The sequence below is a fragment of the Demequina sp. genome, assembly GCF_049841215.1.
In the GTDB taxonomy this organism is placed as follows: domain Bacteria; phylum Actinomycetota; class Actinomycetes; order Actinomycetales; family Demequinaceae; genus Demequina.
Window position 1 is genome coordinate 1 of record NZ_JASGEO010000024.1, and the last position, 56,936, is coordinate 56,936.

The following is a 56,936-nucleotide window of genomic DNA, read 5'->3' on the forward strand; positions in this document are numbered from 1 at the left end:
CATCGAAAAAGCCATGGCCGAAGGCGTCACCAAAGACGAAGCCTTCCTGTGGAGCGTCTACGAAACCCTCTTCAACGGCATCAAAGGCATCTTCGCCCCCACCAGCGAACGCACCGCCTACACCTACGCAGAACTCGGCACCACCCTGCCCCGCTACGAAGGCACCAGCCCCGCCGCCTACAAAGAGAAGCTGCGCAATAAGGCAAAGCGTGCCAACGAGTACTACAACCGCAAGGGCATCAAGGTGGACGTGCCGCCGAACTCCTTGCCGCGCAAGGTGGTGCGGCGGGCAAAGCGCCTCCTCAAGAAGTTGCGTTGAGGTTGTCAGCCACGCGCCGCGCGTACGTGCGCTCGTGAGCCTGGCACGGTAGCCCACCGCCGGGCGTTGACCTAGAGGCCCCCGCTAGACTTGCGACCAAACCACAGATGGGATCGACACCAACTATGCCTATAGATGGGATCCGCAGCGCCACAAGCGCAATCGTCAACCAGGACATCAGCGAAATCGTCGCTCTTGATCTGCCCTGGGACAAGCTCGCCGGCAAGACGGTCCTCGTGACCGGGGCCGCGGGCATGATTCCGGCGTACGCGGTGTACACGCTGCTTGGCCTCAACGACGCACACGCGCTCGGCATTACGGTTCTGGGCCTTGTCCGCGATCCCGACCGTGCGCGCGCCGCCCTCGCGGTGCCCGCTGACCGCACGGACCTGGTGCTCGTGAAGGGCGATGTGCGCAACCCGCTCGCGCTTGAGCGCCCCATCGACGTGGTGATTCACGGCGCCTCTCCCGCCCGGCCCGCGCTGCACGCGCAAAGCCCCGTAGACACCATTCGCGCGAATGTGCAGGGCGCGTTCACTCTCCTGGACCTGTGTGTGGAGTCCGGCAATGCGCACTTTGTGCTGATGTCCTCGTCTGAGGTCTACGGACAGCAAGCGGACGACGCCGCTCTCGTCACCGAAGACAGCTACGGCGCCGTGGACATCCTCAATCCCCGCGCCTGCTACACCGAAGGCAAGCGCGCCGCAGAGACCATCAGCGTGAGCTACCGCGCCCAGCACGGGATCCCCCTCACGATCGCGCGCTTTGGCCACATCTACGGCCCGGGAATGGCGCTCGATGACGGCCGCGTCCAGGCGGACTTCGCCGCGGACATCCTCGCCGGCAGGGACATCACGCTCAACTCCGATGGCAGCGCCCGCCGCACCTACACGTATGTGGCCGACGCTGTGGCTGGGATGTTCTACGCGCTCCTGGTTGGCGAGGACACGGCATACAACATCGCGGATCGCGATGGTTTCGTCTCGATCAGGGAACTGGCGGAGGCGTTCACCAAGGCTCGCCCCGAACTTGACCTCAACGTGCGCTTTAGCGAGGGCGTTGACGTGTCGAGGTTCAACCCCGTTAAGGGGCTCGGCCTCGACGATTCGCGGCTGCGAGGGCTTGGCTGGTCTCCTTCTGTGGGCCTTGCATCCGGTCTCGATAGGACCCTCGCGTGGCACGAGGAACGGGCGCTCACCGCATGACGACCGCCTCTGTCCCCGTGGAGCCCACAGAGCCTCAGGAGCCACCGGCACCCTCGCTTGCCGTGCGTGTCCTCAACGTCACGTGGGAACGCGTGCACCTCACGATCCACCTGCTCGCTACGCCCGCAATCGGCGCAGACCTTGCCGCGGACAAGCCCGTTGACTTCGAGATCTTCACGGGCGCTCGCGCCTTTCCCGTGGACGTTACGGACCACGGCGATGGTCGCTACGACCTGGTCTTCAATGTGACAACCTTTGTGGATCGCAGAGCCATTCCCAACGGCACGTGGCGCATCCGCGCGGTGATCGACGGCCAGCCAGACGGTGTCGCAACGCTCGAGGCCAGCCACCTCGCGGCGCTCGACGACGCCGCGCGCGTGTTCCTGTACAACTCCAACCGCAGCGCGTACACGGTGTCGTTTGGGATCTCAGAGAACGACATCGAGCTCGAGTTCCAGTTGCGCGTCTACGAGTTCAATCAGCCACCGGGAAAGACCAGCTGGCGCCGGTTCCCCAAGCGCATCCGCAAGGCGCTGCTGGGGCCTAACGCCAAGCGGCGATACGCGAGGTGGATTTACAGTTTCTTCCGGCGCACGATTGGCCCGCGCAAGAACCAGATTCTGTTCGCGTCCGAGCAGCGCGTGGCCATCGAGGGCAACTTGCGCCGGGTCCAGGAGCGGCTCATCGAGCGCGGGCTCGATGAGCGCTTCTCGCTGCGCTACTCCTTCAGGGTGCCAGGCAATTCCGAGTGGAAGACAACCATCCGGATCCTCTACTTGCTTGCCACGAGCGAGATTGTGCTGCTTGACGACTATTTCGCGATGTTGGGCAACATCGAGATAGACGATCGCACCAAGGTGATCCAACTGTGGCACGCGGGCAGCGGATTCAAGGCCGTTGGCTTCAGCCGCTTCGGCAACGCGGGATCGCCAAAGCTCAGCAACGCGCACCGCGCCTACACGTACGCGATCACGGGCTCCGAACACTTGGTGCACGTCTACTCCGAGGCGTTCGGCATCGAGCCCGCAGCGGTGATCCCCACAGGCCTTCCGCGCGTCGACTGGTTCCTCGATGAGGCGCGCACCGCCGAGTTCACGAGCGAGTTCTACGCGGAGTACCCGGCGCTCAAGGGTAAGAGGGTCATCCTCTTCGCCCCCACCTTCCGTGGACGCTCCATCAAGTCCGCGTTCTACGACTACGACCTCATCGACTTCGCGAAGCTCTACGAGCTGTGCGGGCCGGACACCGTGGTGCTGTTCCGCATGCACCACTTCGTGAGCACGCCAATCACGATCCCTGCCGAGTATGCGGACCGGTTCTTCGATTTCACCAAGTACCCGCGTGGGCTCGATCTGCTGCATGTCACTGATCTGCTGATCACCGACTACTCGTCAATCATCTACGAGTACTCGCTGCTGGACCGCCCCATGCTCTTCTTCGCCCCCGACAAGGTGAACTACGCGGCCACGCGTGGCTTCCACAGGGACTTCGACGAGACCGCGCCCGGCCGGGTTGCCATGACCTTCGACGAGGTTCTCGACGCCATCCGCGACGGAGAGTTCGAGGTGGAGAAGGTCGCTGCCTTCCGTGCGGAAAACTTTGACCGCGTGGACACGGGGGCCGCCGATCGCGTCATCGACTGGCTGTTGCTCGCTGACCCCGCGCCCTCGGCTGGGCGCGCGGCTCACGCCACCACGCACGCCGACGACGCAGAATTGAACGAGGAGCGCAACCAGGAGGACGAGGGCTTATGAACATCGCGGCGATCTTTGCGGGCGGCATTGGCTCCCGAGTAACCTCGGCAACCCTTCCCAAGCAGTTCCTGCAGATCCACGGCACGCCGTTGATCGTGCACACCATCAACCACTTCCAGTACCACCCAGAGATCGACGGCGTGGTCGTCTCCATCCTCCCCGAGTGGCGCAATCACTTCGCCGAACTCGTGACCCGGTACAACCTCACCAAGGTGCGGTGGATCGTTGACGGTGGCGCCACAGGCCAGGAGTCTCGCCACCGCGCGCTACTCGCGATCGAGAACGAGGTGCCCGGTGACACGGTGGTGCTCATGCACGACGGCGTGCGCCCCCTCATCACCGCAGAGCTGATCTCGGAGAACATCCGAACGGTGAAGGAACGCGGCCCAGCCGTCACCACCACCAAGGTCACGGAGACGATCATCGAGGCACGCGGCGACGTCATCGATCAGGTCATGCCGCGCGAGTTCCTGCACATCGCCCAGGCCCCCCAGAGCCTCACCCTTGCTACCGCGCTCGAGGTCTACAACAATGCGGTTGCCGACGGCGAGGACAACTCGATCGACACGGCAAGCCTGTTGCAGCGCTACGGCCACACCATCCACACTGTCGAGGGCCCGCGGTCAAACATCAAGATCACGACCGTCGAGGACTTCTACATTTGCCGGGCCCTGTTCGACGTCATCGAACACAACCAGATCGGCGGTTAGAGCAGCCCAAGCTCCCGCACGGCGTCGCGCTCCTCAACGAGCTCAGCAACCGACGCGTCAAGCAGTGAGCGCCCGTGGTCGGTGAACTCGAGCCCCTGGACGATCTCCCATTCGCCGCCCTTTGACGTGGCTGGGAATCCGCTCACGAGGCCCTCAGGCACACCGTACGAGCCGTCGGACGCGACGCCGACCGAGACCCACGTGTCCGCGGGGGTGCCGAGCACCCAGTCGCGCACGTGATCGATAGCCGCGTTGGCCGCGGAGGCCGCCGAGGAAGCTCCCCGCGCGTCGATGATCGCAGCGCCGCGCTTTGCCACGGTGGGAATGAACTCCTGGTCAATCCACGCCTCGTCGGCGATGACGTCCTCTGCGCGCCGAGCGCCGATGCGCGCGTAGTTCGTGCCGGGGAACTGCTTGGCGGAGTGGTTGCCCCAAATGGTGACGTTCTTCACCTGCCCGACGCTGGTGCCGGCCTTCGCTGCCAGCTGGGCAAGCGCACGGTTATGGTCCAGGCGCATCATGGCCGTGAAGCGGCTGTCAGGCACATCAGGGGCGTGCGCCGACGCGATGAGCGCGTTGGTGTTGGCGGGGTTGCCCACCACGAGCACCCGCACATCGTCAGAAGCGCCCGCGTTGATTGCCGCGCCCTGCGGGCCAAAGATGCCGCCGTTGGCTGCCAACAGGTCGCCGCGCTCCATGCCGGCCCCGCGCGGACGTGCCCCCACGAGAAGTGCCACGTTCACGCCATCGAAAGCCGGCGTCGGGCTGTCAAAAATGTCAATGCCGTCAAGGAGCGGGAACGCGCAATCCTCGAGCTCCATCGCCGTGCCCTCCGCAGCCTTGACGGCGGCGGGGATCTCCAGCAGGCGCAGGCGCACAGGGGTGTCGGGGCCGAGCATCGCGCCGGACGCGATGCGGAACAGCAGGGCGTAGCCGATCTGGCCGGCGGCGCCCGTGACGGTGACGTTGACTGGGGAGGTCATTGGTTGCTCCGTTGCAAGGGGTGTGGGGTCTAAGCGAGACGAGTAGCGAGACGCTCGTCGAGCGTGGCGAGGAAGCCCTCGGTGGTCTCCCAGCGCTGGTCTGGGCCAACGAGGAGAGCGAGGTCCTTGGTCATGTGGCCGTCCTCGACGGCCTTGATGATGACGTCCTCGAGGGTCTCGGCGAAGCCGATCACCTCTGGGGTGCCGTCGAGCTTGCCGCGGTGCTTGAGGCCGCCCGTCCACGCGAAGATTGACGCGATGGGGTTGGTGGACGTGGGGTTACCCGCCTGGTGCTGGCGGTAGTGGCGCGTGACGGTGCCGTGCGCCGCCTCCGCCTCGACGGTCTTGCCGTCTGGGGTCATGAGCACGCTCGTCATGAGTCCAAGCGAGCCGAAGCCCTGGGCAACGGTGTCGGACTGAACATCGCCGTCGTAGTTCTTGCACGCCCACACGTACCCGCCCTCCCACTTCATGGCGGCGGCCACCATGTCGTCGATGAGGCGGTGCTCGTAGGTGATGCCTGCGGCCTTGAACTGGTCGGCAAACTCTGCGTCAAAGACCTCCTGGAAGAGGTCCTTGAACTGGCCGTCATAGGCCTTGAGGATCGTGTTCTTGGTGCTCAGATACACCGGGTAGTTGCGCTGCAGGCCGTAGCTGAAGGACGCGCGCGCGAAGTCCCTGATGGACTCGTTGAAGTTGTACATACCCATCGCGACGCCGCCGCCCTCAGGCATCTTCACCACCTGGTGCTCGATGGGCTCGCCGCCGTCGTCAGGCGTGAAGGTGATCGTCACCGTGCCGGCGCCGGGAACCTTGAAGTTGGTGGCCTTGTACTGGTCGCCGTGCGCGTGACGGCCGATCACGATGGGCTTGGTCCAGCCCGGCACCAGCCGGGGGATATTGGAGATGATGATGGGCTCGCGGAACACCACGCCGCCGAGGATGTTGCGGATGGTGCCGTTGGGGCTCACCCACATCTTCTTCAGCCCAAACTCCTCGACACGCGCCTCATCAGGGGTGATGGTGGCGCACTTGACGCCAACGTTGTGGCGTTTGATGGCGTTGGCGGCGTCGATCGTGATCTGGTCGTCGGTGGCGTCGCGGGACTCGATGCCGAGGTCGTAGTACTCGAGGTCGATGTCCAGATAGGGATGAATCAGGCGGTCCTTGATGTTCTGCCAGATGATTCGCGTCATCTCGTCGCCGTCGAGTTCGACGACGGTTCCCTCGACCTTGATCTTCGACATGGGTGCTCCTAGCGGGCGCGAGTGGTTTCTGGGCACAAATCTAGTCCACGGTTGACGTCCCAGCTTCCCGCCCGACGCTGGGTACAGGTGGCAGGATGGCTTGCGGTGGGGCTCGTTCCCCACCTCCAACCAAGGAGGAAGTATGTCCGAGACGCCCGCGGCCGACGCCGCCGAAGAGTTCACCGAAGAACTCGACAACGACATCTGGGCCGACGAGCCCTCAGGCCCAAGCCTCATCGGCCGCATGCTGGCCGAGGTCGCCGGCACGTTCATCCTGGTACTGCTCGGTGTCGGCACGGCGCTGCTGATGGCGACCGGGGACAACGGCACGCAGACCGTTGGCCTCGCGTTCGGTACCGCGGTCATCATCTCCGCGGTCGCGTTCGGTGCCATCTCGGGCGCCCACCTCAACCCCGCCGTGACGATCGGTGTGTGGCTCGCTGGCCGCTTCCCTGGCCGCGACGTGGTGCCGTACATCCTCGCGCAGGTCATCGGCGGTCTGTTCGCCGGTGGCGCGCTGTTCCTGTTCATCTCCTCGCACCCCACGGTGGACAACGCCAAGGAGATCTACTCCGGCGCGTCCATCGGGTTCGGCGATCACTCGCCGTCCGGATTTGGGCTTGGCGTTGGCCTCGCGGTTGAGGCCGTCGCTACGGCGCTGCTCGTACTCGTGGTGCTCGCGGCGACGTCGCGCATCGCGAACGCCGCCGTGGCGCCCTTCGCGATTGGCCTCACGCTCGCGGCGCTCGTCGTGTTCGCGATTCCGTTCACGAATGCGGGCCTCAACCCTGCCCGCGCCACCGCAACGGCGCTGTTCTCCGACAGCTGGGCGCTGACCCAACTGTGGGCCTTCTGGGTGGCGCCGATCGTCGGTGCCGCGATCGTCGGCCTTCTCTACCGCGCGTTCGCGCCCGTCGAGGAGATCGAGATCATCGAGACGATCGAGGTAGTCGAGGCCTAGCCCCCCGCAACCCGACAGGGGCCCGGCGCCACAGCGTCGGGCCCCTTCTTCGTGCCCAACCCCTCTTATGTGTGCGTGGGAACCACCTTGAGCACTGTCACCCGCCGCATGTGTGTCTCACCACCACGCGAGTTATCCACAGATCTGGCTGAAGCCGCGAAACCACATGCACTGTCCCTGTACCTATATCTCTATGTCCACTGGTGCTGCCAACGAACTCGCTGAGGCCTTGTCTCGCGACGTGCGCGCTTGGCGCGGAGAGGACTTGGCGCACCTTTGGTCCGCGGCCGCACTGCGCTCAGCCCTACGGGCGGGCTCGGTCGCGAAGATCCTGACGGGGGTGTACGCCTCCGCGCTGCACGCAGACTCGTTCATCACGCGCGCACACGCCGCGCAATTGTGGTGCGGTCAACCTTCGGTCGTCATCGGAGCTGGGGCCGCGTCCGTATGGGGACTGTGCGACACCCCGGACACCGTGGTGCTTGGCACGACGTACTTCACTCAACGCGCATGCCCCGAGTGGCTAGCGTTTCGCAGGTTCGGCGCGGCCGTGCCGAGCGTCCCATGGCACTCTCTCGCCGTGGCCACGCCCGCGTGGGCGGCTGTCACTGCGTATGAACGCGCAACGGTGCGTGACCGTGATCAGTTCCTCTATCGGGCCGGGCAAAGCCGACACACGAACGCCGCCGAACTTCTCGCCGCCGCCGACAGCATCGGTCGCCTCAGAGGCAGAGACCATCTGAAAGTCGTGCTGTCGGCGATTGCGCGGGGCTCCGAGAGCCACCTCGAGACACTCGCCTTGCGCACCGTCTTCAATACCTCGTTCTTCGCCGACTTCCTTCCGCAACACTGGGTGCGCACCGCCGGTGGGCCGTTCCGACTCGACACGTACCACGCACCCTCCAAGACCGCGGTAGAGCTTGACGGCGCAGGCGACCATTCCAAGCCGGAGCAACGGCAGTACGACATAAACCGGGATGTCTACGTCGCGCGCGAGGGCATTCTCACGCTCCGGTTTAGCAAGCGGGATATCGAGGAACGCGCAAGGGAGTGTCGCGAGTCGATCAAGGCTGTCGTGAACGTCAGGTCGCACTAGAACGCGACTGCCACGCACACACAGGGCAGGTGACAGCTACGGAAGTGGCGCTGACGCACACATACCCGGGGGTTAGCCCAACGGGGTGGTCATTCCCAGCAGCATGAGCGCGGCGCCAAGGACCCCAAGCACCACCACGTCCACGATCCGCGAGCGCACGGCAAACGCCTGCTGCTCCGGCGTGACGAAACGCGCCACAGCGCCCGCGATCGCGAACGCGCCGAGGAGCAACACCGCTGCACGCGCGTTCACGAGCACGCCAACCAGCACGATCGCGAGCCCGCCAAGGGGCGCGAGCACCGCGATGCGGAGCGGCGCGAGCGAGGGCGTCTTGGCCATGTCAGTGGAAGAAGTGCCTGGTACCAGTGTGATAGAGGGTGACGCCGGCAGCCGCGGCCGCCGCAATCACTTCTTCGTCGCGCACCGAGCCGCCCGGTGACACCACGGCGCGAACGCCCGCGTCGATGAGCACCTGCAGCCCGTCCGCAAACGGGAAGAACGCGTCGGAGGCGGCGACGGAACCCTCGGCGCGATCGTCGGCGCGCGTCACCGCGAGCCTGCACGAATCCACCCGGTTGACCTGCCCCATACCGATTCCCACTGCGGCGCCGTTGGCCGCGAGCAGGATCGCGTTGGACTTCGCGGAGCGGCACGCACGCCAAGCGAACGCGAGGTCGGCGAGCGTCGCCTCGTCCGCGGGCGAACCAGCGACGAGCTGCCAGTTGCGTGGATCGTCGCCGTCGGCGTCGAGGCGATCGGCGCGCTGCAGCAGAATCCCGCCCGCGATGTGCCGCACGTCGGATCCGCTGGGGGTTCCCAGAACCTCGAGCACGCGCAGGTTCTTCTTCGCGGACAGGATCTCGAGCGCCTCTGGCTCATAACCGGGCGCTACCACCACCTCGGTGAAGATGGGCGCGATGGAGCGCGCGGCATCGGCCGTGATCACACCATTAGCAGCGATGACGCCGCCGTACGCGGACACGGGGTCCGTGGCGTGGGCGCGCGCGTGCGCCTCCGCGATCGTGTCACCCACCGCAATGCCGCACGGGTTTGCGTGCTTGATCACCACAACAGCGGGCTCGCTGAAGTCGTGGGCTGCGCGCCACGCGGCGTCCGCGTCCACGTAGTTGTTGTACGACATCTCCTTGCCCTGCACCTGTCGGGCCCCAGCCAGCGCGGTGCCGCCGTGATCGTCGGTGTACAGCGCCGCGCCCTGGTGCGGGTTCTCGCCATAGCGCAGCGCCGCAACCCGAGTGCCGCTGAAGCCCACCCAACCGGGGAAGCCGTTCTCGCCGTCGGGCGCTACAACGTTGCCCATCCACGAGGCGACCGCGATGTCATAGGTGGCCGTGTGGCGGAAGGCCGCGGCAGCGAGCGCTTTGCGCTGCTCCAGCGTGAAGCCGCCCGACGCTACGGCGGCCAAGGCGTCGTCGTAGGCCTGGGGGGTGGTCAGGACGGCGACGCTCGGGTGGTTCTTCGCGGCGGCGCGCACCATCGACGGGCCGCCGATGTCGATCTGCTCCACCACCTCGTCTTCGCTCGCGCCGGACGCGACAGTGGCGGCGAATGGGTAGAGATTCACCACGACGAGGTCGAACGGCGCAACCCCAAGGTCCTCGAGCTGCTGGACGTGGTCAGGGAGGCGGCGATCCGCGAGGATGCCCGCGTGGATGCGCGGGTGCAGCGTCTTGACGCGGCCGTCGAGGCACTCGGGGAACTCGGTGACGCTCTCGACGGGCGTCACCGCGAGGCCGAGGTCAGCGATCCGCTGGGCGGTAGAGCCCGTCGAGACGATCTCGACGCCAGCCTCAACGAGGCCGCGCGCCAACTGCTCAAGTCCCGTCTTGTCGTAGACGGAAATGAGCGCTCTACGTACAGGGATCTGGTCTGTCATGGGGTCTCCTTGTTGGCTGTGAAGCTGGCGCCAATGCGAACGGTGCGGCCGTCCACGTGCCACCCGTCGCGCAGCATGCGCCCTACGGTGTCGGCTACCAACCGCCGCTCGACGAGCTTGATGCGCTCGTGGAGGGACTCTTCGGTGTCGTCATCCTCAACCGCGACGGCGGCCTGGGCAACGATGGGGCCGGTGTCGACTCCGGCGTCGACGATGATCACGGTGCACCCCGTCACCTTGGCACCGCCCGCGAGGGCGTCGCGCACGCCGTGCGCGCCGGGATACGCGGGCAGCAGCGCGGGATGCGTATTCACCATGCGCCCCCCAAACTGGTCAAGCGCCGGCTGGCCGAGGATGCGCATGAAGCCCGCGAGCACAACGAGGTCGGGGGTGAAGCTGGCAATGGTTCTGGCGATTGCCTGGTCCCAGACGGAGCGGTCAGGAAAGTCGTTGAGGCGCACCACGGCGGTGGGAATCCCCGCGGCGGATGCGATGTCGAGGCCCGCCGCGCCGTCGCGATCTGCGATGACCGCGGCGATGCGCGCACCGTACGCAGGGTCCTCGGTGGCCTCGAGGACTGCCTTCATGGTGGAGCCCGCCCCAGAGATGAGGACGACGACGCGAGCTGGGGCCACGCGAAGAGCCTAACGGTGCGCCGTCGATGGCACCTACGCTTAACCCATGACCCCCACGTCCACTCCCGAACGACCCACGCTGCCGAAGCCGTTGCGTCGTGACGCCATCTGGACGTTTGCCCTGCTAGGAGCCAGCGCGCTGTTGTGGGGCACCGGAGTGCCCACCCAGTTCCTGGTGCTCCTGACGGGGCCAGCAACCATTGGCTTTGCGATCTCCGCGCTGCTTAATTCGCGCGGCGTGGACGCCGTTGCCGGAATCCGCATCTGGCTGTGGATCGCCATCGGGATGGGCGGAATGATCCTGCTTGGCGGCTTTGGACTTGTTCTTATGAAGGGGCCGACGGAGGAGTACCAGGCGTGCATGGATAGGGCCATCACCCAGTCAGCAAAGCGCGAGTGCGAGACGCAGTACAAGGAAGCCCAAGAGGAGCTCCTCAAGCGGTATCAGAACTACGGCGTCACTACGGGGTAGCTACCGGCTCTGGATCGGGGACAACGCTGAGGCGCGGCGCGGTGTCGCGGCCCTTGCGCACAAGGCCTCCGAGGAGCAGCAGGCCATGGCCAACGCCGTAGCCGACGGCAGCGAGCACGCCAAACAACACCGCAACGGGAAGCACCTCAACGCCCACGAACTCGAGCCTGCCTGGCCCAAGCGCGCCCGTGGCGAGTGCGCCAAGCGCCGCCATTGTGACCGCGGCCGTGGCGACGGCCGCCCCAACGGCGGGCAAGTGCGCCAGTTCGGTGGTGATGCGCCGTCGCAGGGCGATCCGCGCCGCCGCAGCCAGCACCACGATCGCCAGCGGCGCCCACACGAGCCACCCGCCCTCTACCGTTGGCAAGGCGCCAAAGATGGGGAAGGCGGGCACAGCGTCGGCCGCAATCTCTCCGGGCGCGTAACTGGTGCCCTCCCCGACGGAGAAGCCAAGGCCGGTCATCCAGCCCACCATCCAGATGGAGATATTGGGCGCGTACAGCGCCTGCCCAAAGGCCAGCGCAACGCCGCCGAGAGGATCGATGCCAAGGGCAGCGCCTGCCTCCGCGATGCGCCCCCTCCCCAGGTAGGTGAAGGCGGCCCCCACGAGCGCGGCGGCACCGAGGGCGGCGGCAGCGGTGGCCACTCCCAGCCGGAGGCCCCTGCGGAGCGTCGCGGGCACGCGCGGCACCCAGCCAAACTCCGCGCCATACGCACGCCAAATGCCGGCGGCCACCGCAGGTCCCGCGATGAGCAGCGACACGGCCACGGTGCGCGCAGTAGTGGCCGCGAGGTTGGGGAAGCCGCGCATCGCGGCAACCTCAGCGAGCGTCACGAGCCCAACGTAGGTGCCAGTAGCCACCGCCCAGCTGGCCCAGCTCTTGGTGCAGAAGCGCCGCGCGATTGCCGCGATGATCGCCACGCAAAGCGCGGTCATTCCTAGCGGTACCAGGGTGAACGCGACGCCTTCCACGTAGAACGGCACGCCGTGCGCCATGAGCCACAGCCGCACGGACAACTGAGTCACACCCATCCAGTCGATGGCCGCGGAGCCGTTTCCGGTTGGCGCGGCAGCGGCGGCAGCGAAGGCGGGCGTGATAATCACGATCAGCCCAATCACTGCCGACTGCACGCCGGTGAGCACGCCACCCACCCAACCAGGGGCGCCGGCGAACAGCGACTGCAGGCGGCTGCGGGGGTGCTCACTCACCAGGTAATGGTCACCCGAACCCACCCAAGACGACGGCACCGCCGCGCGTGGACCCCACCACAGCGTCGGCCAATCCGCGGCCCTCCTCCACACATTCTGCGTGGCAAAGCCCAGGTAAAGCCGATCTGCCAGGCGTTTTGGCGATGCACCGTGCTAGCCCAACCCCATTTGTGTGGAGCAGCAGCACGATGGGCGTGTCAACTGATCGCGGTGAGTATCTCCCGCATCAAGCGCGCGGTCTCGGACGGCGTCTTGCCCACCTTCACGCCGGCCGCCTCGAGGGCCTCCTTCTTGGCCTGCGCGGTGCCCGAGGACCCGGACACGATCGCACCCGCGTGACCCATGGTCTTGCCCTCTGGCGCCTCGAAGCCAGCAACGTAGCCCACCACGGGCTTGGTCACGTGCTCCCGGATGTAGGCCGCTGCGCGCTCCTCCGCGTCCCCACCGATTTCGCCGATCATCACGATCGCCGTGGTGTCTGGGTCGTTCTCGAACGCCTCAAGGCAATCGATGTGGGTGGTGCCGATGATGGGGTCACCGCCGATGCCAACGCACGTGGAGAAGCCAAGATCGCGCAGCTCAAACATCATCTGATACGTAAGCGTTCCGGACTTGGACACGAGCCCGATGCGACCAGGGCCTGTGATGTTCGCCGGGGTGATGCCCACGTTCGATTGGCCCGGGGTGATGAGTCCGGGGCAGTTGGGGCCGATGAGGCGCGTGCCGTGCGCGGTCGCGTACTCGAAGAACTCGGCGGTGTCCTTGACGGGCACGCCCTCGGTGATGATCACGACGAGCGGCATGCCCGCATCGACTGCCTCGATCACGGCGGCCTTGGTGAAGGCAGGGGGAACGAAGACAACGGACACGTCGGCGCCCGTGGCGGCCATAGCGTCGGCCACCGTGCCGTAGACGGGAATGGTGACGTCGCCGGGGAAGTCCACCTGCTCCCCCGCCTTGCGCGGGTTGACGCCGCCCACGATCGCGGTGCCGGAGGCGAGCATGCGCGTGGTGTGCTTCATGCCCTCGGAGCCGGTCATGCCCTGCACGATGACCTTGGATTGTGCGGTCAGAAAGATTGCCATGAGATACAGCTCCTTACGCTGCCGCGGCGGCGAGCTCTGCGGCCTTGGCCGCGGCGCCGTCCATGGTGTCGACAATGGTCACGAGGGGGTGATTGGCGGCCGCGAGAATCGCGCGGCCCTCCTCAACGGCGTTGCCATCAAGGCGAACTACCAGGGGCTTCGACGCCTCTTCGCCCAAAGTCTCGAGCGCACCGACGATGCCGTTGGCCACCTCGATGCACGAGGTGATGCCACCAAAGACGTTGACGAACACCGACTTCACCTGAGGGTCGTTGAGGATCACATCGAGCCCATTGGCCATGACGGCCGCGGAGGCGCCGCCTCCGATGTCGAGGAAGTTCGCCGGCTTCTGGCCACCGAACGCCTCCCCCGCGTACGCCACAACGTCGAGCGTGGACATGACAAGGCCCGCGCCATTGCCGATGATCCCCACGGACCCGTCGAGCTTCACGTAGTTGAGGTCGAGCGCCTTGGCCTTCGCCTCGAGAGGGTCTGCCGCCGCGGCATCCTCCAAAGCAGCGTGAGCCGGGTGACGGAAGTCCGCGTTGGCGTCGAGCGTCACCTTGCCGTCGAGCGCGATGATCTCACCGCTCTCAACGCGCACCAGCGGGTTCACCTCAACCAGCGTCGCGTCCTCGTCGCGGTAGACCGCCCACAGCTTCTCGATCACCGAAGCAACGGCCGCGCGCAACTCCTCAGGGAATCCGGCCGCCGAGACAATCTCCGCGGCCTTGGCTGCGTCAATGCCAACCAGCGGGTCAACCGCAACCCTGGCCAAAGCGTCGGGCCGCTCAACGGCGAGCTGCTCGATCTCCATGCCGCCCTCAACCGAACACATGGCCAAGTACCGGCGCTCTGCGCGGTCAAGCAGCACGGAGAAGTAGAACTCCTCGGCGATCGCGGCACCCGCGGCGATCATCACGCGGTGCACGGTGTGGCCCTTGATGTCCATGCCGAGGATCGCCTCTGCGGCGGCCTCCGCCTCCTCGGGCGAGCGCGCAACCTTCACGCCGCCCGCCTTGCCGCGGCCCCCCACTTTCACCTGCGCCTTGACCACGGTGACGCCACCGAGCTTTTCGGCGGCGGCGCGAGCCTCTGCCGGCGTGGTGGCGACGATGCCCGGCAGCACGGGTACGCCGTGCTTCTCGAACAGATCGCGCGCTTGGTACTCGAAGAGGTCCATCCTGAAGTCCTTTGGCGTTCGGGGGCTGCGCTGCTGTGCGCTGTGGACAAGCCTAGCCGCGGCCCGACGGTCCACTCGCCCACGCGAGTTGGCTCACCCTGGAGCGGGGCTGGCTAAGGGGTCACGCGTCCCCCGGCGCCACGAAGCCGGATTCGTAGGCTGCGATGACCGCTTGAGTGCGGTCGCGAACGCCCAGTTTGGTGAGGATCGACGCCACATGAGACTTCACCGTCTGCACGGACACAAAGAGCTCCGCGGCGATCTCCTGATTGGAGCGGCCGCGCGCGAGCTCGCGCAGCACGTCGCATTCGCGCTCCGTGAGCTCGCTGAGGTCGGTGGGGACCGCGCTGGTCTGCGCAAAGCGCTCGATGACCGCGCGCGTGGATGCGGGAAACAGCAGCGACTCCCCCGCAGCCACAATCCGCACGGCCTCGATGAGTTCGCCCGGCGGGATGCGCTTGAGGACAAAACCCGCCGCTCCGGCCCGCATCGCGTCAAAGACGTACTCGTCAACTTCGAACGTAGTGAGCACGAGCACCCTGGTATCCACCCCGTTGGCGACGATCTCGCGAGTCGCGGAGAGCCCGTCCATCTCTGGCATGCGGATGTCCATGAGCACCACGTCTGGCGCGAGCTCGGTGACGACGTCTACGGCCTGCGCGCCGTCGCCCGCCTCGCCGACCACCTCCCAGCCTTCTTCCGAGCCAAGGATCGCGCGCAGGCCCATGCGCACAAGGGGGTCGTCATCGACGATCACGAGTCTCACGCGCTAAGCCTCTCGCGAAGCGGCGCCCATGGGGAGTCCGGCGCGCCATCCTCCGACAGCGCTGTGCCTATGGGCAGCAGCGCGAGCACCTCGAACGTGCCTCCCGGCCCCTCACCCGCGAGCAATGTCCCTCCCAAGAGCGTGGCCCTATCTCGCAACCCCGCGAGGCCGCTTCCGCGGCCGAGACTCGCGGTGCTCTCAGCGCGGGCGGCACGCGCAGTGCCGCGCGGGTTACGCACCAGAACCCCGATCGCGTCGCCGTCTGGAGCCACGGTCACCTCGACGGGCGCCCCTGGGGCATGCTTCGCGGCGTTCGTGAGGCTCTCCCTCACAATCGAGAACACCGCCCTGCTGACGGCTCCGTTCGCGCCACCGGCATCGATTGTTGCCCTGATGTCGAGTCCCGCTGAGCGAGAATCCTCAATCAGGCCCGGCAGCGCCTCCACGCCCGGAAGCGGCGCGAGCTCGTGGTCGGATGCCCCGCGCATGGTCGCGATGATGCGGTCCAGCTCTCCCATCGCGGCGCGCCCACGCTCTTCGATGGTTCGCAGAGCCTGGCGGGCAAACTCGGGATCAGTGTCAAAGACGTGGGCCCCTGCTCCCGCCTGAATGACCGTCATCGTGATCATGTGACCAATGGAATCGTGCAGGTCCTGATCGATGCGCACCCGCTCCTCGGCGAGTTGGGCCCGCTCGGTGGCACGGCGCGTCGCTTCCTCTCTGCACGGGCCAAGTGCCCACCGGGCAATCGGCTCGTGAACGGCGGCGAAGCCCCGCACTAGCCATGCCGCGCCCACAGCCAAGATGAACCCCAACGGGACGAGCAATAGCAGCCATGGGCACCACCACCAGGGCGCCTCGCCATAGAACGGTTCGCCCTGCCACGAGATGTCGAATACACCGATCTCGGACAGCACGTAGACCATCGCCTGGGTGAGAACCGCAACAGGAACCACAAAGGCGACAACCGCCACCACAAAGCCGATGGGCCCCAAGACGCCGCGGATCACGGTCCAGGCGAACACCCGCCACGCGTGGGTGTCGTGCATGCGCGCTCCACCCCAGTAGAAGGTGCGCTTCCACACGCCGCGAGCGCCGTCCGCACCAGGGCGGGGCGCCACGGGCTCTGGCTTGCCGATGCGCATGCCCAGCAGGCGGTTCGCTTGCCAGCGCTCCGCGGCGCCAATCCATCTCATGCTGAGCTGCGTGAACACAAGGATGGGGATACCGATCCACACGATCACCAGCGCGGCGCCCGTGACGTACATCGTGACGGACCAGCTGAGCCACAGCACGCCGGCAAGTAGGCCCACCAAGAGGTAAGCGAGCGCCTTCCACGTGCGGCCGGACCACAGCGCGGAGACGAAGGAACGAAGGCTTGACATGCGCCAATCGTGCCGGTTGTCGTCCATTCCGCACCACACCCGCAGGTGCGGATTTCCTCCTCCCCCATACGGGTGACCCCTGAGGGTTGATCCCCCATCCCGCGACCCCACAAATCACCCAAATGGCCCGCCGGAACCACTCTGTAGCGGGCTGTGGCACGAATACCCCAGTCCCTAGGTTCGAAGAGCCACCACCCGGGGTGGCATTCCCACTGAAGGAGGGGACATGAAACTGAGCCTCACTGGCAGGATCGCCCGAGCATCCGCCGCGCGACCTTGGCTCACCATTGGCGTGTGGGTGCTGGCACTCGCCGCCGCGATTGTGATGTCTGGCGGGCTCGGCGACGCGCTCGTGCAAGACGATAGGAACCTCGTCACCACGGAGTCCGACACCGCGGAACACCGCGCGGAGCAACTTCGCGGCAACGACGTTCCTGACACCGAGCTCGTGGTGGTGAAGTCCGCCGCCGCCGTCTACGGAGACGCGGAGTTCGACGCTGCGGTTGCTGACGCCATCACCGCTGTTGAGTCTGTTGATGGCGTCGCTGCCGTGTCACCTCCCGCGCCCGAGGCCGGCGGGGTGTCCGCGGATGGCCACGCGGCTATCGTCACGGTCACCCTCGACGCGGACGCCGCAGAGGAGACTGGCGAGGCTTTCGTGGCCGCGCTCGACAACGCGCAACCCGCCAACTTCCAGTATTTGCCGTTTGGCGAACAGTCCGCGGGCGCCGCGTTTGACGCCCTCGCAGAGGACACCCTCATGCGCGGCGAGGTCATCGGCATCTCTGTTGCGTTGCTGATCCTGGTGGTGGTCTTTGGCGCGCTCGTGGCGGCAGGCATCCCCCTGCTGGTTGCGCTCGTATCCATCACGGCCGCGATCGGCGCCACCGCGATCGTCGGCGGCGCGTTTGACCTCTCGTTCTTCATCATCAACATGATCACGATGATGGGACTCGCGCTGGGCATCGACTACTCGCTCGTCACCGTGCAACGCTTCCGCGAGGAGCTCGCGCACGGCCGCACGCCGCGAGAGGCCGTCGCCATCGCGGGCAATACCGCCAACCGCGCCGTGCTCTTCAGCGGCGGCATTGTGGTGCTCTCGCTCACCGGACTGCTCCTGGTGCCCTCGACGATCATGCGCAGCCTCGGTGCTGGCGCGATCATCGTGGCGATCATGTCCGTCATCACCGCGCTCACGCTGCTTCCCGCCGTGCTCAAGCTGCTCGGTCACCGCGTCAACAAGGGTCGCTTGCCTGGCGCTCACCCCGGCAAGGAGCCGCGCGCGTGGGCGGCCATCGCTCGCGGTGTCACCGCTAAGCCGCTTCTCGCGGCCGTTGGTGGCCTGACCATTTTGGTAGCCCTTGCCCTGCCGATGCTGTCCATGCGGCTCACCTTCCCCGGCACGGACGCCCTCCCGGAGGACAACACCTTCCGCCAGGCGGTGGATACCTTGGTCGATGACTTCGGCCACGGCAGGGACGAGACCTTCGTGGTGGTCACCAACGGCGACGTCACAGAGGTGGACGCCCTGGCCACGCGCATCGAGGACTCGGCTGCCTTCACGGGCACCCAGGTGGACTGGTACGGCGAGTCCGCGATAATCACCACGGACAACGTCTACGACGCCGCCGACGAGCGCGCCGCCGATGCCATCGGCACCATTCGCACCACGTGGGTGCCCGACGCTATGGCTGGCTCGGGCTCGCAGGCGTACGTCGGCGGTGAGCAAGCAGGCAGCGTCGACTTCACGAACCTCATCGCCGACGCGACACCCTGGGTGCTGCTGTTCGTACTCGGCACGAGCTTTGTGCTGCTGCTCGTGACCTTCCGTTCCGTGGTCATCGCGGGCACGGCCATCGCGCTCAACCTGCTGTCGGCGGCTGCGGCGTTTGGCCTCATCGTCGCCGTGTTCCAGTGGGGCTGGGGAGCCGATGTGCTCGGGATGCCACAAGTGGACGGCATCGCGCCATGGATCCCGTTGTTCCTGTTCGCGGTGCTCTTTGGACTCTCGATGGACTATCACGTGTTCCTCTTGAGCCGCATCAAGGAGCGTCACGATGCCGGCGACGACACCCGCACGGCGGTGATCCATGGACTGTCGCGCACCGGTTCCCTCATCACGGGCGCCGCACTCATCATGGTGGCAGTGTTCCTTGGCTTCGCGCTTGGCGACCTCGCCGAGTTCGCGCAGATGGGCTTGGGCCTTGCGGCTGCCGTCATCATCGACGCCACCGTGGTGCGGACCCTGCTTGTACCAGCCATCATGACGCTGCTCGGCAACGCCAACTGGTACCTGCCCACGTGGCTCGACTGGCTGCCCCAGATGCACATCGAGGCGCCGGAACACGGCGAGCCCGTGCTCGCCACCTCACCACAGGAAAAGGTGACGGTGCCCGCCTAAACCGGCACCAGCGTCGGCCCTGCGCTTGCCTTCCCAGGCAGCGCGGGGCCGTTCGCGTTCCTGAACTACTCCGCGCCGAACTTGACGGCGGTCTCCCGAATGGACCGGGCGGAAGACGCGAGCGCCGCGTGCTCGCTTGGCGACAAGCGCACCTCGACCTTCTGCACGATTCCGGCGCGGCCAACGATCGCTGGCAGCGACATGCACACCTCGCCAACGCCCGCAAAGTCCACGAGCGTAGACACGGGAAGCACGCGGTGCTGGTCGCCGAGAACGGCCTCGACGATGCGCGCGCCCGCCGCGCCAATCGCGTAGTTGGTGGCGCCCTTGCCGTTGATGATCGTGTACGCGGACTGCACCACGTCGTGGTGGATGCGCTGGCGGACTTCATCGGTCATCACGACCACGCCGTTCTCGTCCACCCACTCGGTGAGCGGGACGCCGCCAATGGTTGCGGAGGACCACAGCGCCACCTCGGAGTCCCCGTGCTCACCGGCGATGTACGCGTGCACGTTGCCAACGGCCACGTTGACCTCTTGCGAAATCTGGTGGCGAAGGCGCGAGGAATCGAGCACGGTTCCGGAGCCGAACATCCGCGCGGGGTCCGCGCCCGACTTCTTGATGGCCGCGTACGTCACCACATCCACGGGGTTGGTGACGAGGATGAAGATCGCGTTGGGAGCCGCCTCGAGCAGTGGCGGCATCACCTTGTCCATCAGCGAGATCGTGGCGCCTGCGAGCTCCATGCGGCTCTGGCCAGGCTGCTGCTTGGCGCCGGCGGTCACCACCACCACGTCTGAGCCTTCGACAACGGCCACGTCATCGGAGCCGAGCACCTTGGCCTCTGGCATGAACTGGATGCCCTGGGCAAGGTCAAGGGCCTCCGCCTCGACCTTTGCCTTGTTGATGTCGTACAGCGCAACGGTGCGCGCGAATCCGCGCATGAGCCCCGCGTACGCGAGCGTCGAGCCAACGGCTCCCGCGCCAACAATGGCTACTTTCGAGGTCTTGGCTTCCATGGGGGTCAGCCTAGTCGGAGGCCCGGCCTACGAAATGGCGAGGCAGACGGAGTCTTCGTCCGCCCCGGCACTGCTTGAGGCTCCTCCAGCCTGCACGGTGAAGCCAACGCCGGGGCACCACGTGCCGCGGAAGAGGCCAGAGTCGGGAAGCGAGGTGGGACCTTCGAAGGTCCAGGTCGAGTATGTCTGGTCTTCGTCGGTCTCCCCGGCATAGACCACAGCGTGACCGTCGCAGTCCGTGAACCAGCCACTTTGCACCAGTTGCGATGCCTCCGAGAACCCGTGATCGCACGTGGGGAGAATGACCCACGCGGACATCTGATGTGTTGCGTTGTTCCCACAGGCAGCCTTGCCGGGGCCAGACATCGCTACATGGTCGATCGTGAGGTCCCGAACCTCCGCAACGCCCCACGGGTTCAGGATGGGGCGCGCAACCGCGTAGGAGAACGTGCCGTCGAACGAGACGGCGGAGCACTCCTCCGAGCCCACCCCGGTGCTTGCTTCGGCGTGACCCACGGTCGACATTCCTGGCTCAACGACCACGGGCACCACGGTGAGCGCCACTAGCAACGCGATGACAGCGACGCCCGCGCCGATCCAGATCGACACCCTCTTCGCGGTCATGTGCCCCCCTCTATCCTCGGTTGCGCTAACGCTACAGCTTCTCCACCGGATTGAACCGGAGAAGCAGGCGCTTGACGCCCTCCGCGCCAAAGTCCACCTTCGCCGCAGCGCTCGCGCCACCACCCTCGAGCGCCACCACCTTGCCAAGCCCAAACTTGTCGTGGGTCACGCGGTCGCCCACCTCTAGCCCGTAATCGCCCGACGCTGGCGCACCACTCCCTCCAGGCGGGCTTGGGGGAACCTTGCGTGAGCTCACCGCCCCTGCCCGCGAGTAGACGTTGCCGTCATCGCGATCCTGGCTACCTCCGTAGCCCATTGAGGTCCATGCGCCGGAGCGGTTTGACGCGCGATCAGAGCGGGCGCGCAGCGTGGCCATCGATGTCTGGGATCGGGTCCAGCCAACGAGGTCTGCGGGGATCTCCTCCGCGAACCGGGAGGGCGGGAAGTACTGCGGGGCTCCAAAGCTTGCGCGCAACTCCGCGCGCGTCAGGAACAATCGCTGACGGGCGCGCGTGAGGCCAACGTACGCGAGTCTGCGCTCCTCTTCCATGTCCTTGGTGCTTCCCGATTCGATCGAGCGCGCGTGCGGGAACGTGCCGTCCTCAAGACCAACAAGGAAGACAACGGGGAACTCCAGGCCCTTCGCGGTGTGCAGCGTCATGAGCGTGACCACACCCCCGCCCGCCTCGGCGTCCGGGATCTGATCGGCGTCAGCCACGAGCGCGACCTTCTCGAGGAAGTCTGCGAGCGTGCCCTCCGGGTTCTCCTCGCTGAACTCCCTGCCCACCGCCACGAGCTCCATGATGTTCTCGATGCGGCTCGCGTCTTGAGGGTCCTCTGAAGCGCGCAGGGCGCTCAACATCCCTGACCGGTCCGCGATCGCGTCGAGCACCCCCGCGGGGCCGTTGTCCGCGGCCAAGGAGCGAAGGTCGTCCATCAGCGCAACGAACGCGTCGATCGCGGAGACCGACCGGTTGGCAATCCCCGCTTCCGAGGCAAAACGCAACGCGCGACCAAAACTGGGCAGAGCGTCGGACCGTGATCGGCGCAGCGCGTCGATGCCTTCAATGGCAACGTCACCGATGCCGCGCTTGGGAACCGTGATGGCACGGCGCATGGCAATGTCGTCGTCCTCGTTCACCACGGCGGCGAGGTACGCGAGCATGTCCTTGATCTCTTTGCGCTCGTAGAACCGCGTGCCACCAACGAGCTTGTACGGAATCTCCGCGCGAATGAAGCGTTCCTCGATCGAGCGGGACTGGGCATTGGCGCGATACATGATCGCGACGTCGCTCCAACTGAACTCGCCGGAGTCCGTGAGCAGGCGGATCTGTTCCGCGACGTACCGAGCCTCGTCCTGCTCGGTATCCGCAACGTAGCCGGTGATGCGTTCACCGGCCCCAGAGTCCGTCCACAGGTTCTTTGGGCGCCGGTCCGCGTTGTTTGCGATGACCGCGTTTGCCGCGCTGAGGATGGTCTGCGTGGAGCGGTAGTTCTGCTCCAAGTGGATGACCTCAGCGTCTGGGTAGTCCTTCTCGAACTCGTTGATGTTGCGGATGGATGCGCCGCGGAAGGCGTAGATGGATTGGTCCGCGTCACCCACAACCGTGAGCTCGCCGCGAGGTAGCGAGGGATCGTCGCCAGGCCCAACCAGCTCCTTTACCAGGATGTATTGCGCGTGGTTAGTGTCTTGGTACTCGTCCACGAGGATGTGCCGGAAGCGTTCGCGGTACTGGTGGGCCACCGTGGGGTTGTCTTGGATGAGGCGCACGGTCTTCACGATGATGTCGTCGAAGTCAACGGCGTTGGCGGCCTCGAGCCTGCGCTGGTACTCCGGGTAGGCGATAGCGGCGGCGTGATCAACGGAGTGCCTGCTCACGGTGTCCGCGGCCGCGAGCGCCACCTCTGGCGAGATGAGCTCGTCCTTGAAGCGGCCGATGCGCCCAAGGATGGACTTGGGCGTGAACTTCTTGGGGTCCAGGTCCAGCTCGCGCATCACGAGCTTCATGAGGTTCACGGAGTCGGCGGTGTCGTAGATCGAGAAGGAGCTGGTGAGCCCTGCAAGCTCATGATCCTTGCGCAGAATGCGAACGCACGCGCTGTGGAACGTGGCCACCCACATGAATCGCGCCTCGCCACCAACGAGCGCCTGCACGCGCTCGCGCATCTCCCCAGCGGCTTTGTTGGTGAACGTGATCGCCAAGATCTCATGGGGCCTAGCCCGCCCGGATTCCAGCAGGTGCGCAATCCGGTGGGTGAGCACGCGCGTCTTGCCGGATCCAGCCCCCGCCATGATCAGTAAAGGTGTGCCTGAGTGCAGCACCGCTTGGGCCTGCTGCGGGTTGAGCCCTGCGATCAGGGGGGAATCGTCGAAAGAGAAGAGCGCGTCCATGGCCTGATGAAGTCTAGGCGGTGGCGCCCACATGCCTTCGCGGGCGGTCCTAACTGGCGCGCGCGAAGGTACCGCAGTGCTCGAAGTGAACGAGAGCGCGCTCCGCCGCGGAGCGCACCTCGGCGTCATCGTCGTACTTCGCAAGCCCGAGCATGGCTCGCCACACCTCACGGTCCGCAGGCGCCTGGTGTGCCTTGGCGAGGATGGAGAAGCACGTAGCGGCGGCTGCCCGCACGTAAGGACGTGAGTCGCGCGCCAGCCCAAGCAGTTGCGGGGCGAGGGCCGCGAGCGCGCCTATACGTTCGGCGCGGATGGCCTCCGCGAGGCGCAACGCACCGGTTTCCGTTGGCGGCTCGTACTGGTGTTGGCCATTCCAGAACGCGACGGCGCGCAGAGGATCGCCCTGATCTCGCCTGAATGCACTGGGCAAATAGGCAATATCGACATACTTTGGGGCAACATGCGTGCTCACGGTGTGAGGTACGTCACTTTCTGGCATGGCCACAGATTACTCAGCACGCGAGATTAGGCAACCCCAGCGTCGGGCATGCGCGGACTAGCCTGAGAACGTGGCCAAACGCACAGACAAAGCCGTACCCGCAGGAGAGCATCGGTGGCCCGCGGTGGCGGCCGTCTTGGTCGCCACGGCGCTCTACGCGACGCTCCCCAACCTGATGCATCCGGCGGCGCATTGGGGTGTGGTGGCGATCTGCGTGCTGCTGCTCATCCCGCTCATCGCGATCAACCCCGTGCGCCTCACCAACGAGACCGCACTCGCCCGCGGCCTGTCGATCGCGCAAGCGCTGATCCTGTTTGTGGCGAACCAAGCGAGCGTGGTGTTGCTGGTGATTGCGCTCGTAGAGCCCGATCCGGATTCGGGGGCGCGGCTGCTGCTCAGTGCCGCGCAGGTGTGGGCAACAAACGTGATCGCGGTGGCGCTGGTGCTGTGGGAGATGGATCGCGGCGGTCCGTTCAAGAGGTGGTCAAACCCGCGCAGCGCCATCCCGGCGGCCGATCTGCGCTTCAGCCAAGACGAGGACAGGGATACCGATCCAGAGGTGCGAAAGGCCTCCGCGTTCAGCTCCGAGGACTGGCGGCCGCAGTTCTTTGACTACCTGTACTCATCGCTGAGCAACGCGATGGCGTTCTCCGCATCCGACTCGATGCCGCTCTCGCTGCGCGCGAAGGCTCTCATGGGGCTCGAGGCGCTTTCTGGGTTCGTCATCCTCGCGCTCGTCATCGCGCGCGCCGTATCGCTGCTGGGCTAGGCGCCGCAGTACCCGCTACGAAATCCCTCGCCTCGCGGCCCAGTGCGCCAACTCGTGGCGATTGGATAGCTGCAACTTGTGCAGCACCTTGCCCACGTGCGTCTCCACGGTTTTCACGGAGATGAAGAGCTTGGCCCCCACCTCTTTGTAGGTGTAGCCGCGCGCGATGAGGCGCATCACCTCTTGCTCGCGCTCCGTGAGCTTGTCGAGGTCCTCATCCGCCGCTGCGACCTCGCCGCCCGCCGCGTTGAACGTGTCGAGCACAAAGCCGGCAAGGCGCGGGGAGAACACCGCGTCGCCCGTCGCCACGCGCCGCACGGCATCGGAGAGATCAGGCCCGGAGATCGACTTGGTGACGTACCCGCGCGCGCCCGCGCGCACCACCGCAACCACGTCCTCAGCGGCGTCTGACACGGACAACGCCAACACGCGCGGCGAGGTAGGCGCACCCAGGATCTCGGCGAGCACATCGAGCGCGCCACCGCCCGTTCCCCCTGGCAGATGCACATCAAGAATGACAACCTCAGGCTTCGTGACGCGCACGGCCTCGATGGCGCCCTCGACATCGCGCGCCTCGCCCACCACGTCGATATCGGCGTCGAGCGACTCGCGCACGCCAACCCTGATCACATCGTGGTCGTCAACCACCACCACGCGCACGGTCATGTCGTCTCCTCTCGGGGAACGGTGATAGTCACTTCGGTTGGCTCGCCTGCGGCGGAACGGATGACGGCGTCGCCGCCGGCTCGCCGCACGCGCCCCACAATCGAGTTGCGGATGCCAAGCCGGTCCTCGGGCACCGCGTCGGGATCGAAGCCAGGTCCGCCATCGCGTACAAACACCTCGTAGCCTCCCGGCGTCACCTCGCCGTAGACGGAAATAGGCCCGACGCCGTGGCGGGCTGCGTTTGTCGCGGCCTCTCTCGCGGCACTCACCGCGGCGGCGAGGGCCGGGGTCGTGGGAACGTCGCCCACCGTGACCACCTCGATCGCCACGCCGTGCGCGTCCTCGACCTCGCTGATGGCGGCGGCGAGGGCGGCAACCACGGACTCGGACGGGGAGCGTCGCTCCTGGTAAAGATAGGAACGGAGGTCCCTCTCCTGGGCTCGGGCGAGGCGCGCAACCGTCTCCGGCTCGCTCGCGTGCGCACGGATAAGGGTGAGCGTCTGCAGCACAGAGTCGTGCAGGTGAGCGGCGATCTCCGCGCGCTCAAACTCGCGCACGCGCCGCTCGCGCTCCACGGTCACTTGGCGAATAAGCCGTAGCCACCATGGGGCAAGCAGCAGCGCGGTGGCGAGCATCGCCACCCCCACCACCACCCATGTCCGCACCAAAGGCGAGGTAGTGAACTTGCTCACCGCGAACAACCACACAGCAAAGGCGGCCGCGAGCAATCCCACGACGATGCGCAGCCACGCGTCGCGAGAGACCAGCGACATCACATCCGGCCGCTTGGCATCGCCGGCAACCACAGCGTCGAGCGGGCTCCACACCAGCACGAGCGCCGCCGCGTAGATGATCGCGGGAATCAGCCACGGTGGCACGGCGAGGTCGTCGCCTTGGCCAAGCGCCAACACGATGCCGGTGCCCACCATCGCGAGCCCCACGAGGGCGCGCCACCACAGCTTGGGCGCCGAAGGGCGCGCAAGCGGGCGAGCAACGCGAACGGAGCGTGGTGCGGCGGTCACGCGCCCATCGTCACATACCCGGAGGCTCCACGGCCCTGACCCAAGGGTTCATTCAGGGTGCAAATCAGGGGTTTACCTCATGGCGGGTGCCGCCGCGCCCAACGCAGACTTGCCGCAGACAACAGACAAGGAGTCAACCGTGAGTGCCGAACCCACCCAAGAGGCCGCGTTCTTCTCGACCATCCGGTCGTGGGGAATCGTGCGCGCCGACAACAAGTTTCTCGGCGGCGTCCTCAGCGGTGTGGGCGCCCGCATCGGCATGGCGCCCGCCCCCGCACGCATCATCTACGCCGTGCTCGCGTTCTTCATTGGCGGCCCGCTGCTGGTGCTCTACGCGGCCGCATGGGCGCTCCTTCCGGACTCCGAGGGCCGCATCATCATCCAAGACTTTGGCCGCGGCCGTCCTCAGGTGGGCTCCCTCGTTGGCATCGGCATCATCGGTCTCATCGGCATTGGCCTTTTCGGCAACATCGGGTGGAACCGGTGGTGGAACCTGGGCGTCTGGGACTTACGGTTCGGCGACGTCCCTGGCCCCAGCTGGATGCTCGGGATGTTCCTGTTCCTGATCCCCGCGGCGATTGTCGCGGGCATCGTGTGGCTCATCGTGTGGTCCGTGCGGTACGGCCGCAGCGACGAACGCGCGGCGCAGGGCTTTGCCCGCAGGCCCGACGGCTCGCTCCCTGACGCTTCCGCCGCACCTGCCGCTCCGGTCGCCTTCGCGGCAATGCCCGCGGGCGCGGGCGCCACCGCGTCCACCCCTGCGGCCACCCCGGCGTCGCCAGAACCCGTGGCGGAGGCCGAGGTGGAAGACGCGCCGCCCGTGTACGCGGCCCCTGTCTACACCGCGCCTCCCCGGCCCCCGCGACCCCGGGTTCCGGGCCCAGGCAAGGTGGGCTACCTGCTTGCTCTGGCGATGATTCCCATCGCGTGGGCCATCACGCTGTACCTCGAGGCCACGGATCAGCTCGCGGTGTTCCCCACGATCGCGGCCTTCGTGATCTGGGTCGCGGGGCTTGGCGTGATCCTTGCGATCACCGCTTTGCGCGGCCGCAAGCTTGGCTTCCTTGGCTTCGTCTCGGTGGTCGCGCTGATTCCGATCGGCTTCATCATCGGCTACGCGGACGACATCCGTGAGGCGCGCTACGAAGGCTCGGGCCTGTGGTGGGACTGGGAAGAGACCGTCAGCGAGGAGTGGGGCTCGGATCCTGAACCGATCTACACCCCACCGCCGCCCTTCGACGCCTCTGCCAAGTTCCCTGACTACGCGACCGTCGCCATCAACGGCGGGTGCTACGCCACCCCCGAGGACTACTTCTACGCGGATGTCACGGGCAGCGTGCGGCTTACCGACGTTGCGGCGGACCAGACCATCACCGTGACGTCGTACACCACGGTGCTGTCGATCCCCCGCGGTACCAGCCTCACTATCGTGAACACCGGCGGCATGGATGGCGCGGCGTACGCGAACGTCTCATGGAGGGACCGCAACGTCACGTGCGACCTCACGTCAGTTGGGGGCCCCGCCGCACAGCTGACCAACCCCGACGCGCCCGTCCTCACGGTGCGCCTTGATGACACCGAAACCGACGGCTCCATGAGCCTGTGGATCGAGGAGAACTAGCCATGAAGACGCTCCGACTCACCACGATGCAGCGCATCACCGGCGCCCTGTGGGGCCTCATCGTCGCCGGCGTGGCGACCACCGCGATGTTCGCGCTGAGCGGCGCCGACATCGACCTTGTCAACGTCGTCATCGTGGGTCTCTTCGTGCTCGGTGGGTGGCTCGTGGTCTCTGCGCTTGCCTCTGTGCGGCCGCGCAAGGCACCAAGCCAGCCCGACGCTGTGGTGGACTCTGAGCCCGACGTCACCCAGGCGTCGGTCATCGACGAGAGCTAGCCGCCGATGCCGTGGCTCACCCTGCTGTCATGCAGCGTTCGCCGGTTGTCTCGGCGACAGCCACCGCGGCTTCGACGATCTCACTGACTGCCGCATCCTCATCGATCGAGCCGCCGTGGTCGCGGATGCACGCGAGAATCGCGGGCGTCCGTGCCGCAAAGTCGGCGTCCCACGCCTCCACCGTTGTGGGCGCAAGCTGAATTGCCTTCCATGCATAGCCCACATACGTGTCTTCGCACGCACGCTGCAGTTCGATCGCGGACTGAATTTCCTCGTCGGTGTTCATCGGAAGGTCGATGTAGGCCACAACTACTTGCGGGAGCTCCACATCTGGCCCCACCTCCATCGTGCCGTCAAACTCTCCGCGCATACCGTGGTCCGCAAGGCATTCGAAGTACGGTCCGAGCAAGGGTGTGACTTGAGCGGAGGTGAGTTCGCCCGTGCGCGCCGCCGCCCGGAGCACCTCGACCTGCTCAGCGGTAGCCCCTTGGGCCTCGGCAACATCCGCGGACTCGGCAAAGTAAGCCATACTGCGCGCCACCGTAGGATCAACGGGGTCTGATGCGGGTGAGCACGCGACGAGCGCGGTTACCAGCATCAGCGTGCCTAGCGGAAGCGCCGCTGAGAGAGCCCGCCTCAAAGCCAGAATGACTTCGGAGCGGGGGGTGTTCTTAGGTTGTCAACCCAGTGGTTACTTCCGAAGTACGAGTTCACCGGCGAGTAGACCTCGGACCATGAGCCACCCCAAGAGCCCGCCTTCGATTTGGTGATTCCGCCAACCTTGTAAAAGATCACGCTCTGGAGATTGCACTCGCCACCGGTTCGCGCAGTTGTCGCGATGGGTGTCTGCGCATCGCCGCGCGAGTTATATGCGTGCGCGGAACACCCGTCATATGAGTAATCGGCCTAATCAGCATTCGCGGCCGGTGCGATCACGAGCGCTGCAATGACCGTGCACGCGCCCAGTACCCCTAGTTGCTTGATGTTCATAGTTCCCCGCCGTCTGCGCGACAACGTTGTCGTGCCACGACGACCGTACACGGAGTCACCCACGTGGAAGGGGATCCCGATAACAGCAACGCAAAATCTCGCTAGATCACCACACGGTCCCTGCCGGCCTCTTTGGCGCGGTAGAGGGCGGCATCGGCGGCGGAGATTGCGGCCGCGGGATCGGCGTTCGCGAGAGCGGAGACGCCGATAGAGAGAGTGATGTGGTGCGGCTCTCCTGACGAGCAGGGCACCGTGCGCTCGGCAACTCGGCGTCGTGCGCGTTCGAAGATCGGCACGGCCTGATCGAGCGGCAGTTCCACGAGGAGCACAAACTCCTCGCCTCCCCACCTGGCCACGAGGTCATCGGCCCGTAGCGACTCCACCAGTACGGCAGCGACGTGACGCAGCGCGTCGTCCCCGCAATCGTGGCCGTACGTGTCGTTGAGGCGCTTGAAGTGGTCCATGTCCGCCAAGCCAACGGAGACCTCGCGGCCTTCGAGCGCCGCGGATTCGAGGCGCTCCCAGACCGGCCTGCGGTTGGCAATCCCCGTGAGTGGATCGGTCGTGGCCACGAGTTCTGCGATGCGGAGCGATTGGTCAACGAGCTTGCGGCCCACTCGGTTGGAGCGCGTGAGCTCCAGCGCGAGCGCGAACAGCGCGATGGTCATCATGGTGCGGTTGAACGTGTTGAGCGCCGTGGTCTGGTCGTAGCTGAGGGGCGCCCAGGCGTTCGAGCGCGGGAACGCGATCTGCGTGGTGGCAACTGCGGCAACAAGCACCGCGAAGCACACGTACCGTGCGCGGTTGTGGCCGTCGGGGATTGTCACCATCACGCCGAGCGCGCCGATGAACAGATACGAGCCAAAGCCAGCGTCGGCGGAGAACGCCGACGCGGCGTAGAGCACGGGCAGAATAGGCAACAACTGGCACAACACGCCCGCGAGGTAGCGATGCCCCCGCACCGCAAGCACGAAGTTCACAACCTCGGCAAGCGCGAGCCCGAGCGACACCAGCGCCACGCTCATGGGGATGTTCGAGTGGTTGACGTAGTAGATGCCAAGCACAAACGGGATTACCGCAGACACACCGATGTAGATCAGCAGCACCACGTGCTGGCGTCGCGACTCCTTGGCGCGGTCCTCCCACAACTGGAGGCGCGCTGCGTCGAGCTCGCTATCTACTCCCACTCGATCGTGCCCGGGGGCTTCGACGTCACGTCCAGCACCACGCGGTTCACCTCACGCACCTCATTCGTGATGCGCGTGGAGATGCGCTCAAGGACGTCGTAGGGGACGCGGGTCCAGTCGGCCGTCATGGCGTCTTCCGATGACACGGGGCGCAGCACCACCGGGTGACCGTAGGTGCGGCCGTCTCCCTGTACGCCAACCGAGCGCACGTCTGCGAGCAGCACCACGGGGCACTGCCAGATGTCGCGGTCAAGGCCTGCCGAAGACAGTTCCGCTCGCGCAATGGCATCTGCCGCGCGCAACACCTCGAGCCGCTCGTGCGTCACCTCCCCGATGATGCGAATTCCAAGCCCAGGGCCGGGGAACGGCTGCCTCCACACGATCTCCTCTGGTAGCCCCAGTTCGAGGCCAACCGCGCGCACCTCGTCCTTGAACAGCGCCCGCAACGGCTCAACAAGTTCAAACTTCAGGTCGTCAGGCAGACCGCCGACGTTGTGGTGGCTCTTGATCGTGGCGGCACCTTCGCCGCCTCCCGACTCCACGACGTCCGGATACAGGGTGCCCTGCACGAGGAAACGCACCTCTTCGCCCAAGGCGGCGTCGTAGACGAGCTTCGTCGCCTGCTCCTCAAACGCGCGGATGAACTCGCGGCCGATGATCTTGCGCTTCGTCTCCGGATCCGTAACGCCCGCGAGAGCGTCAAGGAAGCGTGCCTTCTCGTCGGCAACCACAAGGCGCACGCCCGTGGACGCCACGAAGTCGCGCTCCACCTGCTCCGCCTCGCCGGCGCGCAACAGCCCGTGGTCCACGAAGATGCACGTGAGTTGGTCCCCAACGGCCTTCTGCACCAGGGCCGCTGCCACGGCCGAGTCCACGCCGCCGGAGAGCCCGCAGATCACTCGGGCCGAACCCACCTGCTCGCGAATGCGCGCCACCTGCTCATCGATGACGCCAGCGCTGGTCCAGTCGGGACTGAGCCCCGCGATCCGGTACAGGAAGTTCTCGATCGCCTGCTGACCAAGGGGAGAGTGCTTCACCTCGGGGTGCCACTGGACGCCACTCATGCGGCGCTCAACGTTCTCGAACGCGGCCACAGGGGCGCCCGGAGTCGTGGCGAGCACCTCAAAGCCGGGCGGTGCGGTGTGCACCGCGTCGCCGTGGCTCATCCATACCTGCTGCTCACTGGGGCTGCCAGCCAAAGCCGTGCCAGCGTCGGGCACCTGCACCTGGGTGCGCCCATACTCACGTGAGCCGGTCTGCGCCACTTCGCCGCCGAGCGCTTGCGCCATGGCCTGGAAGCCGTAGCAAATGCCCATGACCGGCACGCCAGCCTCGAAGAGCGCGGGGTCGATGGTGGGCGCGCCATCTTCATAAACAGAAGAGGGGCCGCCGGAGAGAATCACCGCGGCCGGGTTCTTCTGGAGCATCGTGGCGGCGCTCATCGAGTGAGGAACGATCTCCGAGTACACATTCGCTTCACGCACGCGACGCGCAATGAGCTGGGCGTACTGGGCCCCGCAGTCGACAACGAGGACGGGACGGTGGGCTGTGCTCACGCGTCTAGGGTACCGGCGCGAGCGGCCTTCACCTCTTGCGCATACCGGTGCTCAAGGAAGAAGGACAGGAACGGAACAATGCCACCGAGCGCCATAATGATGAGTCGGCCAAGTCCCCAATGCATCACGAGCCAGAGGTGGATGGTCGCGGCCAAGTAGATGATGTAGATCCAGCCGTGGGTCATCGCGATGAAGCCGGTCACCGCGTCGAAGCCGTCGCTCGTGTCAACGAGCGCCTTGATGATGAGGCCCGCGAACACCGCGATGAGGAACGTTCCGGTGATGACCGCCATGATGCGGTAGCGGGTCAGCGCGCCGTTCACGCGCGGGTCTAGGGCAGCCTCGGTCACGCTTTGCTCTCCTCCGGAGTTGGGGTGGTGCGGCTATTGTCCCGTAGCCAACGGGCCGCAACGAACACGGCGAATGCTCCAAACACCCACCACTCGAGCGCGTACAGCAAGGACCGCATGTTGAGGTGCTCCTCTGGCGGAGGTGGCGGGAGCGGCTCCCAGCTTTCGCTGCCGTCATACGAGCCGAGCACCGCCGAATACAGCGGAGAGGGCCACTCTTGTGCCAGCTCTGACGTGGAGATGGTGTCGCTCCACACCGTCCCTGGAATGACCTCGCCTTCGCTGCCCGACGCTGTGGTCGCCTCTTCTGGGGACCTCAAGTACCCGTCGATTTCGACATGCTCAGGGCCGGGGTCCGGCGCCATCGGCGAGTCTGCTGGTCGCCAGCCAACGATCACGGCGAGGGTGGCAGGCTGCCCCGTACCGGTGGAGTCTGCATCCACGATGAGCGCGCGCACGAGGAGTACCGCCTCCTCGCCGTCCACTTCGCGGCCAGGCACTAGCACGGCGTCCTCGTCCGCCCAGATTCCCTCCACCGTCACCTGGCGACTGATGGCGCTCCCGGCGGCGGACGCCGGCGCGAGCACCTCCGCGATGGGCACGGACGGCTCCGGCGCAACGGGCACGGCCTTCGATTGCGCGCGGTTCCATTGCCACAGGCCAAGGGCTCCGCACACCACCACGGCAACGACGGCGAACGCGGCCACGCCGATGCGCGACCCAAGGGAGGCCTTCATGAATCCTGCCGCCTGCTGCTTGGCGTGACGGGGCGGGGGGCGGGCGCAGAACCGCGCACCACGTGCACCGCGTTGCGACCCGCGGCCTTCGCCTCGTACAGGGCGGCATCCGCTCGCTGCAGCGCGAGCGACGGCATGCCATCTGGGTTGGCGTCCGTGAGGCCAAAGGACATCGTGGTCTCGTGCGCGTGGCCCATGCACGGCATCGGCTCCGCGAGGTTCGCGCGCACGCGCTCCACTGTATCTACCGCGTCAGCCAGCGTTGCGCGTTCCATCACCACGATGAACTCCTCACCACCCCAGCGTCCCACGGAATCAGAGTCCCTCAGACCCTCGCGAAGGCGTCGCCCCACCTCGGCGAGAACAACGTCACCACAGTCGTGGCCAAAGGTGTCGTTGAGGCGCTTGAAGTGGTCGAGGTCGCCGATGGCCACGATGTATGGGGACCTCGAGCTGAGCTCGGCAAGGCGCCGCAGTACGGGGCGCCTGTTCGACAGACCTGTGAGTTCGTCCGTGTTGGCGAGGTATTCCGCCCGAGCCGCGGCGCCGTCGGCCTCTGAGCGGGCACGCACCGCGCCAGCGTGACTTGCCGCGGCGAGCAAGAACACGAGGAGCACCGTGACCGTGGCGTTGATTGAGAACATCACCGCGCTCGCGCCGTCGGCGAGCGCCGTGCCCCACCCGTGTTCCGGCACCAGGAGTTGGCAGTACACAAACGAGCCAACCGCCACCGCAACGTAGCAGGAACGCAACAAGCTTTGACGGTCGGTGAACAGCATGAATACCAACTGCCCACCCGCGATGAGATACAGCTGAAAGCCGGCAATCCAGCCCAAATAGGTGGTCACGAACGCCACTTGCGCGGTGCCAACGAGCACCGCGATCACGGCCGAGGGGAGTTGCCGGCCGCGAGACACCAAGACAAGGCCAAGTCCAAAGAGGGAGATCGCAACCAGCGCGGAGATCACGTTGGGGCGGAAGTCCGCGAGGTCGTAGATAGCGAAGAACACGGCGTAACCCGCGGTGAGCAACAACGAGAACACGAGAAAGGCTTGAGTGGCGCTTGCCGCGCGGCCCGCTGGCCCCGTCAGGCCACCTGTTGGGCGATCGAGGTAATCCGCGAGGTGTTCGCCAAGACCCACGCGCGAGGTGCGCACGGCGCCGTGCTTAGTCACCCCGCACCTCCCTCACCTGGACGACCGGTGGGTGGACACTCCCAGCGTACGCCGCGGGCACACGCGGGGCTCAGTCGCGGACGCCCTCCTGGAGGTCGGATCCCACAACCACGTTGCGCCCCGACGCCTTCGCCTCGTAGAGATTGGCGTCCGCGAGGCGCAACAGCTCGTCTTTGGGCGCCAGTTGGCGGCCATGTGCCACTCCGGCGGAGATAGTCACGGGCTGCTGGATGCCTTCCATCGCGTACTCATCTTCCACCTCCGCGCGCATGCGGTCGAGGATCGCGATCGCCTGCTTGAGGGACGTCTGCGGGATGACGACGAGAAACTCCTCGCCTCCCCATCGCGCGACCGTGCCCGCGTCGCCAACCGAGCGCGCGATCGTGCGCGCCACGTTCGCGAGCACCACGTCTCCGGCACCGTGACCCAGGGCGTCGTTGATGCGCTTGAACCGGTCAAGATCCACGAGCGCCAAGGAGTATTGGCCCTGGCGGGCAGCTGCGGCAATGACCGGCGTGATGCCGCGCCGGTTAAGCGATTCGGTGAGCGAGTCCGTTTGCGCGGCCGCGCGTGCCTCGGTCAAGAGGACCTCGTTGCGCTTGCGCTCGCGCTGATAGAAGAAGCTGTTGAACGCCGCGATCGTGTACAGCAAGCCAAGCACGGACACGACGTTGGCGATCGCGAGGGCGTGGATGGTGCGCGTGGGGATCTCCGCGTACGGCTCGTCAAACGTAGGCACCACGTAAATGGCGAACAGTGTGGCCGCGCCGATGAGGCCTATCCCCAGCCGGATTCCCCATCGGCGCGCGGGGAACATCGCAAAGCTGAGGGCGGGGACCGCAAGCAAGTGGAGTTGGAAGGCGGCTCCGCGCGAGTACACGTCGGTGAGGTACGCGTACTGCATGAGCGGGGCAAGCAATGCGAGCACGCTCGCCAGCAGCGGCATCCGAAGGCGGTTGAGCCACAGCCCTGCGGCCCACGTGAGCATCATGACGAAGTGCGTGACCACGGGCGCTGGCGTTGGCCCGCCGATGATCGGCAGCACCACGAGCCAAGGCAGGTTCGCGACGATCGCGAGGGCATAGACGCGGTTCGCGGAGGCGACGGCGCGCGCGTCGTCCGCCCGGGGCGTGTCCGTGCCGAGCCGCGCCAACTGCGCCCAGGTGGTTCTCAACCACACGTGCGCACGCGTCACCATGTGCGATCTGCCCCCAAAGTGAGTCCGGAGAGGCGCCCCTCAGGCGCGCACCCGCAGTCTATGGCGGTGCGCGGACGCGGGGAATGGCGTGTGGAACAGTGCACAGCGGCCCGACGCTTCAGGGACCTTTGGCAGTGAGGTCACCTCGGGTTCGTGAAATGCTTGGAACGTGGCTCGAAGCATTTACATCACCTCTACAGAGGGCGATTCAGGAAAGTCAACGGTGGCGCTTGGCATTACAGCTGCGCTCGCGCGGTCCGTTGGCAAAGTGGGCATCTTCCGTCCCGTGGCGCGTGTGGCCGACGGCTCCGACTACGTGGTCAAGCTGTTGCTTGACCACGACGGAATCGACCTCTCATACGAGGAGTGCGTTGGCGTCACCTACGACGACGTCCACGCGGATGCTGAAACGGCCCTCGCGACCATTGTCGCCAGGTATCACGACGTGGCGAGGCGCTGCGATTTCGTGGTGGTCGTTGGCACGGACTACACGGACGTCTCCGGCGCCGCCGAGTTCGAGTTCAACGCCCGCATCGCCGCCAACCTCGGCGCCCCCGTGGCGCTCGTGGTGCACGGCATCGACCGCACCCCCGCCGAGATAGCGCAGGTCGCCGAGCAGGCGCGCGCCGATCTTGAGGCCAACCACGCGCACGTTGCCGCCATCTTCGCGAACCGGTGCGATGCCCAGCAGCTCGACGAGATCCTCGGGGCCCTTCCCGCAGACGTGCGCATGGGCGCTATGCCGGAGGATCCCCTACTTGTGGCACCGCTGCTCAGCGAACTCATGGCCGCGACGGGAGCAGAGTTTGTCTCCGGTGACCCCGAACTGCTGAGCCGTGAGGTGCGCGCCATCCTCATCGGCGCTATGACAACCGAACACCTTCTTGAACGCCTCGAAGAGGGGGCTGTGGTCATCACCGCCGGCGACCGCGACGACGCCCTGCTCGCGCTGCTCAGCGCGCACTCCGCCGGCGGCTTTCCCGCTCTCGCAGGAATCATCCTCACCGGCGGCTTCGAACCGGCCCCAAGCGTCGCCAGACTGATGGCAGGACTGCGGGCGCCGCTGCCCGTACTCCGCACAGCGTCGGGCACGTTCAAGACGGCCACCCGCGCCTACCGCACGCGTGGGCGCCTGAGCCAAGACAGCCGCCTCAAGGTCGACACCGCGCTCGCGATGTTCGAGAAGTACGTGGACGCGAGCGCGCTCCTCGAGACACTCGACGTGGCGCGCACCGACGTGATCACGCCGCTCATGTTCGAGTTCGATCTCATTGACAGGGCGCGGTCCTCGAAGCGTCGAATTGTGCTCCCAGAGGGCGGCGACGACCGCATCCTGCGCGCCGCTGCACGCCTACTCACACGCGACGTATGTGACCTCACGATCCTCGGCGAGGAAGACGCGATTCACACGCGCGCGGGAGAACTGGGCCTCGACATCTCTCGCGCGACCGTGCTGTCGCCAGCGGACCCCCACCTGGTGGACCGCTTTGCCGCCGCGTATGCAGAGGCGAGGGCCGCGAAGGGCGTCACCTACGACCAGGCACGGGACCAAGTACAAGACGTGAGTTACTTCGGCACGATGATGGTGAAAGAGGGGCTCGCGGACGGCATGGTGTCCGGCGCGGCACACACCACCGCGCACACCATCACCCCTGCTTTCCAACTCATCAAGACGCCGCCGGGCGTCTCGATCGTGTCGTCGGTGTTCTTCATGTGCCTTCCTGATCGCGTGCTCGTGTACGGCGACTGCGCGGTGAACCCCGATCCCACGGCGGAGCAGCTCGCGGACATCGCGATCTCATCCGCGGAAACCGCCGCGCTGTTCCACATCGAGCCGCGCATCGCGATGCTGTCCTACTCCACCGGAGAATCCGGATCGGGATCGGATGTGGATAAGGTGCGGCAGGCCACCCAACTGGTTCGCGAGCGCAGGCCAGATCTCCTCGTGGACGGCCCTATGCAGTACGACGCCGCGGTGGAACCGTCCGTGGCCGCGTCCAAGGCCCCCAACTCCCCCGTTGCCGGCCGCGCCACCGTGCTCGTGTTCCCCGATCTCAACACGGGAAACAACACCTACAAGGCCGTGCAGCGATCCGCGGGCGCGGTGGCCGTTGGCCCTGTGCTGCAGGGCCTTCGCAAGCCCGTGAATGACCTGTCGCGTGGCGCCCTTGTCCAAGACATCGTGAACACGGTGGCGATCACCGCCATCCAGGCCCAGCAGCTTTCCTAAGGAGACATGACCGTGACCGTCCCCAACCACGGGCTCGTGTTGGTGCTCAACTGCGGCTCGAGCTCCATCAAATACCAACTCATCGATACGCGCGTCGACGAGCCCCTCGCCGTCGGTCTCATCGAGCGCGTGACCGATCACGCGACGGGAGTCGCGGAGGTGATTGCGACTCTCGAGGGCAATCCGCAGATCTCGCTCACGGAGCTTGCGGTGGTGGGCCACAGGGTTGTTCAGGGCGGCGACGAGTTCACCGCGCCCACAATCATCGACAACGACGTAGAACGCAGCATCGTCAAGCTCGCGGCGCTCGCCCCGCTCCACAACCCCGGGCACGCGGCGGGCATTCGCGCTGCGCGCGAGGCCTTCCCCACGATCCCGCACGTGGCGATCTTCGACACGGCGTTCCACCAGACCATGCCGCCAGAGGCGTACACGTACGCTCTCGATCGCCGCGTCGCGGACGAGCACGCGATTCGCCGCTACGGCTTCCACGGCACGTCTCACGGTTTTGTCTCCAGGGCAACGGCCGACGCTATGGGCGCCGATGTGCGTCAGATCAACCAGATCGTCTTGCACCTTGGCAATGGCGCATCGGCCTGCGCGGTAGCCGGGGGACGATCGGTGGACACGTCGATGGGCCTCACGCCGCTTGAGGGGCTCGTGATGGGCACGCGCACAGGGGACATCGACCCCGCCGTGGTGGCTCACCTTGGGCGTGCGGCCGGCATGACGATCGACGAGATCGACGACCTGCTGAACAAGCACTCCGGAATGCTTGGTCTCACGGGCTACAACGACATGCGCGATGTCCACGCGGCGGCGGAGGCGGGAGATCACGCGGCCAAGCTTGGCCTGCAGATCTACTACCGCCGCATCCGCGGCTACGTGGGGCGCTACTACGCAATTCTTGGTCACCTCGACTCGATCACCTTCACCGCTGGTGTTGGTGAGAACGACGACCTGGTGCGCCTGAACTCGCTTGCCGGCCTTGAGGAACTGGGCATCGTCATCGATGCGGAACGCAACGCGGGCCGCAAGAAGGCGCCGACGCTGATCTCGAGCGACGACTCTCGCGTGCAGGTGTGGGTCATCCCCACCAATGAGGAGCGCGAAATCGCAGTACAGTCGCTCGCGGCGATCGCGTAATTGCCCCCTACGTGCCCCTGGGCGGCGCGCGTGCGGGTGAGATGAGCCACACCGGTTCGGTGCATGTCGGTGCAGCGCGCTAATCTCGCCTCACTAGGTCACTACGAGGGGGGTTATCCCATGAAGTACTCGGTCCACGCGCGCACCATCGCGGTTGCCGCCATCACATCGCTTCTTGCCGTAGGCGTCGCAAGCGCTGGCTCCGCAGAGGAAGGCGAGCTGCCCACTCTTGGGCTCACCACCGCGAGCGTGCTGACGCTGCCGGACGCCGACGGCGTGCGTGACACGACGTCGGTCACCGTGAGCTCCACGCTCCCCACCGATGTCACCGCAGCGCTCGTCCCCACGGCTGGCGGGGACCCCGTGAAGGTGTTCGCTCCGGTGACCCTCGCGGAGGGCACGCTCAGCGCCACGATTGATATCCCTGTCACTGGACTCGCCGCTGGAAATTACGACCTCGTCGCAACGCCAACCACCGGCGCCAGCGTCACCACGCCCGTGACGGTAGGCTCCGGCGAGCCCGCCACGGTGTCACTGGCCCTGTCCGCCGCCAAGATCTACACGTGGAGCAAGGCAACGCCGCGCTCCACCACAGCAACGGTGTCTGCCGTCGATGAAACGGGGCTCGCTGTGCCCTTCTCCGGCACTGTCACGGCCAAGGTAGGAACCAAGACCGCCTCCGCTGCTATCGCGTCCACCACGGGCGCGGCCGCCACCGCAACGTTCGCGGTGTCGAAGTTCGTGGCCGGCTCGGGCACCGTCGCGGCGACCGTGCACGGCGCGAGCCTCGTGGACTACTCGAGCAACGTGGCGAGCCTCAAGGTGCTCTCGACTGCCGTCTCCAGCGTGAAGGTGGCGCGCAGCCTTGCCACCGTTTACCCCGCGAAGGACTCGTACCGCGACACCGTGAAGTTCACCGTCACGCCCACCACCACCACCGGCACCTCATTTGCGTCCACCGGCACGGTCAAGATCACGCGCAAGGGCAAGACGGTCAAGAGCTGGAAGCTCACGTCCTCCGCGGCGAAGTCCTTCACATGGGATGGCAAGGTAGGCGGCAAGATCGTTCCCGGCACCTACACCGTGAGCGTGTCGCTCAAGGGCCCCGAGGGCGCCACGAAGACCGTGAAGTCCACCATCAAGGTGGACAGCGGCAAGCTCAAGACGAAGACCAAGACCGTATCGCACTACCCATCTAAGGTATTCACGACGTACTTGGACTACTCGGCGTCCGGCCTCGGTGAGTGCGGTTACGGATGGTCAGCAACGTACGACATCTACTGCGAGGGATACAGCGCGTACTACGACGACACCTTCTCGATCTTCTCCCTTGGATCGGTCGCGATTCCGTCGGAGGTGAAGTCAGCTCAGAAGTACGGCTCGACCACTGCGGCGGTCGCTCTCACCGTCCCATACGCCTATGGATCTGGAGCTTGGGGTTACGGCGACTCAACTTCCGAGATCAGCAAGGCGGGTTCGCTCAAGCTTGGAACGACAGGCCTCGGCAAGTTCACCCTGGCGAAGGGTGCCAGCCGCGTCTACATCTCGTTCGGCCTGGGCGAGTACACCGATATGAACATCACGAAGGTCAAGGTCACCTACACCTACAAGGTGATGACGCACTAACTTCGCACTCAATCGCAGGAGCCCCGGTCGCGTTGCGCGACCGGGGCTCCTGCGTTCCCTTGCGCGCACCGCCGCCCCTTCCCCCCGGCACGACCTGCCGAGGGGAACCGGAAATCACCAGTTCTCGTCGATTCCGGACCTAGGAAGCAGCCCATCCCGGTTGAGTTGACTCACAGCGCCCCTGGAGACTGCGATGTGCAGGCGATCGCCGCGCGGAGGCTGAACCTTAGGTGTACCTGCGACGTTCGGCCCGCCTCCCGCGGTGCTTTCCTCATAGGGTGGGAGGGGACACACCAACACCAGGAGGACACCATGACTGGCACGCCTTGGAGCCCCAATCCAGACGGCTTATCTGACGACGAGATCTCGAAGATCGACAAGTGGTGGAGAGCCTCGAACTACCTCAGCGTGGGGCAGATCTACTTGCTCGACAACCCCCTCTTGCGGGAGCCGCTTACCCGCGACCATGTGAAGCCGCGCCTCGTTGGTCACTGGGGCACAACGTCGGGCCTCAACTTCCTCTATGCCCACCTGAACCGCGTCATCGCGGACAGGCAGCAGCCCACCATGTACATCATCGGACCCGGGCACGGTGGCCCTGGCCTGGTGGCGAGTAGCTTCCTCGATGGCACGTACACGGCCACGTATCCCGATATCTCCAACGATGAGGCTGGCATCAAGCGCCTCTTCAAGCAGTTCTCGTTCCCCGGTGGCATTCCGTCTCACGTGGCCCCAGAGACCCCGGGGTCCATTCACGAGGGCGGCGAGCTCGGCTACGCCTTGAGCCACGCGTATGGCGCGGCCTTCGACAACCCTGACCTGCTCGTGGCCGCGATCGTCGGCGACGGCGAGGCGGAGACGGGCCCGCTCGCCACCAGTTGGCACTCGAACAAGTTCATCAACCCCGCAACCGACGGCGTGGTGCTGCCGATCCTGCACCTCAACGGCTACAAGATCGCCAACCCCACGGTGCTTTCCCGCATCAGCGAGGAAGAGTTGGTCAACCTCATGAAGGGGTACGGCCACGCGCCGCACGTCTTCACCGCCGGGTTCGACGATGAAAGCCACGAGTCCATCCACCGCCGCTTTGGCGAGCTGCTGGACACGGTGCTCGACGACATCAGCGCCATCAAGGCACAGGCCGCGCAGGATCCTGAAATGGATCGCCCTATGTGGCCGATGATCGTGTTGCGCACACCCAAGGGCTGGACCTGCCCCAAGGAGATCGACGGCAAGCAGACCGAAGGATCGTGGCGCGCGCACCAAGTGCCGCTCGCCTCCGCACGCGACACCCCGGAGCACCTCGCGGTGCTCGAGGACTGGTTGCAGTCCTACCGCCCCGACGAGCTCTTCGACGATGCGGGAGCGCCGCTTGCCGAGTACACATCGCTGGCGCCGGATGGTGATCTGCGCATGAGCGCCACTCCGCATGCCAACGGTGGGATGTTGCTGCGAGACCTTCGCTTGCCGGACTTCCGCAACTACGCGGTGGACGTGCCAACCCCGGGCTCGAGCCCCGTGGAGGCCACGCGGGTGCTTGGCGACTGGCTCCGTGACGTGGTGGTGGACAACCCAGAGAACTTCCGCATCTTTGCGCCGGATGAGCTCGCCTCCAACCGCTTCGCGGCCACCCTCGACGTCACCAACCGGGTGTGGATGGGCGAGATCTACGACACCGACGATCACCTTGCGAAGTCCGGCCGCGTCGTGGAGATGCTCTCCGAGCACCAGTGCCAAGGCTGGCTTGAGGGCTACCTCCTCACGGGCCGCCACGGCATGTTCACGTCCTACGAGGCCTTCATCCACATCGTCGATTCGATGTTCAACCAGCACGCCAAGTGGCTCAAAGTCTCGCGCGAGCTTCCATGGCGCAGGCCCATCGGCTCGCTCAACTACCTGCTCTCCAGCCACGTGTGGAGGCAAGACCACAACGGCTTCAGCCACCAAGATCCCGGGTTCATCGACCACGTGATCAACAAGAAGGCAGAGGTGGTGCGCGTCTACCTTCCCGCTGACGCCAACACCCTGCTGAGCACGTGGGACCACTGCCTGCGCAGCCGCGACTACGTCAACGTGGTGGTGGCGGGCAAGCAGCCGCAAGCCTCGTGGCTCACGATGGACGAGGCGATCTCGCACTGCACCCGCGGCCTTGGCATTTGGGAGTTCGCCTCCAACGTGCCGCTCGGCGAGGAGCCGGATGTGGTCATGGCCGCGGCCGGAGACGTCCCCACCTTGGAGGTTCTCGCCGCGATCGACATCCTGCGCACCGAGCTTCCCGACCTCAAGATCCGCATGGTGAACGTGGTTGACCTGATGCGCCTGCAGCCGGAGAAGGAGCACCCGCACGGGATGTCGGACCGCGAGTTCGATCAGCTCTTCACCACGGACAAGCCCATCATCTTCAACTACCACGGCTACCCGTGGCTCATCCACCGGCTCACCTACCGTCGCAACGGCCACGACAACCTGCACGTGCGCGGCTACAAGGAAGAGGGCACCACCACCACGCCGTTCGACATGGCGATGCTCAACGACATCGACAGGTATCACCTGGTGATCGACGTGATCGATCGCGTGCCCTCGCTCGGCTCGCGTGCCGCATCGCTGCGCCAGAAGATGTTCGACGCTCGGTTGGAGGCCCGCCGCTACGCGCGCGTTCACGGTGCGGACATCCCAGAGGTGGACGCCTGGGTATGGCCCGACGCTCGGGGCGAGGACGGCGCCGAGGTTTCCGCCGTCGCGGCAACAGGTGGAGATAACGAGTAAGGCGCACGGGCGCCCTGGCGAGTTCTCGTCAGGGCGCCCGTGCGCGTCGGTGTAGGGGAGGAGCTACACCGAGGCCGGAACCGACGCGGAAGGTGCGTCGCTCGCGGTGGCAACCGCAGCGTCGGGCAGTGAGTGACGCTTTGGCGCGGTGCGGTAGTGCGTGAAGTAAATGGCCGCGGCTGTGAACGTGAGCCCGCCAACCAGGTTGCCGAGCACGGTGGGCAACTCATTCCACGCGAAGTAGTCCGCCCAGGTGAAGTCGGCGCCAAGCATGATGCCAACGGGGAACAGGAACATGTTGACCACCGAGTGCTCGAAGCCCATGGCGAAGAACAGCATGATGGGCAACCACATGACGAGGATCTTGCCCACGACGTCCTTGGCGATGAACGCCCCCACCACGGCGGTGGAGACCATCCAGTTGCATAGCATCCCGCGCACGAAGACAGCGAGCCAGCCGCCCGCGCCGTGCGACATGTAGCCAAGCGTGCGGTCGTGGCCGATCGCCATGAGCTTCTGCCCGTACGCGGCGAACTGGTTGGCGGCGTCGTCGACCGAGGTGGAGAAGCCGTAGGTGATGAAGATCGTGACGAGCACGGCCACGGTGAGCGCGCCTACGAAGTTGCCAACGAAGACAAGTCCCCAGTTGCGCAGCACCGCGCGGCCCGTCACGCCAGGGCGCTTAGCGATCCACGCCAGGGGTGCGAGTACGAATAATCCCGTGAGGAGGTCGTATCCCAGCAGGTACAGCAGGGCGAAGCCAATGGGGAACAGCAGCGCGCCAACGATCGGCAGGCCGGTGTCCACCGTCATCTTGACGGCGAACGCGGCGGCGAGGGTGAGCATCGCGCCACCCATGAAGGCGCGGATGAGGGTGTCGCGCGTGGACATGTGGACCTTTGACTCGCCCACCTCGATGAGGGTGGTGGCGAGTTCCGGGGGCTTGACGTAGGTCATGGTGGGGGGACTCCTCTTGGGTGAAGCCAGCTCATGTTGGCTGTTCCGACGCTATGCGCGTGCGGTTTCGGCCCAAGATCGCTACCGAAACAGTTCGGTGAAATCTCCCGCACGGTTGCGCTAGCGGCGTTGTGAGAAGTCGCGCACGCGAAAGCGCCCCGCACCAGCAAGACCGCTGGTACGGGGCGCTTTGCGTGAGGCTTTAGCTCAGGCTGATGGCTGGGCCCGTGATGGTGAGGCCGAGGTTGGCCGCGGTCATCGCGAAGAGCAAGAAGAAGGCCAGCGCGCCGCCGATGAGCGCCACGTTCTTGTTGAACATGATCTGGTCGCCCTGCTTCGCCTGAGCGTCGCTCTCCTTCCAGTACGCGTGCATGAAGAACGTGATGGGGATCAGCGTGGCCGCGATGAGCAGCGCGCCGATGTCTCCGAAGATGCCGAGCAGCACCATGAGGGCGCCTGCGCCGAGCGTGATCCCAGAGAAGATGACGCCGAACTTGCCGCCGGGAGCGCCCTTGAACTTGGCGTAGCCAGCCATGTCGTCAGCCTTGGCGATGTGGCCGATGGCGCTGGCAGCGAAGATGAGCACGAACAGAATGCGTGCCACGAGGAAAACGACGTCCATGATGTCCTTTGAGTAGTTGACGGTTCAACTAAGGTTAGGGCGCGTTTGTTGACGTGTCAAGTTAGTTCGTCCCGGGGTTAGTCTTCAGGCCACGGCACGGAGACGCAGAAGTAGTCCGGCTGGGCCTGGAACCCTTCCTCGGTGGCGAACACGTCGGCGGCGATCTTCGTCTCCGCGTCGGTGCCAAGGATCCAGTTCTGGACGGCGGCGTTGGGGTACCCCATCGAGCCGCGGGCCCACCGGGTGAGCTCTGGGTCCGATCCGGTCTCGTTGAACACGGCCGCTAGCGCGGCAACCGCCTCTTCCGCCGTCTCGCCACTCGCGCCCCCAATCGCCCACCCGGGAATCGCGCCCATCTCACATCCTGCATCGGCCATGGTGCTCGTGGACCAGTAGCCGTTCGGATCCTCCACCTGCACGGTGACCGTCTCCCCCTCCACCTCGGACGAGGAGCAGTTCAACACCAGCTCACCTGGCGACGCATCGATCGCCCACTGCGCTGGCTCCGCGGGAAGCTCGTCTCCGCCAACGCCGTAATTGAGGTACGCCCCTGCGGGCGCCTCGCTCGAGACCAGCAGCAACACACCAGCGGAACTCGCCACCACCGTTGGCGCAGAGACAGAGAGCACGAAATCCGAGCCACACGACACCTCGAGGGGCTCAGCGGCTACCGACGGCGCGGTGCTCGGGGAGTCCGCGGGCGGCAGGGAGGCTCCAGGCGATGTCGGCACGCCGGTGGGCGACGGATCCGGCGACGCCGTGTCTGTGCACCCCGCGAGCAGCACAAGGCCCGCCGCAGCACCCAGAACTCGCAGCGCGTGTGTCATCACAGGCTCCTGAGGTACTCCCTGATCATCGCGATTCCCGCCATGACTGAAGTATCGCCATGTTCCACCCGCTGGGCGCGCAAATCCGCCAGGTCAAAGCCCCAGCGCGCCAGATCCCCCGCGTGCCCAATGAGCCAGCGTTCGTGCATTTCCGGATCGGCCTCCGGGTGGAACTGCAGAGCGAGCGAGTTGCCATGCGCAAACGCCTGATTGGGATTGAGAGACGAGTTTGCGAGCAAGGTCGCTCCGTCCGGCACAGAGGCGACGTCTTGATGCCAATGCAGCACCGGCACCCCGGCGAGGTGCCGTACGGGAGTCTGTGCAGCGTCGGGCAGCAAAGTCAGCGGCGCCCAGCCCACCTCCCTATTGCCGCGCGTAAGCTCGCCACCCAGCACCAGCGATATGAGCTGCGCGCCGAGGCAAATCCCCAGGGTGGGCAGGTCCGCGGCCAGGCGCGCCGCGAGCGCCTCCTTGACCGTGGCAAGCCACGGGTAGCGCGCCTCGTCATCCGCATCGATAGGTGCGCCGAGCACAATGCCGAGATCAGCGTCGGCCAGCGGGGCGGGGTCGTCAACGCCGGCCTCGAGGTATCGCACCTCGTATCCATGGGCGGCGATCTCCGCTTCCCACGTGCCAAGGTCTTCGAAGGCCACAAACCTCACCACGTCACAGCGCATGAGGCGAGACTAGCGGCGCGCTGTGGTCAGTGACCCAACTCGTGGGGGCGAATCTCCTCGCGCAATCGGCCCATGCGCTCGTCAAGGTCCGCGGCGAGGCGAGCGGCGTCGTCGAGCTCGCTGATCACCTGCGGCGAGAGCTCGCGGCCGTACTTGTAGTTGAGCTTGTGCTCGGTGGAGGCCCAGAAATCCTGCGCAATGGTGCGGATCTGCAGTTCGACGGGAACGGTCTCCGTGGTGTCGGAGAGGAAGACGGGCACTTGCACGATCACGTGCAGCGAGCGGTAGCCATTTGGCTTTGGCGACGCGATGTAGTCCTTGACCTGCAGCACCTCAAGGTCCGGCTGACGCTCAAGCATCTGCGCGATCCAGTAGACGTCCGCCACGAACGAGCACGTGACGCGAATACCTGCGATGTCGCGAATCGTGGCCCTGATCGCCGGCACCGTGTCCTCGCACCCAAGACGGTCCATCTTGGCGCGCAGCGACTCCTTGGACTTGAGCCGCGAGCGCACGTGCTCGATGGGGCTGTAGTCGTGAATCTGCTCAAACTCGCGGCGCAGGATGGTGATCTTCGTGAGCACCTCTTCCACGCCGAACTGGTAGATGGTCAGGAGCCTGTCGACGTCGTCGTCGGCATTCACGGAGGTGGTCACGTATGGCTAACGCGCCGGGTGCGCGGGGAGTGCCCGTAGCCTTGCCGCATGAGCGACGAACTGGCCGAGCACTGGGAGACGAGGTACCGCGAGCGCACTCGCGCGTGGTCCGGCAAGGTCAACCCGACGCTGGTGTCGGTCGCCTCGTCCCTCACCCCTGGCACGGCGCTCGACTTGGCGTGCGGCGAGGGTGCGGACGTGCTGTGGCTCGCTTCCGCTGGCTGGGTGGCCACCGGCGTGGACATCTCGCCGACGGCCGTCTCGCGTGGGCGCGAGGCGGCGGCTGACGCTGGGGTCGCCGGAGCGACGTTTGTGGCCGCGGACCTTTCCGCGTGGACTCCGGATGCCGCATTTGACCTGGTGTGCTCCTCGTTCTTGCATTCCGAGGTGGAGTTTCCGCGCATCGAGATTCTGCGAGCGGCGGCTGGTTGGGTAGCCCCCGGCGGCCACTTCCTGACGGTCACCCACGCCGAGGCGCCCTGGTGGAGCGCGCTCGCGCATGAGCACCACGCGCTGCTCAGGTCGCCTGAGGAGGATGCCGCTGCGTTGGCGCTGGATCCGCAGCTGTGGGATGTGGTTGAGGTGGGAGTGCGCGAGCGCGAGGCCGTGAGCCCCGACGGCGAGCCGGGGGTGCTGCGCGACGGAGTGCTGCTCTTCCGCCGCCGCCCGTGAGCATCGTGTGAGTGGATTCGCGCGGATTCGGCGGAAGTTTCCGCGCGAATCCACTCACAGCGCGTAGGGGCGGGGGCGCGTGCGACGCCCGACTACCCTTTACGGGTGGCACACCTCCTTGGCGTCGAGTCCGTTCACGTCGACTTCGGCATGGGCACGGTCCTCGGCTCGGTGACCCTCGGCCTCCAGGACGGTGACCGTTTGGGCATCGTCGGCGCCAACGGCGCTGGTAAATCGACTCTTCTCAAGATCCTCGCGGGCCGTTTCACGCCGCACGACGGCCGCGTCACCTCCGCACGCGGCACCCGCGTGGGTGTCCTCGACCAAAGCGACCACGTGGACACCGACCTCACCGTGCTCGAGGCAATCGTTGGCGACAAGGACACCCACGAGTGGGCGTCTGACCCGCGCATCCGCGACGTCATGTCCGGCTTGGTACCTGACCTCCCGCCCGACGCTGTGGTTGGGTCGCTCTCCGGCGGCCAGCAGCGCAGGGTTGCCTTGGCACACGTGCTCGTGGGCGAGCACGACGTCCTCATCCTCGACGAGCCCACCAACCACCTCGACGTTGAGGGCGTGACCTGGCTCGCCGAGCACCTCAAGCAACGCTGGCCCGCGAGCAAGTCCGCGCTCGCGGTCGTCACCCACGACCGCTGGTTCCTCGACGAGGTCACCACAGCAACCTGGGAGGTCCACGACGGCGAGGTGGACCAATACGAGGGCGGATACGCCGCCTACGTGCTCCAACGCGTGGAGCGCGAGCGCATCGCCAACGTCACGGAGCAGCGCCGCCAGAACCTCATGCGCAAGGAGCTCGCGTGGCTGCGCCGCGGCGCCCCCGCGAGAACCTCCAAGCCCAAGTTCCGCATCGACGCGGCCAACGCACTGATCGCGGACGTGCCGCCGCTCCGGGACCCCATCAAGCTCCAGCGCATGGCAACCGCGCGCCTTGGACGAGACGTCGTGGAGCTCATTCGCGCGTCCGTCAGTTACGGCGACAAGCAGGTGCTGAAGGAGATCGACTGGAACCTCGGTCCCGGCCAGCGCGTGGGACTGCTCGGCGAGAATGGCGCAGGCAAGTCCACGTTGCTCAAGCTCATCACGGGCGAACTCGAGCCAACCAGCGGCCGTGTCAAGCGGGGGCTCACCGTCAAGGTTGCAGCCCTCTCGCAGCAGCTCGCGGAACTCGAGGAGCACAAGGAAGAGCGGGTATCGGCCCTCGTCAAGCGGTTCTCGAGCGTCACGCTTGCCGACGGCTCCGAGCTCACGCCTGGCCAACTGCTCGAGCGCCTAGGCTTCTCAAGCTCCCAACTCAAGACCCCCGTCGGGCGGCTGAGCGGCGGCCAGAGGCGACGACTCCAACTACTAGTAGTCCTACTCAGTGAGCCCAACGTGCTTGTCCTCGACGAGCCAACCAACGACCTCGACACGGACATGCTCGCCGCGCTCGAGGACCTGCTGGACGCATGGCCCGGCACGCTCGTGGTGGTCAGCCACGACCGCTACCTCATGGAGCGCGTCACCGACGAGCAGTTCGCCGTCATCGACGGCGGGCTACGTCACTTGCCCGGCGGCGTGGATGAATACGTGCAGCTTTCGCGTGCCCGACGCCGTGGTTCCGGTGGGGTTGGCACGTTTGGGCAGGCGTCGGTTGCCGCCGCACCCAAGGTGGACGCGCAGGCGCAGCGCGCCGCGCAGAAGGAGCTGCAGGCGGTGGAGCGGCGCATGTCGCGCGTGGCCGCCGAGATCGAGAAGCTCCACGCGAAGATGGCGGACCACGACCAGAGCGACTACGCGGGGATCGCGGCACTCGCGAGGGACTTGCAGGCGTTCGAGGCCGAGAACACTGACCTTGAGGAGCGGTGGCTCGAGCTCAGCGAGGCGCTGGGCTAGTCCCGCCCGCTCCCCCAGTTCACCGGCGGCTCCTCGCGCAACACGATCGACACACCTTCGCGCGGGATGCCGATGACCTCGAAGCGCTCCAGAATCTGAGAGTAGAGCGCCTGCTTCATCTCCTCCGTGCGCCCCGAGTAGCAGTCGATAGAGACAAGCGTGCGGAACTCGGGCCGCGCCAACGTGTGGCCCACAGCGAACCGCCCTGGCGCATGCTCAAAAAGCCGAATGTTCTTGTCATCGTCCGGAATGCCGAAAGCGTGTATGAGCGACGCGTGAACCGCCTCGATGATCGCGGTCTCCTCGTGATCGCTCCAGTGGCGGCGAACCTCAATGGTGACGAAGGGCATGAGCCGACCGTAGCGGACCAACGTCCCAACCTTCCAGCAGGAGGTAATCCATACCCTTAGTAGGTATGGAGCGCACCATCAACATCGTCGGCATGACGTGCGCCGCATGCGAGCAGACGGTGGCGGACGCCGCGCTCGCGTGCGGGGCCACGTCGGCAATGGCGCATGCGAGGACGGGCACTCTCGTGATGACCGGCGACGCACTACCGACGGATGGCGACCTCACCCGCGCTCTCGCCAACACCCCATACGCCCTGGGGCACAGAGCCTGGCTCACCAAGGATCGGCCCGTGTGGCGTGACGTTGCGATCGCGGTCGTCGTCGTAACCCTTGCCGCGGTGGCCTTCGCGGCAACGGGCGCGGGCGATGCCCTGCAGAACGTCACGCGCCTCGCCACCTCGGGCTCGCTCGTCTTCATCGTCATGCTCGGCGTCACCGCGAGCGTCTCCACGTGCATGGCCCTCGTTGGCGGCCTCGTGATGTCGATCGCGGCGTCCGCGCCCCCAACCGCGCGCCTACGTCCTCACCTCGCGTTCAACGCGGGCCGCATCCTTGGTTTCGCTGCGCTCGGAGCCCTCGTGGGCGGACTGGGCCAGGCGGTGGCGCCAAGCGGCACCGCGCTGTCGGTGGCGATGATCGCGGTTGCGGTTGTCATGGGCCTCCTTGGCCTCCGGCTCACCGGGCTCTCCCCTCGCCTCGCGGCCGCACAGTTCTCGCTCCCCGCGTCGTGGGGCGGGTGGGCTCGTCGCACACAGCGGCCCGACGGCATGGCTGGCTCGGGCGCAGCAGCCGGCTTGGCACGTCCCGCTGTGCTTGGCGCGGCCACGTTCTTCCTTCCCTGCGGATTCACGCAAGCCGTGCAAGTGATGGCCCTCACCACCGGCTCCCCCACGCGCGGCGCCCTCATCATGGGCGCCTTCGCACTCGGCACCACCCCAGGGCTACTGGCGGCCGCGACCGCGTCGTCGGCCGCCCGCACGCCAAAAGCCGCCCCGGCCCTGCGAGCCATAGGGGTACTGGTGCTTGCTTTTTCGGTGACCACAGCGTCGGGCGCTCTGCATACCCTGTTTCCGGGGCTGGCGGCCGAGCAGATCAGCGCCACCGCACGCACGTCAAATGTGACCGATATAGCGGGCACCCAACGCGCAACCGTGGAGATTGTTGCGGGCGGGTACTCGCCCGCGAGCACCGTGGTCTACGTGGGCGAGACCGTTGAATGGGTCGTTGATCCGCAGGTCATCTCGTGCGCGAGCCTCATCACGGCGCGCGAACTGGGGGTGGCGGACTTCAACGCGATCGATGGTGCGGTGACCACGCGGCTGACGATCAAGAAGCCAGGTACCTACTCGTACGGGTGCCGCATGGGGATGTACTCGGGCACCATCACCGCAATTGAGCGGCCGCCAACCACTTAGTGCGGCTGGTACGGGCTGACCACGATGTCCACACGCTGGAACTCCTTGAGGTCGCTGTAGCCCGTGGTGGCCATGGATCGGCGCAGGGCCCCCATGAGGTTGGTGGTGCCGTCTGCGGTGGTCGCGGGGCCGCTGAGGATCTCCTCGAGCGTGCCCACCGTTCCCACGTGTACGCGCTCGCCGCGCGGGAGCTCTGGGTGGTGAGCTTCGGAGCCCCAGTGGTAACCGGCGCCCGGAGCTTCCTCCGCGCGCGCAAGCGCGGCGCCCACCATGATCGCGTCCGCGCCGCACGCGATCGCCTTGACCATATCGCCCGAGCGGCCAAGGCCACCGTCAGCGATGACGTGCACGTACCGACCCCCTGACTCGTCAAGGTAGTCACGGCGCGCGGCAGCAGCGTCGGCCACCGCGGTGGCCATGGGGGCGTGAATGCCGAGCGACGTGCGCGTGGTCTGAGCCGCGCCACCGCCAAAGCCAACGAGCACACCTGCGGCGCCCGTGCGCATGAGGTGCAGCGACGCCTGGTAGGTGGACGCGCCGCCGACGATGACTGGCACGTCGAGCTCGTAGATGAACTTCTTGAGGTTGAGCGGCTCATCGTTCGCGGAGACGTGCTCCGCGCTCACGGTGGTGCCGCGGATGACAAAGAGGTCAACGCCGGCCTTAAGCACCGTGCCGTAGAACTCCTGGGTGCGCTGGGGGCTGAGGGCTCCCGCGACCGTGACGCCCGCCGCGCGGATTTCCTTGAGGCGAGCCGTGATCAGCTCTTCCTTGATGGGCTCCGCGTAGATCTGCTGCATGCGGCGCGTCGCGTCTTCGCCGGTGAGCGCGGCGATCTCCTCGAGCTGCGCGGTGGGGTCCTCGTAGCGCGTCCACAGGCCCTCGAGGTCGAGGACGCCAAGGCCGCCGTGTTGGCCGAGCGAAATGGCCGTGGCCGGTGACATCACCGAGTCCATGGGGGCGGCGATGACGGGGATCGAGAACTCGAACGCGTCGATCTGCCAGCGCAGGGATACGTTCTGGGGGTCGCGCGTGCGGCGGCTCGGCACGATCGCCACGTCGTCGAAGGAATAGGCGCGGCGGCCGCGCTTGCCGCGGCCAATCTCGATCTCGTTGCTCACCTACCCAGCCTACCGGCGCGCCGTCTTGGATACCCAAGGGTGCCAGGTGCGGAAGTGACGCATGTGACGAAACCTGGCCCCGCCGTCGGGCACATACGTCACATTGGTCACAAGCACCCTTGGGAGTCAACGCGGTGTCAGTTGGCCGTGGGAGAGTTGGCGCATGACCTGGCTAGACGAACCGATGGTGGGATTCGACACCGAGACCACGGGCGTATCAACCGCACACGACCGCATCGTCACCGCGGCGCTCATCACGCGCACTGGATCTGGTGATCCAACACAGCGCACCTGGCTCATCGACCCTGGTATTCCCATTCCTGAGCGCGCCACCGAGGTGCACGGAATCAGTACGGCGCACGCCAGGGAGCACGGCCAAAGCCCGGCCGACGCTCTGGCTGAGATCGCAGACCTCCTCGCCTCCGCGTTGGGTTCCGGGGTGCCCGTGGTGGGCTTCAACGTGCAGTACGACCTGTCGATTCTCGAGGCTGAGCTTGCGCGCAACGGGCTGCCCACGCTGTCTCAGCGGCTGCCTTCCGGCATCCGGCCCGTGGTGGATCCGCTGGTGCTTGACCGGCACCTTGACCGGTGGCGGCGCGGCAAGCGCAAGCTGATCGACATGTGCGGCACCTATGGTGTGCCGGTTGTGGCCGATGACCTGCACGCGGCGGATGCGGACGTGCTCGCAACGCTTGATCTGGTGCGCGCCATTGCCGGGCGCTACCCGGCACTCGGGACCGTTCCGCTTGCGGACCTGCACGATCAGCAAGTGGAGGCGCATCGCGTGTGGGCCACCGAGTTCTCCGCGTGGCTGCGCTCCAAGGGCACCGTGGATGACTTGCCAAGCCCCGTGTGGCCGGTTGCGCCCGCGGCGGTGATCGCGTGAGCATGTATCGCGCGCATCTCGACTTCCACATCTCGTTCGCCAATGGAGGGCATCTGGACGGCGAGGGGTTCCGGCTGGACGTGCCACGGCGGGACGTGTCGCGAGAGGAGGTCGCCGCGCTGCTTGTGCGACACCTGGGGCTTGCAGTCGTGGGAAGCGTGGATTTCTCCCACTTCACGATCGTTGAGGAAGCGCACAAGGGCAGCCGGGGAGTCGAGGCGGCGCGACCGGCAGGTCGCACGGTCGTCGATCTGTCTCATCCCATCCGTGCGGGGCTGGTGACCTATCCAGGCCTCCCTGTGCCCATCATTGAGCCATTCCTCACGCGCGAAGCATCCAGTGACCGCTACGCACCGGGCACCGAGTTCGCGATGGACGTCATCACCTTGATCGGCAATACGGGCACCTACCTCGACTCGCCGTGGCACCGCTACGTCGACGGCGCGGACCTCGCGGGCCTTGCTCTCTCCACGCTGGTAGGACTGCGGGCGGAGGTATTCCATCTGAGCGATGCCTGGGGTCCTGAACGTCGCGGCATCGGCGCGCTGGCATTCGCAGATCGCGACGTACGCGGCGCCGCGGTGCTGATCCACACGGGGTGGGACCGGCACTTTGGGAGTCCTGCCTACGCGACCGGAGCGCCGTTCCTCGCCGCGGACGCTGTACACGCGCTGATCGACTCAGGCGCCGCCCTCGTTGGCATCGACTCGCTCAACATCGACGACACCGAGTCCGGCGGAGAACGCCCCGCGCACAGCGGACTGCTGGCCGCCGGCATCCATGTGGTTGAGCACCTCACGCGCTTGGGCGACGTGCCGGCCCAGGGAGCGGAATTCACCGCCGCCCCGCCCGCCGTTGAAGGCTTCGGAACCTTCCCGGTTCGCGCGTTCGCCCTGGTTACTCCTTAGGGGAATCAGCGGTAGTAGATTGAGGAGTGACGAAAGAGGTCACAATGACGTGGTCCCAAGCCGTCGCTGAGGGCCCCCTCGGTGACGCACACGCCCAACTTGCCGCCGCCGTCGGGCACCTGGGTTATGACGACGGCACCCACCAAATGCTCGCCACTCCCCGGCGCGAAATGCAGGTAGCCGTACCCCTGCGGCGGGAGGACGGCTCAACCGCCGTGTACTCCGGCTACCGCGTGCAGCACAATTTCAGCCGCGGCCCGGCGAAGGGCGGCCTGCGGTTTGCGCCCAACGTGGACCTCGACGAGGTGCGCGCCCTCGCGATGTGGATGACGTGGAAGTGCGCCCTGCTTGACGTTCCCTATGGCGGGGCCAAAGGCGGCGTCGCGATCGATCCGCGCGCGCACACCACGCTTGAACTTGAGCGGGTTACCAGGCGCTATACGAGCGAGATTCTGCCGATCATCGGGCCCGAGGTGGACATCCCCGCGCCCGACATGGGCACCAACGAGCAGACCATGGCGTGGATCATGGACACCTACTCGGCGGCCATGGGGCACACGGTTCCGGGCGTGGTGACGGGCAAGCCCATCGCGCTCGGCGGCTCACTTGGCCGTGCGGCCGCGACCTCGCGCGGCGTGGCGCACATTGCTCTGCTCGCGATGGAGGCGCAGGGGTTCAAGGCGAGCCACGCAAGCGCGGCAGTGCAGGGCTTTGGCAAGGTGGGACGCGACGCAGCGCGCTTCCTCGACGACGCTGGGGTAGCCGTGCGCGCGGTGTCAGATATCGACGGTGCGGTGTTCAACAAAGAGGGTCTCGACATCTTCGCGCTCGCCAAGCACGTGGACGCCACGGGCACGGTCGTGGGCTTCGAGGGCAGCGAGCCGATCGACCCCGCGGAGCTGCTGACTCTCGATGTTGACGTGTTGGTCCCGGCCGCTCTCGAGGGCGTGCTGACCGGAGCGAACGCTGGCGCCGTGCAAGCGCGCATCGTCGTGGAGGGCGCCAACGGCCCCACCACCAAAGAGGCCGACCAGATTCTCACGGATCGCGGTGTGCTCATGGTTCCCGACATCCTCGCGAACGCGGGCGGTGTCGTCGTCTCGTACTTCGAGTGGGTGCAGGCGAACATGGCGTTCCAATGGAGCGAGCAAGAGGTGAACTCGCGGCTCAAGGAGCGGATGACGAAGGCGTGGCGTGACGTGGTTGCTTTCGCCGGGGATCGCTCGCTGACGTATCGCGAGGCTGCGACGATCCTCGCCGTGCAGCGCGTGACGGAGGCACACCGCCTGCGCGGCCTGTATCCGTAACGTGTAGACGATTCGTCTACACGCGCGTACGGTGGGGACATGACCGACACCACCACGATTCGCGTGTCTCGGGTCACGCACCAACGGCTGATGGAACTCAGCGAGGCCACGGGCAAGCCATTGGGGTCAGTGCTCGAAGACGCTCTTGAGGCGCTCATCAACGCGCGCTTCGCCGAGAGAGTCTCCCGCGAATACGAGGCCCTCGCCGCCGACCCCGAGGAGTGGGCGGCGTACCTCAAAGAGGTCGACCTCCCAGCGGGCCATGATCTCCCCGAGTGAGATCTGGCTCGTAGATTTTGGTGACCCACACCCGAGCGAGCCTGCCTACACACGCCCTGCCGTGATCATCGGGCCGCCCACGGGATTCGGCGAACGCTTCCCGCTCGTCTTTGTGGCGCCGCTGACTACTCGGGCACAAGAAAACAGCCTGCACGTCGAGCTCGAGCCCACCCCAGCGTCGGGCCTCGATGCCGTGAGTTACGTTCAGACAGAGGGGCTGCGCTCAATCGGGAAGTCTCGCCTCGTGCACCGCATGGGCGAGGTTGACCCGGTTGCGATGCGCGAGATTCGCGTGGTGCTGGCGCGCCTGCTAGCGATCGACAGGCGCTCGCTCTAGTTGCGTCCCGAGTAGTTGGGCGCCTCTACCGTGATCTGCACGTCGTGCGGATGCGATTCCTTGAGCCCTGCCGGCGTGATTCGCACAAACTGACCCTTGGCCTGCAGTTCAGGGATGGTGCGAGCGCCCACATAGAACATCGACTGCCCAAGGCCACCAACGAGCTGACGCACCACGGAAGAGAGAGGCCCCTTGTAGGGGACACGGCCCTCGATGCCCTCGGGAATGAGGTCGTCGTCGCTGGGTGCATCGGCTTGGAAGTAGCGGTCCTTGGAGTAGGAGGTACGACCGCGCGAGGCCATCGCGCCAAGCGAGCCCATGCCGCGGTAGCTCTTGAACTGCTTGCCGTTGACCAGCACGAGGTCACCCGGCGTCTCCTCGACGCCCGCGAACAGCGAGCCAAGCATCACGGAGGATGCCCCGGCGACCAGCGCCTTGGCGATGTCACCCGAATACTGGAGCCCGCCGTCGGCGATCACAGGCACGCCGTGCGGCGACGCGGCGACCGCGGCCTCGTACACCGCCGTCACTTGGGGAACGCCAACGCCCGCGACCACGCGGGTGGTGCAGATGGAGCCGGGGCCAACGCCAACCTTGACCGCGTCAACGCCCGCCTCAACCAGGGCGGCCGCGCCATCGCGAGTGGCGACGTTGCCGCCAATCACCTGCACGTGAGAGGTAGCGGGATCGGCCTTGAGTCGGCGAATCATGTCGATCATCGCGCGAGCGTGTCCGTGCGCGGTATCCACCACAAGCACGTCCACCTCGGCCTCTACCAGGGCAGTTGCGCGCTCCCAAGCGTCGCCATAGAAGCCGACAGCCGCGGCCACCAAGAGCCGCCCCTCGCCATCCTTCGAGGCGAGTGGGTACTTCTC

General features: G+C 66.3%; 54 protein-coding genes (1 of these 54 running past the window's edge). 23 read left to right on the forward strand and 31 right to left on the reverse strand.

Annotation, left to right across the window (positions count from 1 at the left end; genetic code table 11):
* The 4 genes from QM618_RS11255 to QM618_RS11270 all read left to right on the forward strand — a co-directional run.
* Nucleotides 1–319: hypothetical protein (locus QM618_RS11255; protein ID WP_428099006.1), on the forward strand; the 319-nt coding region annotated here is incomplete at its 5' end.
* A 125-nt stretch (nt 320–444) separates the two neighbouring features.
* Nucleotides 445–1,524: an NAD-dependent epimerase/dehydratase family protein gene (locus tag QM618_RS11260; RefSeq protein ID WP_428099011.1), complete on the forward strand. Its 1,080-nt coding sequence runs from the start codon at nt 445–447 to the stop codon at nt 1,522–1,524.
* Nucleotides 1,521–3,278 carry a CDP-glycerol glycerophosphotransferase family protein gene (locus tag QM618_RS11265; RefSeq protein ID WP_428099014.1) on the forward strand — a complete coding sequence of 586 codons (1,758 nt, stop codon included), beginning with the start codon at nt 1,521–1,523 and terminating at the stop codon, nt 3,276–3,278. The genes QM618_RS11260 and QM618_RS11265 overlap by 4 nt, the downstream gene beginning before the upstream one ends.
* The gene (locus tag QM618_RS11270) at nt 3,275–3,988 is read left to right on the forward strand and encodes an IspD/TarI family cytidylyltransferase (RefSeq protein ID WP_428099018.1); all 714 of its coding nucleotides are present in this window, start codon (nt 3,275–3,277) and stop codon (nt 3,986–3,988) included. The genes QM618_RS11265 and QM618_RS11270 overlap by 4 nt, the downstream gene beginning before the upstream one ends.
* Here QM618_RS11270 and QM618_RS11275 read toward each other — a convergent pair.
* Nucleotides 3,985–4,971: a malate dehydrogenase gene (locus QM618_RS11275; RefSeq protein WP_428099023.1), complete on the reverse strand. Its 987-nt coding sequence runs from the start codon at nt 4,969–4,971 to the stop codon at nt 3,985–3,987. The two genes, QM618_RS11270 and QM618_RS11275, sit on opposite strands and share 4 nt — an antisense overlap.
* Nucleotides 4,972–5,000: 29 nt before the next feature.
* Complete coding sequence (locus tag QM618_RS11280; RefSeq protein WP_428099031.1) at nt 5,001–6,218, reverse strand: NADP-dependent isocitrate dehydrogenase; 1,218 nt, start codon at nt 6,216–6,218, stop codon at nt 5,001–5,003.
* Between the two features lie 142 nt (nt 6,219–6,360).
* On the opposite strand from QM618_RS11280, the gene QM618_RS11285 reads away from it, so the two are divergent.
* Nucleotides 6,361–7,179 (forward strand): aquaporin, encoded by an 819-nt coding sequence (locus QM618_RS11285; protein WP_428099034.1) that lies wholly within the window; start codon nt 6,361–6,363, stop codon nt 7,177–7,179.
* A 193-nt stretch (nt 7,180–7,372) separates the two neighbouring features.
* Complete coding sequence (locus QM618_RS11290) at nt 7,373–8,275, forward strand: endonuclease domain-containing protein (protein WP_428099038.1); 903 nt, start codon at nt 7,373–7,375, stop codon at nt 8,273–8,275.
* Between the two features lie 72 nt (nt 8,276–8,347).
* Here QM618_RS11290 and QM618_RS11295 read toward each other — a convergent pair whose 3' ends face one another.
* Genes QM618_RS11295 through purN form a run of 3 tightly spaced genes read right to left on the reverse strand, consistent with a single transcriptional unit; the run spans nt 8,348 to nt 10,804 of the window.
* Nucleotides 8,348–8,614: a DUF3017 domain-containing protein gene (locus QM618_RS11295; RefSeq protein WP_428099042.1), complete on the reverse strand. Its 267-nt coding sequence runs from the start codon at nt 8,612–8,614 to the stop codon at nt 8,348–8,350.
* Nucleotide 8,615: 1 nt separating this feature from the next.
* Complete coding sequence (gene purH / locus QM618_RS11300; RefSeq protein ID WP_428099045.1) at nt 8,616–10,169, reverse strand: bifunctional phosphoribosylaminoimidazolecarboxamide formyltransferase/IMP cyclohydrolase; 1,554 nt, start codon at nt 10,167–10,169, stop codon at nt 8,616–8,618.
* On the reverse strand, nt 10,166–10,804 hold the full coding sequence (purN, locus tag QM618_RS11305) for a phosphoribosylglycinamide formyltransferase (protein WP_428099048.1): 639 nt from the start codon (nt 10,802–10,804) through the stop codon (nt 10,166–10,168). The genes purH and purN overlap by 4 nt, the downstream gene beginning before the upstream one ends.
* A gap of 46 nt (nt 10,805–10,850) precedes the next feature.
* Here purN and QM618_RS11310 point away from each other — a divergent pair, with 46 nt between their 5' ends.
* Nucleotides 10,851–11,276, forward strand: coding sequence for a hypothetical protein (locus QM618_RS11310; protein WP_428099052.1), 426 nt, complete (start codon nt 10,851–10,853; stop codon nt 11,274–11,276).
* Here the strand turns inward: QM618_RS11310 and QM618_RS11315 are convergent.
* From QM618_RS11315 to QM618_RS11335, 5 genes are all read right to left on the reverse strand, one after another.
* Nucleotides 11,266–12,486, reverse strand: coding sequence for a cell division protein PerM (locus QM618_RS11315; RefSeq protein WP_428099055.1), 1,221 nt, complete (start codon nt 12,484–12,486; stop codon nt 11,266–11,268). The two genes, QM618_RS11310 and QM618_RS11315, sit on opposite strands and share 11 nt — an antisense overlap.
* Nucleotides 12,487–12,683: 197 nt before the next feature.
* Complete coding sequence (sucD, locus tag QM618_RS11320) at nt 12,684–13,571, reverse strand: succinate--CoA ligase subunit alpha (protein WP_428099058.1); 888 nt, start codon at nt 13,569–13,571, stop codon at nt 12,684–12,686.
* A 13-nt stretch (nt 13,572–13,584) separates the two neighbouring features.
* Complete coding sequence (gene sucC, locus QM618_RS11325) at nt 13,585–14,754, reverse strand: ADP-forming succinate--CoA ligase subunit beta (protein ID WP_428099062.1); 1,170 nt, start codon at nt 14,752–14,754, stop codon at nt 13,585–13,587.
* A gap of 121 nt (nt 14,755–14,875) precedes the next feature.
* Nucleotides 14,876–15,520, reverse strand: coding sequence for a response regulator (locus tag QM618_RS11330; RefSeq protein WP_428099068.1), 645 nt, complete (start codon nt 15,518–15,520; stop codon nt 14,876–14,878).
* On the reverse strand, nt 15,517–16,905 hold the full coding sequence (locus tag QM618_RS11335; RefSeq protein ID WP_428099076.1) for a sensor histidine kinase: 1,389 nt from the start codon (nt 16,903–16,905) through the stop codon (nt 15,517–15,519). The genes QM618_RS11330 and QM618_RS11335 overlap by 4 nt, the downstream gene beginning before the upstream one ends.
* Before the next feature lie 226 nt (nt 16,906–17,131).
* On the opposite strand from QM618_RS11335, the gene QM618_RS11340 reads away from it, so the two are divergent.
* The gene (locus QM618_RS11340; RefSeq protein ID WP_428099081.1) at nt 17,132–19,306 is read left to right on the forward strand and encodes an MMPL family transporter; all 2,175 of its coding nucleotides are present in this window, start codon (nt 17,132–17,134) and stop codon (nt 19,304–19,306) included.
* A 65-nt stretch (nt 19,307–19,371) separates the two neighbouring features.
* On the opposite strand, the gene QM618_RS11345 is transcribed toward QM618_RS11340, so the two are convergent.
* From QM618_RS11345 to QM618_RS11360, 4 genes are read right to left on the reverse strand one after another with little or no spacing between them, the layout of a single operon-like run.
* Nucleotides 19,372–20,325 carry an L-lactate dehydrogenase gene (locus QM618_RS11345; RefSeq protein ID WP_428099087.1) on the reverse strand — a complete coding sequence of 318 codons (954 nt, stop codon included), beginning with the start codon at nt 20,323–20,325 and terminating at the stop codon, nt 19,372–19,374.
* A 27-nt stretch (nt 20,326–20,352) separates the two neighbouring features.
* Nucleotides 20,353–20,949: a hypothetical protein gene (locus QM618_RS11350; RefSeq protein WP_428099092.1), complete on the reverse strand. Its 597-nt coding sequence runs from the start codon at nt 20,947–20,949 to the stop codon at nt 20,353–20,355.
* A gap of 31 nt (nt 20,950–20,980) precedes the next feature.
* Nucleotides 20,981–23,341: a DNA helicase PcrA gene (pcrA, locus tag QM618_RS11355; protein WP_428099094.1), complete on the reverse strand. Its 2,361-nt coding sequence runs from the start codon at nt 23,339–23,341 to the stop codon at nt 20,981–20,983.
* 49 nt (nt 23,342–23,390) lie between these two features.
* Nucleotides 23,391–23,840: a hypothetical protein gene (locus QM618_RS11360; protein ID WP_428099097.1), complete on the reverse strand. Its 450-nt coding sequence runs from the start codon at nt 23,838–23,840 to the stop codon at nt 23,391–23,393.
* Between the two features lie 70 nt (nt 23,841–23,910).
* On the opposite strand from QM618_RS11360, the gene QM618_RS11365 reads away from it, so the two are divergent.
* The gene (locus QM618_RS11365) at nt 23,911–24,609 is read left to right on the forward strand and encodes a hypothetical protein (protein ID WP_428099100.1); all 699 of its coding nucleotides are present in this window, start codon (nt 23,911–23,913) and stop codon (nt 24,607–24,609) included.
* A gap of 15 nt (nt 24,610–24,624) precedes the next feature.
* Here QM618_RS11365 and QM618_RS11370 read toward each other — a convergent pair whose 3' ends face one another.
* Together QM618_RS11370 and QM618_RS11375 are read right to left on the reverse strand one after the other, a co-directional pair.
* Complete coding sequence (locus tag QM618_RS11370) at nt 24,625–25,275, reverse strand: response regulator (protein WP_428099103.1); 651 nt, start codon at nt 25,273–25,275, stop codon at nt 24,625–24,627.
* Nucleotides 25,272–26,297 (reverse strand): sensor histidine kinase, encoded by a 1,026-nt coding sequence (locus QM618_RS11375; RefSeq protein ID WP_428099107.1) that lies wholly within the window; start codon nt 26,295–26,297, stop codon nt 25,272–25,274. The genes QM618_RS11370 and QM618_RS11375 overlap by 4 nt, the downstream gene beginning before the upstream one ends.
* A 139-nt stretch (nt 26,298–26,436) precedes the next feature.
* Between QM618_RS11375 and QM618_RS11380 the strand changes: the two genes are divergently transcribed.
* A complete protein-coding gene (locus tag QM618_RS11380; protein ID WP_428099110.1) occupies nt 26,437–27,918 on the forward strand; it encodes a PspC domain-containing protein in 1,482 nt (493 codons plus the stop codon).
* A gap of 2 nt (nt 27,919–27,920) precedes the next feature.
* Nucleotides 27,921–28,193, forward strand: coding sequence for a hypothetical protein (locus QM618_RS11385; RefSeq protein ID WP_428099115.1), 273 nt, complete (start codon nt 27,921–27,923; stop codon nt 28,191–28,193).
* 16 nt (nt 28,194–28,209) lie between these two features.
* Here QM618_RS11385 and QM618_RS11390 read toward each other — a convergent pair whose 3' ends face one another.
* From QM618_RS11390 to QM618_RS11420, 7 genes are all read right to left on the reverse strand, one after another.
* Entirely contained in the window at nt 28,210–28,722 is a 513-nt protein-coding gene (locus QM618_RS11390) for a hypothetical protein (protein WP_428099119.1), read from the reverse strand.
* 562 nt (nt 28,723–29,284) lie between these two features.
* Nucleotides 29,285–30,370 carry a diguanylate cyclase gene (locus QM618_RS11395; protein WP_428099123.1) on the reverse strand — a complete coding sequence of 362 codons (1,086 nt, stop codon included), beginning with the start codon at nt 30,368–30,370 and terminating at the stop codon, nt 29,285–29,287.
* On the reverse strand, nt 30,361–31,926 hold the full coding sequence (gene guaA, locus QM618_RS11400; protein WP_428099127.1) for a glutamine-hydrolyzing GMP synthase: 1,566 nt from the start codon (nt 31,924–31,926) through the stop codon (nt 30,361–30,363). The genes QM618_RS11395 and guaA overlap by 10 nt, the downstream gene beginning before the upstream one ends.
* Complete coding sequence (locus QM618_RS11405) at nt 31,923–32,276, reverse strand: DUF3817 domain-containing protein (protein ID WP_428099131.1); 354 nt, start codon at nt 32,274–32,276, stop codon at nt 31,923–31,925. The genes guaA and QM618_RS11405 overlap by 4 nt, the downstream gene beginning before the upstream one ends.
* Complete coding sequence (locus QM618_RS11410) at nt 32,273–33,013, reverse strand: SURF1 family cytochrome oxidase biogenesis protein (protein WP_428099134.1); 741 nt, start codon at nt 33,011–33,013, stop codon at nt 32,273–32,275. Before QM618_RS11410 ends, QM618_RS11405 begins: the two co-directional genes overlap by 4 nt.
* Nucleotides 33,010–34,188 (reverse strand): GGDEF domain-containing protein, encoded by a 1,179-nt coding sequence (locus tag QM618_RS11415; RefSeq protein WP_428099139.1) that lies wholly within the window; start codon nt 34,186–34,188, stop codon nt 33,010–33,012. Before QM618_RS11415 ends, QM618_RS11410 begins: the two co-directional genes overlap by 4 nt.
* 70 nt (nt 34,189–34,258) lie before the next feature.
* Nucleotides 34,259–35,386, reverse strand: coding sequence for a diguanylate cyclase domain-containing protein (locus QM618_RS11420; RefSeq protein WP_428099143.1), 1,128 nt, complete (start codon nt 35,384–35,386; stop codon nt 34,259–34,261).
* A 169-nt stretch (nt 35,387–35,555) separates the two neighbouring features.
* Here QM618_RS11420 and pta point away from each other — a divergent pair, with 169 nt between their 5' ends.
* The 4 genes from pta (at nt 35,556) to QM618_RS11440 (ending at nt 43,154) form a co-directional block, all read left to right on the forward strand.
* The gene (gene pta / locus QM618_RS11425; RefSeq protein ID WP_428099146.1) at nt 35,556–37,616 is read left to right on the forward strand and encodes a phosphate acetyltransferase; all 2,061 of its coding nucleotides are present in this window, start codon (nt 35,556–35,558) and stop codon (nt 37,614–37,616) included.
* 6 nt (nt 37,617–37,622) lie between these two features.
* Nucleotides 37,623–38,762 (forward strand): acetate/propionate family kinase, encoded by a 1,140-nt coding sequence (locus tag QM618_RS11430; protein ID WP_428099148.1) that lies wholly within the window; start codon nt 37,623–37,625, stop codon nt 38,760–38,762.
* Between the two features lie 120 nt (nt 38,763–38,882).
* On the forward strand, nt 38,883–40,388 hold the full coding sequence (locus QM618_RS11435) for a hypothetical protein (RefSeq protein ID WP_428099150.1): 1,506 nt from the start codon (nt 38,883–38,885) through the stop codon (nt 40,386–40,388).
* 312 nt (nt 40,389–40,700) lie between these two features.
* Nucleotides 40,701–43,154, forward strand: a complete 2,454-nt coding sequence (locus QM618_RS11440) for a phosphoketolase family protein (protein WP_428099154.1) — start codon at nt 40,701–40,703, stop codon at nt 43,152–43,154.
* A 63-nt stretch (nt 43,155–43,217) separates the two neighbouring features.
* Here QM618_RS11440 and QM618_RS11445 read toward each other — a convergent pair whose 3' ends face one another.
* From QM618_RS11445 to QM618_RS11465, 5 genes are all read right to left on the reverse strand, one after another.
* Nucleotides 43,218–44,111 carry a formate/nitrite transporter family protein gene (locus QM618_RS11445; RefSeq protein ID WP_428099157.1) on the reverse strand — a complete coding sequence of 298 codons (894 nt, stop codon included), beginning with the start codon at nt 44,109–44,111 and terminating at the stop codon, nt 43,218–43,220.
* A gap of 202 nt (nt 44,112–44,313) precedes the next feature.
* On the reverse strand, nt 44,314–44,733 hold the full coding sequence (locus QM618_RS11450; protein WP_428099160.1) for a DoxX family protein: 420 nt from the start codon (nt 44,731–44,733) through the stop codon (nt 44,314–44,316).
* A gap of 77 nt (nt 44,734–44,810) precedes the next feature.
* A complete protein-coding gene (locus QM618_RS11455; protein ID WP_428099163.1) occupies nt 44,811–45,560 on the reverse strand; it encodes a hypothetical protein in 750 nt (249 codons plus the stop codon).
* Nucleotides 45,560–46,237: a glutamine amidotransferase-related protein gene (locus QM618_RS11460; RefSeq protein ID WP_428099166.1), complete on the reverse strand. Its 678-nt coding sequence runs from the start codon at nt 46,235–46,237 to the stop codon at nt 45,560–45,562. The genes QM618_RS11455 and QM618_RS11460 overlap by 1 nt, the downstream gene beginning before the upstream one ends.
* Nucleotides 46,238–46,263: 26 nt before the next feature.
* Entirely contained in the window at nt 46,264–46,893 is a 630-nt protein-coding gene (locus QM618_RS11465; RefSeq protein WP_428099169.1) for a GTP pyrophosphokinase, read from the reverse strand.
* Between the two features lie 48 nt (nt 46,894–46,941).
* Between QM618_RS11465 and QM618_RS11470 the strand changes: the two genes are divergently transcribed.
* Nucleotides 46,942–47,565, forward strand: a complete 624-nt coding sequence (locus QM618_RS11470; protein ID WP_428099172.1) for a class I SAM-dependent methyltransferase — start codon at nt 46,942–46,944, stop codon at nt 47,563–47,565.
* Between the two features lie 105 nt (nt 47,566–47,670).
* Nucleotides 47,671–49,458, forward strand: coding sequence for an ABC-F family ATP-binding cassette domain-containing protein (locus QM618_RS11475; protein ID WP_428099175.1), 1,788 nt, complete (start codon nt 47,671–47,673; stop codon nt 49,456–49,458).
* On the opposite strand, the gene QM618_RS11480 is transcribed toward QM618_RS11475, so the two are convergent.
* A complete protein-coding gene (locus tag QM618_RS11480) occupies nt 49,455–49,808 on the reverse strand; it encodes a tautomerase family protein (RefSeq protein ID WP_428099180.1) in 354 nt (117 codons plus the stop codon). The two genes, QM618_RS11475 and QM618_RS11480, sit on opposite strands and share 4 nt — an antisense overlap.
* Nucleotides 49,809–49,873: 65 nt before the next feature.
* On the opposite strand from QM618_RS11480, the gene QM618_RS11485 reads away from it, so the two are divergent.
* Nucleotides 49,874–51,223, forward strand: coding sequence for a sulfite exporter TauE/SafE family protein (locus QM618_RS11485; protein WP_428099183.1), 1,350 nt, complete (start codon nt 49,874–49,876; stop codon nt 51,221–51,223).
* On the opposite strand, the gene QM618_RS11490 is transcribed toward QM618_RS11485, so the two are convergent.
* Nucleotides 51,220–52,344 carry a GuaB3 family IMP dehydrogenase-related protein gene (locus tag QM618_RS11490; protein ID WP_428099185.1) on the reverse strand — a complete coding sequence of 375 codons (1,125 nt, stop codon included), beginning with the start codon at nt 52,342–52,344 and terminating at the stop codon, nt 51,220–51,222. The two genes, QM618_RS11485 and QM618_RS11490, sit on opposite strands and share 4 nt — an antisense overlap.
* Before the next feature lie 163 nt (nt 52,345–52,507).
* On the opposite strand from QM618_RS11490, the gene QM618_RS11495 reads away from it, so the two are divergent.
* Genes QM618_RS11495 through QM618_RS11515 form a run of 5 tightly spaced genes read left to right on the forward strand, consistent with a single transcriptional unit; the run spans nt 52,508 to nt 56,061 of the window.
* Nucleotides 52,508–53,230, forward strand: coding sequence for an exonuclease domain-containing protein (locus QM618_RS11495; protein WP_428099188.1), 723 nt, complete (start codon nt 52,508–52,510; stop codon nt 53,228–53,230).
* Nucleotides 53,231–53,232: 2 nt separating this feature from the next.
* Nucleotides 53,233–54,138 carry a cyclase family protein gene (locus tag QM618_RS11500; RefSeq protein ID WP_428099765.1) on the forward strand — a complete coding sequence of 302 codons (906 nt, stop codon included), beginning with the start codon at nt 53,233–53,235 and terminating at the stop codon, nt 54,136–54,138.
* A gap of 44 nt (nt 54,139–54,182) precedes the next feature.
* Complete coding sequence (locus QM618_RS11505; RefSeq protein ID WP_428099192.1) at nt 54,183–55,445, forward strand: Glu/Leu/Phe/Val family dehydrogenase; 1,263 nt, start codon at nt 54,183–54,185, stop codon at nt 55,443–55,445.
* Between the two features lie 39 nt (nt 55,446–55,484).
* Nucleotides 55,485–55,724, forward strand: a complete 240-nt coding sequence (locus tag QM618_RS11510; protein ID WP_428099195.1) for a hypothetical protein — start codon at nt 55,485–55,487, stop codon at nt 55,722–55,724.
* Nucleotides 55,708–56,061 (forward strand): type II toxin-antitoxin system PemK/MazF family toxin, encoded by a 354-nt coding sequence (locus QM618_RS11515; RefSeq protein WP_428099198.1) that lies wholly within the window; start codon nt 55,708–55,710, stop codon nt 56,059–56,061. Before QM618_RS11510 ends, QM618_RS11515 begins: the two co-directional genes overlap by 17 nt.
* Here the strand turns inward: QM618_RS11515 and guaB are convergent.
* Nucleotides 56,058–56,936, reverse strand: partial view of an IMP dehydrogenase gene (guaB, locus tag QM618_RS11520; RefSeq protein WP_428099201.1) — the 3' portion only. The gene runs 633 nt beyond the window's last position; the window shows 879 of its 1,512 coding nt (coding positions 634–1,512); its start codon lies beyond the right edge, outside the window — the gene reads right to left on this strand; the stop codon is at nt 56,058–56,060. The two genes, QM618_RS11515 and guaB, sit on opposite strands and share 4 nt — an antisense overlap.

What these genes read in the sequence shown, in the direction of transcription:
- QM618_RS11260 (WP_428099011.1), top strand. Translation starts at nt 445, where the DNA reads ATGCCTATAGATGGGATCCGCAGCGCCACAAGCGCAATCGTCAACCAG.
- QM618_RS11265 (WP_428099014.1), top strand. Translation starts at nt 1,521, where the DNA reads ATGACGACCGCCTCTGTCCCCGTGGAGCCCACAGAGCCTCAGGAGCCA.
- QM618_RS11270 (WP_428099018.1), top strand. Translation starts at nt 3,275, where the DNA reads ATGAACATCGCGGCGATCTTTGCGGGCGGCATTGGCTCCCGAGTAACC.
- QM618_RS11275 (WP_428099023.1), bottom strand. Translation starts at nt 4,971, where the DNA reads ATGACCTCCCCAGTCAACGTCACCGTCACGGGCGCCGCCGGCCAGATC.
- QM618_RS11280 (WP_428099031.1), bottom strand. Translation starts at nt 6,218, where the DNA reads ATGTCGAAGATCAAGGTCGAGGGAACCGTCGTCGAACTCGACGGCGAC.
- QM618_RS11285 (WP_428099034.1), top strand. Translation starts at nt 6,361, where the DNA reads ATGTCCGAGACGCCCGCGGCCGACGCCGCCGAAGAGTTCACCGAAGAA.
- QM618_RS11290 (WP_428099038.1), top strand. Translation starts at nt 7,373, where the DNA reads ATGTCCACTGGTGCTGCCAACGAACTCGCTGAGGCCTTGTCTCGCGAC.
- QM618_RS11295 (WP_428099042.1), bottom strand. Translation starts at nt 8,614, where the DNA reads ATGGCCAAGACGCCCTCGCTCGCGCCGCTCCGCATCGCGGTGCTCGCG.
- purH (WP_428099045.1), bottom strand. Translation starts at nt 10,169, where the DNA reads ATGACAGACCAGATCCCTGTACGTAGAGCGCTCATTTCCGTCTACGAC.
- QM618_RS11310 (WP_428099052.1), top strand. Translation starts at nt 10,851, where the DNA reads ATGACCCCCACGTCCACTCCCGAACGACCCACGCTGCCGAAGCCGTTG.
- sucD (WP_428099058.1), bottom strand. Translation starts at nt 13,571, where the DNA reads ATGGCAATCTTTCTGACCGCACAATCCAAGGTCATCGTGCAGGGCATG.
- sucC (WP_428099062.1), bottom strand. Translation starts at nt 14,754, where the DNA reads ATGGACCTCTTCGAGTACCAAGCGCGCGATCTGTTCGAGAAGCACGGC.
- QM618_RS11335 (WP_428099076.1), bottom strand. Translation starts at nt 16,905, where the DNA reads ATGTCAAGCCTTCGTTCCTTCGTCTCCGCGCTGTGGTCCGGCCGCACG.
- QM618_RS11340 (WP_428099081.1), top strand. Translation starts at nt 17,132, where the DNA reads ATGAAACTGAGCCTCACTGGCAGGATCGCCCGAGCATCCGCCGCGCGA.
- QM618_RS11345 (WP_428099087.1), bottom strand. Translation starts at nt 20,325, where the DNA reads ATGGAAGCCAAGACCTCGAAAGTAGCCATTGTTGGCGCGGGAGCCGTT.
- QM618_RS11350 (WP_428099092.1), bottom strand. Translation starts at nt 20,949, where the DNA reads ATGACCGCGAAGAGGGTGTCGATCTGGATCGGCGCGGGCGTCGCTGTC.
- pcrA (WP_428099094.1), bottom strand. Translation starts at nt 23,341, where the DNA reads ATGGACGCGCTCTTCTCTTTCGACGATTCCCCCCTGATCGCAGGGCTC.
- QM618_RS11360 (WP_428099097.1), bottom strand. Translation starts at nt 23,840, where the DNA reads ATGCCAGAAAGTGACGTACCTCACACCGTGAGCACGCATGTTGCCCCA.
- QM618_RS11370 (WP_428099103.1), bottom strand. Translation starts at nt 25,275, where the DNA reads ATGACCGTGCGCGTGGTGGTGGTTGACGACCACGATGTGATCAGGGTT.
- QM618_RS11385 (WP_428099115.1), top strand. Translation starts at nt 27,921, where the DNA reads ATGAAGACGCTCCGACTCACCACGATGCAGCGCATCACCGGCGCCCTG.
- QM618_RS11390 (WP_428099119.1), bottom strand. Translation starts at nt 28,722, where the DNA reads ATGGCTTACTTTGCCGAGTCCGCGGATGTTGCCGAGGCCCAAGGGGCT.
- QM618_RS11410 (WP_428099134.1), bottom strand. Translation starts at nt 33,013, where the DNA reads ATGAAGGCCTCCCTTGGGTCGCGCATCGGCGTGGCCGCGTTCGCCGTC.
- QM618_RS11420 (WP_428099143.1), bottom strand. Translation starts at nt 35,386, where the DNA reads ATGGTGACGCGTGCGCACGTGTGGTTGAGAACCACCTGGGCGCAGTTG.
- QM618_RS11430 (WP_428099148.1), top strand. Translation starts at nt 37,623, where the DNA reads ATGACCGTGACCGTCCCCAACCACGGGCTCGTGTTGGTGCTCAACTGC.
- QM618_RS11435 (WP_428099150.1), top strand. Translation starts at nt 38,883, where the DNA reads ATGAAGTACTCGGTCCACGCGCGCACCATCGCGGTTGCCGCCATCACA.
- QM618_RS11440 (WP_428099154.1), top strand. Translation starts at nt 40,701, where the DNA reads ATGACTGGCACGCCTTGGAGCCCCAATCCAGACGGCTTATCTGACGAC.
- QM618_RS11445 (WP_428099157.1), bottom strand. Translation starts at nt 44,111, where the DNA reads ATGACCTACGTCAAGCCCCCGGAACTCGCCACCACCCTCATCGAGGTG.
- QM618_RS11450 (WP_428099160.1), bottom strand. Translation starts at nt 44,733, where the DNA reads ATGGACGTCGTTTTCCTCGTGGCACGCATTCTGTTCGTGCTCATCTTC.
- QM618_RS11455 (WP_428099163.1), bottom strand. Translation starts at nt 45,560, where the DNA reads ATGACACACGCGCTGCGAGTTCTGGGTGCTGCGGCGGGCCTTGTGCTG.
- QM618_RS11460 (WP_428099166.1), bottom strand. Translation starts at nt 46,237, where the DNA reads ATGCGCTGTGACGTGGTGAGGTTTGTGGCCTTCGAAGACCTTGGCACG.
- QM618_RS11470 (WP_428099172.1), top strand. Translation starts at nt 46,942, where the DNA reads ATGAGCGACGAACTGGCCGAGCACTGGGAGACGAGGTACCGCGAGCGC.
- QM618_RS11480 (WP_428099180.1), bottom strand. Translation starts at nt 49,808, where the DNA reads ATGCCCTTCGTCACCATTGAGGTTCGCCGCCACTGGAGCGATCACGAG.
- QM618_RS11485 (WP_428099183.1), top strand. Translation starts at nt 49,874, where the DNA reads ATGGAGCGCACCATCAACATCGTCGGCATGACGTGCGCCGCATGCGAG.
- QM618_RS11495 (WP_428099188.1), top strand. Translation starts at nt 52,508, where the DNA reads ATGACCTGGCTAGACGAACCGATGGTGGGATTCGACACCGAGACCACG.
- QM618_RS11500 (WP_428099765.1), top strand. Translation starts at nt 53,233, where the DNA reads ATGTATCGCGCGCATCTCGACTTCCACATCTCGTTCGCCAATGGAGGG.
- QM618_RS11505 (WP_428099192.1), top strand. Translation starts at nt 54,183, where the DNA reads ATGACGTGGTCCCAAGCCGTCGCTGAGGGCCCCCTCGGTGACGCACAC.
- QM618_RS11510 (WP_428099195.1), top strand. Translation starts at nt 55,485, where the DNA reads ATGACCGACACCACCACGATTCGCGTGTCTCGGGTCACGCACCAACGG.
- QM618_RS11515 (WP_428099198.1), top strand. Translation starts at nt 55,708, where the DNA reads ATGATCTCCCCGAGTGAGATCTGGCTCGTAGATTTTGGTGACCCACAC.